52 protein-coding genes and 1 riboswitch (1 of these 53 running past the window's edge) are annotated in these 55,809 nt (G+C 59.4%); of the genes, 39 read left to right on the forward strand and 13 right to left on the reverse strand.

From position 1 onward, the window contains the following. Positions 1–8: 8 nt before the first annotated feature. The 8 genes from AB4N44_RS25645 to AB4N44_RS25680 all read left to right on the forward strand — a co-directional run bounded on the left by AB4N44_RS25645 (position 9) and on the right by AB4N44_RS25680 (position 10,897). Entirely contained in the window at positions 9–2,840 is a 2,832-nt protein-coding gene (locus tag AB4N44_RS25645; protein WP_077571705.1) for a 2-oxoglutarate dehydrogenase E1 component, read from the forward strand. A gap of 42 nt (positions 2,841–2,882) precedes the next feature. Continuing rightward, the gene (gene odhB, locus AB4N44_RS25650; RefSeq protein ID WP_077571706.1) at positions 2,883–4,106 is read left to right on the forward strand and encodes a 2-oxoglutarate dehydrogenase complex dihydrolipoyllysine-residue succinyltransferase; all 1,224 of its coding nucleotides are present in this window, start codon (positions 2,883–2,885) and stop codon (positions 4,104–4,106) included. A 97-nt stretch (positions 4,107–4,203) separates the two neighbouring features. Continuing rightward, a complete protein-coding gene (lpdA, locus tag AB4N44_RS25655; RefSeq protein ID WP_034156249.1) occupies positions 4,204–5,640 on the forward strand; it encodes a dihydrolipoyl dehydrogenase in 1,437 nt (478 codons plus the stop codon). 182 nt (positions 5,641–5,822) lie between these two features. Further along, positions 5,823–6,989 carry an ADP-forming succinate--CoA ligase subunit beta gene (gene sucC, locus AB4N44_RS25660; RefSeq protein WP_007919879.1) on the forward strand — a complete coding sequence of 389 codons (1,167 nt, stop codon included), beginning with the start codon at positions 5,823–5,825 and terminating at the stop codon, positions 6,987–6,989. Continuing rightward, a complete protein-coding gene (gene sucD, locus AB4N44_RS25665) occupies positions 6,989–7,870 on the forward strand; it encodes a succinate--CoA ligase subunit alpha (RefSeq protein WP_008082972.1) in 882 nt (293 codons plus the stop codon). The genes sucC and sucD overlap by 1 nt, the downstream gene beginning before the upstream one ends. A 319-nt stretch (positions 7,871–8,189) precedes the next feature. Next, positions 8,190–9,503, forward strand: a complete 1,314-nt coding sequence (brnQ, locus tag AB4N44_RS25670; RefSeq protein WP_127926346.1) for a branched-chain amino acid transport system II carrier protein — start codon at positions 8,190–8,192, stop codon at positions 9,501–9,503. Positions 9,504–9,758: 255 nt separating this feature from the next. Next, complete coding sequence (locus AB4N44_RS25675; RefSeq protein WP_034156247.1) at positions 9,759–10,496, forward strand: DUF599 domain-containing protein; 738 nt, start codon at positions 9,759–9,761, stop codon at positions 10,494–10,496. After that, a complete protein-coding gene (locus AB4N44_RS25680) occupies positions 10,496–10,897 on the forward strand; it encodes an MAPEG family protein (RefSeq protein WP_007919869.1) in 402 nt (133 codons plus the stop codon). Before AB4N44_RS25675 ends, AB4N44_RS25680 begins: the two co-directional genes overlap by 1 nt. Positions 10,898–10,975: 78 nt before the next feature. On the opposite strand, the gene AB4N44_RS25685 is transcribed toward AB4N44_RS25680, so the two are convergent. Next, a complete protein-coding gene (locus AB4N44_RS25685; RefSeq protein WP_007919867.1) occupies positions 10,976–11,212 on the reverse strand; it encodes a hypothetical protein in 237 nt (78 codons plus the stop codon). Positions 11,213–11,370: 158 nt separating this feature from the next. Here AB4N44_RS25685 and AB4N44_RS25690 point away from each other — a divergent pair, with 158 nt between their 5' ends. The 4 genes from AB4N44_RS25690 to AB4N44_RS25705 all read left to right on the forward strand — a co-directional run bounded on the left by AB4N44_RS25690 (position 11,371) and on the right by AB4N44_RS25705 (position 15,080). Beyond that, entirely contained in the window at positions 11,371–11,847 is a 477-nt protein-coding gene (locus AB4N44_RS25690) for a PaaI family thioesterase (RefSeq protein WP_127926347.1), read from the forward strand. Continuing rightward, complete coding sequence (locus AB4N44_RS25695; RefSeq protein ID WP_127926348.1) at positions 11,844–12,296, forward strand: PaaI family thioesterase; 453 nt, start codon at positions 11,844–11,846, stop codon at positions 12,294–12,296. The genes AB4N44_RS25690 and AB4N44_RS25695 overlap by 4 nt, the downstream gene beginning before the upstream one ends. A gap of 82 nt (positions 12,297–12,378) precedes the next feature. Then, complete coding sequence (gene htpG, locus AB4N44_RS25700) at positions 12,379–14,283, forward strand: molecular chaperone HtpG (RefSeq protein WP_127926349.1); 1,905 nt, start codon at positions 12,379–12,381, stop codon at positions 14,281–14,283. Between the two features lie 68 nt (positions 14,284–14,351). Next, positions 14,352–15,080, forward strand: coding sequence for a dienelactone hydrolase family protein (locus tag AB4N44_RS25705; protein ID WP_127926350.1), 729 nt, complete (start codon positions 14,352–14,354; stop codon positions 15,078–15,080). 356 nt (positions 15,081–15,436) lie between these two features. On the opposite strand, the gene AB4N44_RS25710 is transcribed toward AB4N44_RS25705, so the two are convergent. Further along, positions 15,437–16,303, reverse strand: a complete 867-nt coding sequence (locus tag AB4N44_RS25710; RefSeq protein WP_160038827.1) for a pirin family protein — start codon at positions 16,301–16,303, stop codon at positions 15,437–15,439. A gap of 61 nt (positions 16,304–16,364) precedes the next feature. Then, positions 16,365–16,781 carry an OsmC family protein gene (locus tag AB4N44_RS25715; RefSeq protein ID WP_007919858.1) on the reverse strand — a complete coding sequence of 139 codons (417 nt, stop codon included), beginning with the start codon at positions 16,779–16,781 and terminating at the stop codon, positions 16,365–16,367. A gap of 130 nt (positions 16,782–16,911) precedes the next feature. Between AB4N44_RS25715 and AB4N44_RS25720 the strand changes: the two genes are divergently transcribed. Next, positions 16,912–17,967 (forward strand): amidohydrolase family protein, encoded by a 1,056-nt coding sequence (locus AB4N44_RS25720; RefSeq protein WP_460111507.1) that lies wholly within the window; start codon positions 16,912–16,914, stop codon positions 17,965–17,967. A gap of 130 nt (positions 17,968–18,097) precedes the next feature. Next, positions 18,098–19,723, forward strand: a complete 1,626-nt coding sequence (locus tag AB4N44_RS25725; protein WP_127926354.1) for a methyl-accepting chemotaxis protein — start codon at positions 18,098–18,100, stop codon at positions 19,721–19,723. Between the two features lie 271 nt (positions 19,724–19,994). Here AB4N44_RS25725 and AB4N44_RS25730 read toward each other — a convergent pair whose 3' ends face one another. Genes AB4N44_RS25730 through purM form a run of 3 tightly spaced genes read right to left on the reverse strand, consistent with a single transcriptional unit; the run spans position 19,995 to position 22,425 of the window. Next, on the reverse strand, positions 19,995–20,708 hold the full coding sequence (locus AB4N44_RS25730) for a DUF3108 domain-containing protein (protein ID WP_127926356.1): 714 nt from the start codon (positions 20,706–20,708) through the stop codon (positions 19,995–19,997). 8 nt (positions 20,709–20,716) lie between these two features. After that, complete coding sequence (purN, locus tag AB4N44_RS25735; protein ID WP_077571718.1) at positions 20,717–21,367, reverse strand: phosphoribosylglycinamide formyltransferase; 651 nt, start codon at positions 21,365–21,367, stop codon at positions 20,717–20,719. Continuing rightward, positions 21,367–22,425, reverse strand: a complete 1,059-nt coding sequence (gene purM, locus AB4N44_RS25740) for a phosphoribosylformylglycinamidine cyclo-ligase (RefSeq protein ID WP_077571719.1) — start codon at positions 22,423–22,425, stop codon at positions 21,367–21,369. The genes purN and purM overlap by 1 nt, the downstream gene beginning before the upstream one ends. 373 nt (positions 22,426–22,798) lie before the next feature. Here purM and AB4N44_RS25745 point away from each other — a divergent pair, with 373 nt between their 5' ends. The 5 genes from AB4N44_RS25745 to AB4N44_RS25765 all read left to right on the forward strand — a co-directional run bounded on the left by AB4N44_RS25745 (position 22,799) and on the right by AB4N44_RS25765 (position 27,465). Next, the gene (locus AB4N44_RS25745) at positions 22,799–23,857 is read left to right on the forward strand and encodes a DUF2066 domain-containing protein (protein WP_455805216.1); all 1,059 of its coding nucleotides are present in this window, start codon (positions 22,799–22,801) and stop codon (positions 23,855–23,857) included. Positions 23,858–23,891: 34 nt separating this feature from the next. Continuing rightward, positions 23,892–24,965: an AI-2E family transporter gene (locus AB4N44_RS25750; protein ID WP_102900818.1), complete on the forward strand. Its 1,074-nt coding sequence runs from the start codon at positions 23,892–23,894 to the stop codon at positions 24,963–24,965. A 206-nt stretch (positions 24,966–25,171) separates the two neighbouring features. Further along, positions 25,172–25,876 (forward strand): DnaA regulatory inactivator Hda, encoded by a 705-nt coding sequence (gene hda, locus AB4N44_RS25755; protein ID WP_007919828.1) that lies wholly within the window; start codon positions 25,172–25,174, stop codon positions 25,874–25,876. 214 nt (positions 25,877–26,090) lie between these two features. Next, complete coding sequence (locus AB4N44_RS25760; protein WP_007919826.1) at positions 26,091–26,708, forward strand: C40 family peptidase; 618 nt, start codon at positions 26,091–26,093, stop codon at positions 26,706–26,708. Between the two features lie 220 nt (positions 26,709–26,928). Further along, a complete protein-coding gene (locus tag AB4N44_RS25765; RefSeq protein WP_007919825.1) occupies positions 26,929–27,465 on the forward strand; it encodes a C40 family peptidase in 537 nt (178 codons plus the stop codon). A gap of 135 nt (positions 27,466–27,600) precedes the next feature. Here AB4N44_RS25765 and AB4N44_RS25770 read toward each other — a convergent pair whose 3' ends face one another. Continuing rightward, positions 27,601–28,914 carry a PQQ-dependent sugar dehydrogenase gene (locus AB4N44_RS25770; RefSeq protein WP_460111503.1) on the reverse strand — a complete coding sequence of 438 codons (1,314 nt, stop codon included), beginning with the start codon at positions 28,912–28,914 and terminating at the stop codon, positions 27,601–27,603. A 66-nt stretch (positions 28,915–28,980) separates the two neighbouring features. Further along, complete coding sequence (locus AB4N44_RS25775; RefSeq protein ID WP_150774386.1) at positions 28,981–29,565, reverse strand: hypothetical protein; 585 nt, start codon at positions 29,563–29,565, stop codon at positions 28,981–28,983. 163 nt (positions 29,566–29,728) lie between these two features. Further along, positions 29,729–29,958: riboswitch (cobalamin riboswitch) on the forward strand. An 81-nt stretch (positions 29,959–30,039) separates the two neighbouring features. On the opposite strand from AB4N44_RS25775, the gene cobO reads away from it, so the two are divergent. The 14 genes from cobO to AB4N44_RS25845 all read left to right on the forward strand — a co-directional run bounded on the left by cobO (position 30,040) and on the right by AB4N44_RS25845 (position 41,635). Next, entirely contained in the window at positions 30,040–30,651 is a 612-nt protein-coding gene (gene cobO / locus AB4N44_RS25780; RefSeq protein ID WP_003223053.1) for a cob(I)yrinic acid a,c-diamide adenosyltransferase, read from the forward strand. After that, positions 30,648–32,048: a cobyrinate a,c-diamide synthase gene (locus tag AB4N44_RS25785; protein WP_127926361.1), complete on the forward strand. Its 1,401-nt coding sequence runs from the start codon at positions 30,648–30,650 to the stop codon at positions 32,046–32,048. The genes cobO and AB4N44_RS25785 overlap by 4 nt, the downstream gene beginning before the upstream one ends. Continuing rightward, positions 32,045–32,695, forward strand: coding sequence for a 5,6-dimethylbenzimidazole synthase (gene bluB / locus AB4N44_RS25790; protein ID WP_460111500.1), 651 nt, complete (start codon positions 32,045–32,047; stop codon positions 32,693–32,695). Before AB4N44_RS25785 ends, bluB begins: the two co-directional genes overlap by 4 nt. Further along, a complete protein-coding gene (gene cbiB / locus AB4N44_RS25795; protein WP_435035641.1) occupies positions 32,692–33,600 on the forward strand; it encodes an adenosylcobinamide-phosphate synthase CbiB in 909 nt (302 codons plus the stop codon). Before bluB ends, cbiB begins: the two co-directional genes overlap by 4 nt. Then, entirely contained in the window at positions 33,593–34,585 is a 993-nt protein-coding gene (gene cobD / locus AB4N44_RS25800; protein WP_460111497.1) for a threonine-phosphate decarboxylase CobD, read from the forward strand. The genes cbiB and cobD overlap by 8 nt, the downstream gene beginning before the upstream one ends. Beyond that, positions 34,582–36,033 (forward strand): cobyric acid synthase, encoded by a 1,452-nt coding sequence (locus AB4N44_RS25805; RefSeq protein ID WP_316917875.1) that lies wholly within the window; start codon positions 34,582–34,584, stop codon positions 36,031–36,033. The genes cobD and AB4N44_RS25805 overlap by 4 nt, the downstream gene beginning before the upstream one ends. 148 nt (positions 36,034–36,181) lie before the next feature. After that, complete coding sequence (gene cobU, locus AB4N44_RS25810; protein WP_095119961.1) at positions 36,182–36,703, forward strand: bifunctional adenosylcobinamide kinase/adenosylcobinamide-phosphate guanylyltransferase; 522 nt, start codon at positions 36,182–36,184, stop codon at positions 36,701–36,703. After that, entirely contained in the window at positions 36,700–37,755 is a 1,056-nt protein-coding gene (gene cobT / locus AB4N44_RS25815; RefSeq protein WP_150774381.1) for a nicotinate-nucleotide--dimethylbenzimidazole phosphoribosyltransferase, read from the forward strand. Before cobU ends, cobT begins: the two co-directional genes overlap by 4 nt. After that, positions 37,752–38,327, forward strand: coding sequence for an alpha-ribazole phosphatase family protein (gene cobC, locus AB4N44_RS25820; protein WP_160038849.1), 576 nt, complete (start codon positions 37,752–37,754; stop codon positions 38,325–38,327). Before cobT ends, cobC begins: the two co-directional genes overlap by 4 nt. 1 nt (position 38,328) lies before the next feature. Further along, complete coding sequence (locus AB4N44_RS25825; protein WP_127926369.1) at positions 38,329–39,060, forward strand: adenosylcobinamide-GDP ribazoletransferase; 732 nt, start codon at positions 38,329–38,331, stop codon at positions 39,058–39,060. Between the two features lie 174 nt (positions 39,061–39,234). Then, a complete protein-coding gene (locus AB4N44_RS25830) occupies positions 39,235–39,639 on the forward strand; it encodes a MarR family winged helix-turn-helix transcriptional regulator (protein ID WP_007919794.1) in 405 nt (134 codons plus the stop codon). Positions 39,640–39,701: 62 nt separating this feature from the next. Further along, positions 39,702–40,901 (forward strand): MFS transporter, encoded by a 1,200-nt coding sequence (locus AB4N44_RS25835; protein WP_460158225.1) that lies wholly within the window; start codon positions 39,702–39,704, stop codon positions 40,899–40,901. Continuing rightward, positions 40,898–41,020 (forward strand): hypothetical protein, encoded by a 123-nt coding sequence (locus AB4N44_RS25840; protein ID WP_263596555.1) that lies wholly within the window; start codon positions 40,898–40,900, stop codon positions 41,018–41,020. The genes AB4N44_RS25835 and AB4N44_RS25840 overlap by 4 nt, the downstream gene beginning before the upstream one ends. Before the next feature lie 54 nt (positions 41,021–41,074). Continuing rightward, on the forward strand, positions 41,075–41,635 hold the full coding sequence (locus AB4N44_RS25845; protein WP_007919788.1) for a glutathione peroxidase: 561 nt from the start codon (positions 41,075–41,077) through the stop codon (positions 41,633–41,635). A gap of 199 nt (positions 41,636–41,834) precedes the next feature. Here the strand turns inward: AB4N44_RS25845 and AB4N44_RS25850 are convergent, their stop codons facing one another. From AB4N44_RS25850 to AB4N44_RS25860, 3 genes are all read right to left on the reverse strand, one after another. Next, on the reverse strand, positions 41,835–43,106 hold the full coding sequence (locus AB4N44_RS25850; protein ID WP_127926372.1) for an OmpP1/FadL family transporter: 1,272 nt from the start codon (positions 43,104–43,106) through the stop codon (positions 41,835–41,837). 146 nt (positions 43,107–43,252) lie between these two features. Further along, on the reverse strand, positions 43,253–43,735 hold the full coding sequence (locus AB4N44_RS25855) for a hypothetical protein (protein WP_127926373.1): 483 nt from the start codon (positions 43,733–43,735) through the stop codon (positions 43,253–43,255). Positions 43,736–44,008: 273 nt separating this feature from the next. Continuing rightward, positions 44,009–44,233 carry a hypothetical protein gene (locus tag AB4N44_RS25860; RefSeq protein ID WP_034156218.1) on the reverse strand — a complete coding sequence of 75 codons (225 nt, stop codon included), beginning with the start codon at positions 44,231–44,233 and terminating at the stop codon, positions 44,009–44,011. Between the two features lie 962 nt (positions 44,234–45,195). Here AB4N44_RS25860 and AB4N44_RS25865 point away from each other — a divergent pair. Continuing rightward, positions 45,196–45,519 carry an SEL1-like repeat protein gene (locus AB4N44_RS25865; RefSeq protein WP_127926374.1) on the forward strand — a complete coding sequence of 108 codons (324 nt, stop codon included), beginning with the start codon at positions 45,196–45,198 and terminating at the stop codon, positions 45,517–45,519. A 175-nt stretch (positions 45,520–45,694) separates the two neighbouring features. Beyond that, a complete protein-coding gene (locus AB4N44_RS25870) occupies positions 45,695–47,059 on the forward strand; it encodes a DNA recombination protein RmuC (protein ID WP_177413894.1) in 1,365 nt (454 codons plus the stop codon). Positions 47,060–47,079: 20 nt separating this feature from the next. On the opposite strand, the gene AB4N44_RS25875 is transcribed toward AB4N44_RS25870, so the two are convergent. Together AB4N44_RS25875 and AB4N44_RS25880 are read right to left on the reverse strand one after the other, a co-directional pair. Continuing rightward, positions 47,080–50,550 (reverse strand): hybrid sensor histidine kinase/response regulator, encoded by a 3,471-nt coding sequence (locus AB4N44_RS25875; protein WP_127926376.1) that lies wholly within the window; start codon positions 50,548–50,550, stop codon positions 47,080–47,082. 222 nt (positions 50,551–50,772) lie between these two features. Further along, on the reverse strand, positions 50,773–51,315 hold the full coding sequence (locus tag AB4N44_RS25880; protein WP_150752242.1) for a TetR/AcrR family transcriptional regulator: 543 nt from the start codon (positions 51,313–51,315) through the stop codon (positions 50,773–50,775). A gap of 91 nt (positions 51,316–51,406) precedes the next feature. On the opposite strand from AB4N44_RS25880, the gene AB4N44_RS25885 reads away from it, so the two are divergent. The 4 genes from AB4N44_RS25885 to AB4N44_RS25900 form a co-directional block, all read left to right on the forward strand. Further along, a complete protein-coding gene (locus AB4N44_RS25885; protein WP_150752243.1) occupies positions 51,407–52,594 on the forward strand; it encodes an MFS transporter in 1,188 nt (395 codons plus the stop codon). Positions 52,595–52,645: 51 nt separating this feature from the next. Then, positions 52,646–52,957, forward strand: a complete 312-nt coding sequence (locus tag AB4N44_RS25890) for a cupin domain-containing protein (protein WP_316917881.1) — start codon at positions 52,646–52,648, stop codon at positions 52,955–52,957. Between the two features lie 105 nt (positions 52,958–53,062). Beyond that, a complete protein-coding gene (locus tag AB4N44_RS25895; protein WP_160038863.1) occupies positions 53,063–54,214 on the forward strand; it encodes a TDT family transporter in 1,152 nt (383 codons plus the stop codon). 99 nt (positions 54,215–54,313) lie between these two features. Next, positions 54,314–55,809: the 5' portion of an MFS transporter gene (locus tag AB4N44_RS25900; RefSeq protein WP_150752245.1), read on the forward strand. Its footprint extends 379 nt past the window's final position; the window shows 1,496 of its 1,875 coding nt (coding positions 1–1,496); the start codon lies at positions 54,314–54,316; its stop codon lies off the right edge, out of view.

A 55,809-nucleotide genomic window follows, 5' to 3' on the forward strand; every position in this document is an offset into this window, starting at 1 on the left:
GACCAAGCATGCAAGAAAGCGTGATGCAGCGCATGTGGAACAGCGCCTACCTTTCAGGTGGAAACGCTGCCTATGTGGAAGAGCTTTATGAGCTCTACCTGCACGACCCTAACGCTGTGCCAGAAGAGTGGCGCACCTACTTTCAGAAGTTGCCTGCCGACGGCAACTCTGCCACTGATGTTTCGCACTCGACAATTCGCGATCATTTCGTGCTGCTGGCAAAGAACCAGCGCCGCGCCCAACCGGTTTCCGCCGGCAGCGTGAGCAGTGAGCACGAGAAGAAGCAAGTTGAAGTGCTGCGATTGATCCAGGCCTACCGTATGCGTGGCCACCAGGCAGCCCAGCTTGACCCGCTGGGGCTGTGGCAGCGTCCTGCACCTGCAGACCTGTCGATCAATCATTACGGCTTGACCAATGCCGATCTTGATACGACCTTCCGTGCCGGCGACCTGTTCATCGGCAAAGAGGAAGCGAGCCTACGCGAAATTCACGAAGCGTTGCAGCAGACATATTGCCGCACCATCGGCGCTGAATTTACGCACATCACCGATTCCGAGCAGCGCCAGTGGTTCCAGCAGCGTCTGGAAAGCGTGCGTGGTCGTCCGACGTACTCCGCCGACATCAAGAGCCACCTGCTTGAGCGCGTGACTGCCGGTGAAGGCCTGGAAAAATACCTGGGCACCAAATACCCGGGCACCAAGCGTTTCGGTCTGGAAGGCGGCGAAAGCCTGATTCCGATGCTCGACGAACTGATCCAGCGTTCCGGTTCCTACGGCACCAAGGAAGTCGTCATCGGCATGGCCCACCGTGGCCGTCTGAACGTACTGGTCAACACCTTCGGCAAGAACCCGCGCGAGCTGTTCGACGAGTTCGAAGGCAAGAAGAAGGTCGAGCTGGGTTCCGGTGACGTTAAGTATCACCAGGGCTTCTCGTCCAACGTGATGACCGCCGGCGGTGAAGTTCACCTGGCCATGGCGTTCAACCCGTCCCACCTGGAAATCGTTTCCCCGGTGGTAGAAGGTTCGGTTCGCGCCCGTCAGGATCGTCGTAACGACCCGACCGGTGAGAAGGTTCTGCCGATCTCCATCCACGGTGACGCTGCATTCGCAGGTCAAGGCGTAGTCATGGAAACCTTCCAGATGTCGCAGACCCGCGGTTTCAAAACCGGCGGTACCGTGCACATCGTGATCAACAACCAGGTCGGTTTCACCATCAGCAACCCGCTGGACTCGCGTTCCACCGAGTACGCCACCGACGTTGCGAAGATGATCCAGGCGCCGATCCTCCATGTGAATGGTGATGATCCGGAAGCCGTGTTGTTCGTGACCCAGCTGGCCATCGACTACCGCATGCAGTTCAAGCGTGACGTGGTGATCGACCTGGTCTGCTACCGTCGTCGCGGCCACAACGAGGCCGACGAGCCAAGCGGCACCCAGCCTCTGATGTATCAGCAGATCACCAAACAGCGCACCACCCGTGAGCTGTACGCTGATCGTCTGACCCAGGGCGGTGTGCTGGACGCAGAGCGTGTTCAGGCGAAAGTCGACGAATACCGCAACGCGCTGGACAACGGTCTGCACGTCGTGAAATCGCTGGTCAAAGAGCCGAACAAAGAGCTGTTCGTGGACTGGCGTCCGTATCTGGGCCACGCCTGGACTGCGCGTCACGACACCCGCTTTGATCTGAAAACCCTGCAAGAACTGTCCGCCAAGCTGCTGGAAATTCCGGAAGGCTTCGTGGTTCAGCGTCAGGTCTCGAAGATCTACGAAGACCGTCAGAAAATGCAAGCCGGCGGCCTGCCGATCAACTGGGGTTACGCCGAAACCATGGCGTACGCGACCCTGGCGTTCGAAGGTCACCCGATCCGCATGACCGGTCAGGACATCGGCCGCGGTACGTTCTCGCACCGGCACGCTGTGTTGCACAACCAGAAAGACGCAGGCACTTACATTCCGCTGCAGCACCTGTACGACGGTCAGCCACGCTTTGACCTGTACGACTCGTTCCTGTCGGAAGAAGCGGTACTGGCATTCGAATACGGTTACTCGACCACCACGCCGGATGCGCTGGTGATCTGGGAAGCCCAGTTCGGCGACTTCGCCAACGGTGCACAGGTTGTAATCGACCAGTTCATCACCAGCGGCGAGCACAAGTGGGGCCGTCTCTGCGGTCTGACCATGTTGCTGCCACACGGTTACGAAGGTCAGGGCCCTGAGCACAGCTCGGCACGTCTTGAGCGTTACCTGCAACTGTGCGCCGAGCACAACATTCAGGTCGCCGTTCCGACCACGCCAGCACAGATCTACCACTTGCTGCGTCGTCAGGTGATTCGTCCGTTGCGCAAGCCGCTGATCGTGCTGACGCCGAAGTCGCTGCTGCGCCACAAACTGGCCATCTCGACCCTGGAAGATCTGGCCGAAGGTTCGTTCCAGACCGTGATCCCGGAAATCGATACCCTGGACCCGAAAAAGGTCGAGCGTGTTGTTCTGTGTAGCGGCAAGGTCTACTACGACCTGCTGGAAAAACGCCGTGCCGAAGGCCGTGAAGATATCGCCATCGTGCGTATCGAGCAGCTGTACCCATTCCCTGAGGACGACTTGAAAGAAGTGCTGGCTCCATACACCAACGTCAAAAATGCCGTTTGGTGTCAGGAAGAGCCGATGAACCAGGGGGCCTGGTACTGCAGCCAGCACCACTTGCGTCGCAGTATCGGGAACCTCGACAAGTCTCTCGTACTTGAGTACGCGGGCCGTGAGGCTTCTGCTGCCCCAGCTTGTGGTTACGCATCGATGCACGCCGAGCAGCAGGAAAAACTCCTGCAAGACGCGTTTACCATTTAACGCCTTCGCGCACCTGAAACCGAATTTAAGGAACCACAGATAATGGCTATCGAGATCAAAGCCCCCACTTTCCCGGAATCGGTTGCCGATGGCACCGTTGCCACCTGGCACAAACAACCGGGCGACGCTGTCAAGCGCGACGATCTGATCGTCGACATCGAAACCGACAAAGTCGTACTGGAAGTGCTGGCCACCGCTGACGGCGTGCTGGGCGCAATCGTCAAGAACGAAGGCGACACCGTTCTGTCCGACGAAGTGCTGGGCTCCATCGAAGCGGGCGGCGCTGCTGCCGCTGCTCCAGCCGCCGCTGCTGCTCCGGCCGCTGCTGCCGCTGCACCGGCTGCTGCCGAAGGCGAAGATGATCCTGTTGCTGCACCGGCTGCGCGCAAACTGGCTGAAGAAAACGGCATCAACATCGCTTCCGTTGCCGGCACCGGCAAGGGCGGTCGTGTGACCAAGGAAGACGTGGTTGCAGCTGTTGCTGCCAAGAAAGCCGCTCCGGCTGCCGCGCCTGCCAAGGCTGCTGCTCCTTCGGCCGCCGCTCCTGTGTTCGCTGCTGGCGACCGCATCGAGAAGCGCGTACCGATGACCCGCGTTCGTGCCACCGTGGCCAAGCGTCTGGTTGAAGCTCAGTCGAACATGGCGATGCTGACCACTTTCAACGAAGTCGACATGACTGAAGTCATGGCCCTGCGTTCGAAGTACAAGGACCTGTTCGAGAAGTCCCACAACGGCGTACGCCTGGGCTTCATGTCGTTCTTCGTCAAAGCAGCTACCGAAGCGCTGAAACGCTTCCCGGCTGTCAACGCGTCGATCGACGGCGGCGACATCGTTTACCACGGCTATGCGGACATCGGCGTTGCCGTTTCCAGCGACCGTGGCCTGGTGGTTCCGGTTCTGCGTAACGCCGAGCTGATGAGCCTGGCTGAAATCGAAGGCGGCATCGCCACTTTCGGCAAGAAAGCCCGTGACGGCAAATTGTCGATGGACGAGATGACCGGTGGTACCTTCACCATCACCAACGGTGGTACCTTCGGTTCGATGATGTCGACCCCGATCGTCAACCCGCCGCAGGCAGCGATTCTGGGCATGCACAACATCATCCAGCGTCCTATGGCCATCAATGGTCAGGTCGTTATCCGTCCGATGATGTACCTGGCACTGTCCTACGATCACCGTCTGATCGATGGCAAAGAAGCTGTGACCTTCCTGGTGACCATCAAGAACCTGCTGGAAGATCCGGCTCGTCTGTTGCTGGATATCTGATAGAAGCAGTCGCGGGCTTCAGGTTTCAAGCTGCAGGAAAGGGCAGCTTGGCTTGGGGCGCGCGGCTTGAAGCTTTTCGCTAAAGAGGATTTTTTGAATGTCGCAGAAATTTGACGTAGTAGTGATCGGTGCTGGCCCTGGTGGCTACGTGGCTGCCATCAAGGCCGCGCAGCTGGGTCTGACCACTGCCTGCATCGAGAAGTACACCGACGCAGAAGGCAAGCAAGCCCTGGGCGGCACCTGCCTGAACGTGGGCTGCATTCCTTCCAAGGCGCTGCTCGACAGCTCCTGGAAATACAAGGAAGCGAAAGAAAGCTTCAACGTTCACGGTATCTCCACTGGCGAAGTCAAAATGGACGTCGCTGCGATGGTTGGCCGCAAGGCTGGCATCGTCAAGAACCTGACCGGCGGCGTTGCCACCCTGTTCAAGGCCAACGGCGTTACTTCGATCCAGGGCCACGGCAAACTGCTGGCTGGCAAGAAAGTCGAAGTCACCAAGCCAGACGGCTCGGTTGAAGTCATCGAAGCTGAAAACGTCATCCTGGCTCCAGGTTCGCGTCCGATCGACATTCCACCGGCTCCGGTTGATCAGAAAGTCATCGTCGATTCGACTGGCGCTCTGGAATTCCAGACCGTACCTAAGCGTCTGGGCGTGATCGGCGCTGGCGTGATCGGTCTGGAACTGGGTTCGGTGTGGTCGCGTCTGGGCTCCGAAGTTGTTGTTCTGGAAGCGCTGGACACTTTCCTGATGGCAGCGGACACCGCTGTTTCCAAGGAAGCGCTGAAAACCCTGACCAAACAAGGTCTGGACATCAAACTGGGCGCTCGCGTAACCGGCTCGAAAGTCAACGGCGACGAAGTCGTTGTGAACTACACCGATGCCAACGGCGAACAGACCATCACTTTCGACAAGCTGATCGTAGCCGTTGGTCGCCGTCCGGTGACCACTGATCTGCTGGCTTCCGACAGCGGCGTGACCCTCGACGAGCGCGGTTTCGTGCACGTTGACGATCACTGCGCGACCACCGTACCGGGCGTTTTCGCCATCGGTGACGTGGTTCGCGGCATGATGCTGGCTCACAAGGCATCGGAAGAAGGCATCATGGTTGTCGAGCGCATCAAGGGCCACAAAGCCCAGATGAACTATGACCTGATCCCTTCGGTTATTTATACTCACCCGGAAATCGCGTGGGTTGGCAAAACCGAGCAGGCCTTGAAAGCTGAAGGCGTTGAAGTTAACGTCGGCACCTTCCCGTTCGCCGCTTCCGGCCGTGCCATGGCCGCCAACGATACCGGTGGTTTCGTCAAGGTCATCGCTGATGCCAAGACTGACCGCGTATTGGGCGTGCACGTGATTGGCCCGAGCGCTGCAGAGCTGGTTCAGCAGGGCGCGATCGGTATGGAATTCGGCACCAGCGCTGAAGACCTGGGCATGATGGTTTTCTCCCATCCGACCCTGTCTGAAGCCTTGCACGAAGCTGCTCTGGCTGTGAATGGCGGCGCCATCCACATTGCCAACCGCAAGAAGCGTTAAGACACAATAAGAAACCACGGCGGTAACGGCCCGTCGTGAGCCTTGCGAGCAAGTCTCACCGCGGAATGTCCGCTGGACGCAGTCTTGCGTAGCTCAGCTACGCAAGCAGCAGTCACAGGTGGCGCGGCACTCAAACGAGCGCAGCGCCGAATGCGCAGTACCTAACGAAGACGGTAAAAAGCATGAATCTTCACGAGTATCAGGGTAAGCAGCTGTTCGCTGAATACGGCCTGCCAGTTTCCACTGGTTACGCAGTAGACACCCCGGAAGCAGCAGCAGAAGCTTGCGACAAAATCGGCGGCAGCGAGTGGGTTGTCAAAGCCCAGGTCCACGCCGGTGGTCGCGGTAAAGCGGGCGGCGTCAAGCTGGTTCGCAGCAAAGAAGACGCCAAAGCCTTCGCACAGCAGTGGCTGGGCAAGCGTCTGGTGACTTACCAGACTGACGCCAATGGCCAGCCAGTCACCAAGATCCTGGTTGAATCGTGCACTGATATCGCTAAAGAGCTGTACCTGGGCGCTGTCGTTGACCGTTCGAGCCGTCGCATCGTGTTCATGGCTTCCACCGAAGGTGGCGTGGACATCGAGAAAATCGCTCACGACACTCCAGAAAAAATTCTCAAAGCCACTATCGATCCACTGGTTGGCGCTCAGCCATTCCAGGGTCGCGAGCTGGCATTCCAGCTGGGTCTGGAAGGCAAGCAGGTTGCTCAGTTCGCCAAGATCTTCGTAGGTCTGGCCAAACTGTTCAAGGATCACGACCTGGCTCTGCTGGAAGTGAACCCGCTGGTGATCAAGGCTGACGGCGATCTGCACTGCCTGGACGCCAAGATCAACATCGACGCCAACGCAATGTACCGTCAGCCTAAGCTGAAGACTTTCCACGATCCGTCGCAAGACGATCCGCGCGAAGCGCACGCTGCCAAGTTCGAACTGAACTACGTGGCACTGGAAGGTAACATCGGCTGCATGGTCAACGGTGCTGGCCTGGCCATGGGTACCATGGACATCGTCAACCTGCATGGCGGCAAGCCAGCCAACTTCCTCGACGTAGGTGGTGGCGCTACCAAAGAACGCGTAACCGAAGCGTTCAAGATCATCCTGTCCGACACCAACGTCGCTGCAGTACTGGTCAACATCTTCGGCGGCATCGTTCGCTGCGACATGATTGCCGAAGGCATCATCGGCGCTGTGAAAGAAGTCGGCGTGAAAATCCCGGTTGTTGTTCGCCTTGAAGGCAACAACGCTGAGCTGGGCGCTAAAGTACTGGCAGAAAGCGGTTTGAACATCATCGCTGCTACCAGCCTGACCGACGCTGCTCAACAAGTTGTCAAAGCTGCGGAGGGCAAATAATGAGCGTCCTGATCAATAAAGACACCAAAGTTATCTGCCAGGGTATTACCGGTTCGCAAGGTAGTTTCCACACCCAGCAAGCCATCGAATACGGCACCAAGATGGTGGGTGGCGTTACTCCTGGCAAAGGCGGCACCGAGCACCTGGGTCTGCCAGTGTTCAACACCGTTAAAGACGCAGTAGAAGCCACTGGCGCTACCGCCAGCGTGATCTACGTTCCGGCTCCTTTCTGCAAAGACTCGATCCTGGAAGCAGCTTTCGGCGGCATCAAGCTGATCGTCTGCATCACCGAAGGCATTCCTACCCTGGACATGCTGGACGCTAAAGTTAAGTGCGACGAGCTGGGCGTAGTCCTGATCGGCCCTAACTGCCCAGGCGTGATCACCCCAGGCGAATGCAAGATCGGCATCATGCCAGGTCACATTCACTTGCCAGGCAAGGTCGGTATCGTTTCGCGTTCCGGCACCCTGACCTACGAAGCTGTGAAGCAAACTACTGACGCCGGTTTCGGTCAGTCGACTTGCGTCGGCATCGGTGGTGACCCGATCCCGGGTTCGAACTTCATCGACATCCTGAAGCTGTTCCAGGAAGACCCGAAGACCGAAGCGATCGTGATGATCGGTGAGATCGGCGGTTCGGCTGAAGAAGAAGCGGCTGCCTACATCAAGGCACACGTGACCAAGCCGGTTGTTTCCTACATCGCTGGTGTGACTGCTCCTCCGGGCAAGCGCATGGGCCATGCTGGCGCAATCATCTCTGGCGGCAAAGGCACTGCAGACGAGAAATTCGCTGCACTGCAAGACGCAGGCGTAAAAACCGTGCGTTCGCTGGCAGACATCGGCAAGGCCCTGGCCGAGCTGACTGGTTGGGCTGTCAAGTAAGCCTCGCGCTTAGCTTGCAACTCTGCTGACAAAGGCCACCTTCGGGTGGCCTTTGTCGTTTCTGGCATTCGCTGATTTATAGGCTTGCCCCCAATTACATGCAAAAACGCGACACGGAAACGTCGCGTATCGGATAGTTCGCCCTCTAACAGTGCGTTTGCAAAGCAAATTGGTTAGGCTAGCAGCCATTTTTGCGTCTGCCGCCCACAAGGCATGCAACGCGCTTTAAGGGTCAGTCCCATACGGATCGACAGCATTTCCCTAATTACACAGGGCAATCCCCCTCTAAATTCCGATTCAGTAGTGTGGTATTACCTTAATGAAAGTTTTGAAAGGTCAGGACATCCTGGCACTTGGCTTTATGACGTTTGCCCTGTTCGTCGGGGCTGGCAACATCATTTTCCCGCCTATCGTTGGCTTGCAGGCCGGACCTCACGTCTGGATGGCCGCGCTGGGCTTCCTGATCACCGCAGTGGGTCTGCCGGTGATCACCGTCGTTGCACTGGCCAAGGTCGGTGGGGCAATGGATGCGCTGAGCAGCCCGATCGGCAAGCTGGCTGGCGGCATTCTGGCGGCGGCGTGCTATCTGGCGGTCGGCCCGTTGTTCGCCACCCCGCGCACCGCGACGGTGTCGTTTGAAGTAGGTCTGGCGCCGCTGACCGGCGAGAGCCCGTTGGCACTGTTCCTCTACAGTTCGGTGTACTTCCTGCTGGTGTTCTTCATTTCGCTCTATCCGGGCCGTTTGCTGGACACCGTTGGCCGTTTCCTCGCGCCATTGAAGATCATCGCGCTGGCGGTCCTTGGCATCGCTGCATTCGCCTTGCCGGCGGGTGACATCGGTCACGGCACGCCGGAATACGTGGCGGCACCGTTCTCTCAGGGCTTCATCAATGGTTACCTGACCATGGATACCTTGGGTGCACTGGTGTTCGGCATCGTCATCGTTAACGCGATTCGCTCCCGTGGCGTCGAGTCGCCGGCGTTGATCACCCGTTACGCGATCATCGCCGGGCTGATTGCCGGTGTCGGTCTGGCGCTGGTGTATGTCAGCCTGTTCCGCCTCGGTTCCGGCAGCCACGAAGTGGCAGCAGGCGCGACCAACGGCGCGGCGGTATTGCACGCTTACGTGCAACACACCTTCGGTTCGCTGGGCAGCGGTTTCCTTGCCGTACTGATCTCGCTGGCGTGTCTGGTGACAGCGGTCGGCCTTACCTGTGCTTGCGCTGAGTACTTCAGCCGTGTGCTGCCACTGTCCTACAAGACCCTGGTGATCATTCTGGCGGCGTTCTCGCTGCTGGTGTCCAACCTGGGCCTGACCAAGTTGATTGCCTTCTCGATTCCGGTGCTGACCGCGATCTATCCGCCGTGCATCGTGTTGGTGGCGCTGAGCTTCTGCAAAGACTTCTGGCATGAGCACGGCCGGATTCTCGGTCCGGTGATGCTGGTGTCGTTCATCTTTGGCACCATCGACGCGCTGAAAGGCGCCGGTCTGGCCGACTGGATGCCATCGCAACTGGCGCACTTGCCGCTGAGCGAGCAGGGCCTGGCGTGGCTGGTGCCGTGCGTGATGACCCTGGTGGTTGCAGTGGTTTGCGATCGCCTGCTGGGCAAGCGCAGCGAAGCGGTTGCCTGACCCGCCAAAAGCGGGTCTTCAACGCTTAAACAGAAATGCCCCGTATCAATCGATACGGGGCATTTTTTATGCGCGTCAGGCAGTGTCTTTTTCCCTGAGCTAACGTCGAAGGGTTGCCGAAATCTCAATGTGGGAGCGAGCCTGCCCGCGAAAGCGGCGTATCGCGCAACATTGATGGCGGCTGACACACCGCTTTCGCGAGCAGGCTCGCTCCCACAAGTAATCAGTGCGTGTACACACCTCACAAGGAATTGCATGTCGTTCATCCAAGCCAACCTGATCCACCTGCTCGCCGCCGTCTGGTTCGTCATCTGCTGGGGCGGTTATACCCGTTATGCCTCTTGGAAGGGCCGCGATACAGCATGTCTGGCGAGTGTGCTGCACCTGTACCGCGAAGACTGGATGCGTCGCATGTTGCTGCGTGACAACCGCATCGCCGACGCCAGTGTGATCGGCAATCTGGAGCGCAACGCTTCGTTCTTCGCCTCCAGCACGTTGATCATCCTCGCCGGCATTCTCACCGTGCTTGGCGCGTCCGAGCGGGCAGTGTCGTTGCTGGCAGACATTCCGATGGTGCAACAGGCGTCGCAGGGCATGTCGGAAATCAAGTTGCTGTGTCTGGCGATGGTGTTCGTCTACGCGTTCTTCACCTTCAGTTGGTGCATGCGCCAGTACAACTTCGCGGCCGTGTTGGTTGGCTCGGCGCCGATGATCGGTGAACGACATGTTTCCGAACAGGAGCGCAAGGCTTTCGCTGCGCGGGCGGCGCGGGTGATTTCGATGGCGGCCAACCAGTTCAACTTCGGGCTGCGCTCCTACTACTTCGGCATGACCATGCTGGCGTGGTTCGTCAGCCCGTGGCTGTTCATGCTGATGAGCGCCGGGGTGGTATTGGTCTTGTACCGCCGAGAGTTTCATTCCGACGTTCTCGATGTCATGGTCTATACCCCTACAGAAGCCCCCATTCCCGAGACAAACAAAGAGGTCGCTTGATGAGTATTCCGTTCTGGTGTGTGTTTATCACTGCGCTGTTGATTTATATCGCGCGTATGCCGGTGGGCAAGGCGATGAAAGAGCAGGGCGGTTACAACAACCACCTGCCGCGCCAACAACAAGCGCAACTGACCGGTTACGGCGCGCGGGCGCTGGCGGCGCATCAGAATACGATTGAAGCGTTCATGTTGTTTGCGGTCGGCGTGTTGATGGCGCACACCACTCAGACGGCAGGATGGCTGATCGATACATTGGCGATCGTTTTTGTTATCGCGCGGATCCTCTATTTGTGGCTCTATCTGGCCGACCAACCCAAACTGCGCAGCCTGGTTTGGGTAGTTGGCGTACTGTGCTCGCTGTTACTGATGATTAGTCCGACTTTTAGAACTGTCTTGCTCTAAGGCGAGCCTGGCGCTAAATGACAGGCAAAAGAAAACCCGCACTTGGCGGGTTTTCCTTTTTCTGCAGCAAAAAGCGAATTATTGCTTCTTGGCAGCTTCTTCTTGTGCAGCAGCGTTCGATTCAGCCTGAGCTTTGGCCGCTTCGGCGTTTTCTTTCGCAGCGTCGTTCACTTTATCCTGAGCTTTGTTCATGTCTTGCTGAGCTTGTTCAGCGTGTTGGTTGGCATCTTGAGCTTTGTCCTCGGATTTTTTATCGCAGGCAGCGAGACCGAGGGAAGCGGTCAACATCAAGGCAATAGCAAAAGTCTTACGCATGGGGTGTTTCTCCTTATGGAAAATAACTACTGGCCTTAAGAACTCGGCGCTACAGGTTAAGTTCCTCATTTCTTTCAGATATATAAGTTTGTTTTGCTACGGAACTTTTGGTCTGTTCGCTACTACTGGCCAATGGCTTTAACGAGAGTAATTATCATATGGCTGAAAACCCCGTTTTTGAGCGCGCGACGCGATTTCTTTCAGCGTTAAGACACTGTCAGGTACTTGGTTTGCGAGTACATGAAGCCTCCAGCGAAGGGCTCACGGTGGTCCTGCCTTATAGCCCGCAAATAGTCGGTAATCCGCAGACCGGGGTTATTCATGGTGGCGCAATTACCTCGTTAATGGACACCGCTTGCGGGATGTCAACGCTCTGTGTGTTGCCGGAATTCGAAGTCTGCCCGACCCTCGATTTGCGCATTGACTATATGCACGCCGCCAAACCGAACAAAGACGTCTATGGCTTCGCCCAGTGCTATCGGGTGACCACCGATGTGATCTTCGCTCGCGGTTTCGCCTATCAGGACGATCCCGAACAACCCATCGCCCACGTCGTCGGTACATTCATGCGCATGGGTAAGGGGCTCAAAGGCACCAAAGGCTTTGGCGGCGTGATCAAGGGAGAAGGGCAATGAGCGACGACCTGAAGCTGCAGTTGCAGCAGGCTCACGCTCAGGGCGATTACGCGCCGCTGTTGCAGTTGATTCCCTACGCCGGGCTGATCGGCATCGAATGCTCACGCGTCGGCGATGAACTGTTGTTCAAGCTGCCGGCGAACAAGGACAACATTGGTAACCCTTTATTGCCGGCGATCCACGGCGGGGTGATTGCCGGGTTCATGGAGCTGGCCGCCGCCCTGCATCTGTTGATCTTCACCGGCGCACCAGGTGTGCCAAAGATTATCGACTTCTCCCTGGATTACCTGCGTGCCGGGCAATTCCGCGATACCTGGGCCAAGTGTCAGGTCTGCCGCCAGGGCCGGCGCGTCGCCAACGTCGCGATCACTGCCTGGCAAAGCACGGAAAGTGAACCGATTGCCACTGCACGTGCACACTTCAAAATTGATGAGCCCTTGAAATCCTGAACAGCGCCCCAAACTCACAAGACAACCCGCCGCCGACCATTTCGGGTCGTGGCCACTGCCATCTGATTGGAGTTTGATGACCATGAGTGTGGAAACTCAAAAGGAAACCCTGGGCTTCCAGACCGAGGTGAAGCAGCTGCTGCACCTCATGATCCATTCGCTGTATTCCAACAAGGAAATTTTCCTTCGCGAATTGATCTCGAACGCCTCTGACGCTGTAGATAAATTGCGCTTCGAAGCCCTGGCCAAGCCAGAGTTGCTTGAAGGCGGCGCTGACCTGAAAATCCGTGTGAGCTTCGACAAGGACGCCAAGACCGTCACCCTCGAAGACAACGGTATCGGCATGAACCGTGACGATGTGATCACCCATTTGGGTACCATCGCCAAATCGGGCACCGCCGATTTCATGAAAAATCTTTCGGGCGATCAGAAGAAAGATTCGCACCTGATCGGCCAGTTCGGTGTGGGCTTCTACTCCGCCTTCATCGTTGCCGACCAGGTTGACGTGTACAGCCGTCGCGCCGGCACTCCAGCCAGCGAAGGCGTGCACTGGTCGTCGAAAGGCGAGGGCGAATTCGAAGTCGCCACCATCGAAAAAGCAGAACGTGGTACCCGCATCGTCCTGCATCTGAAAGCGGCAGAAGACGAATTCGCTGATGGCTGGCGTCTGCGCAACATCATCAAGAAGTACTCCGACCACATCGCTTTGCCGATCGAGCTGCCGAAAGAAGCGGCTGCTGCCGAAGGCGAAGAGGCTCCGGCCGTTGAGTGGGAAACCGTCAACCGCGCCAGCGCCCTGTGGACCCGTCCGCGCACTGAAGTGAAGGACGAGGAATACCAGGAGTTCTACAAGCACATCGCTCACGACTTTGAAAACCCGCTGGCCTGGAGCCACAACAAAGTCGAAGGCAAGCTCGAATACAGCTCGTTGCTGTACGTGCCGGCCCGCGCCCCGTTCGACCTGTACCAGCGTGAAGCGCCGAAAGGCCTGAAGCTGTACGTGCAACGCGTGTTCGTCATGGATCAGGCCGAGTCGTTCCTGCCGCTGTACCTGCGCTTCATCAAAGGCGTGGTCGATTCCAACGACCTGTCGCTGAACGTGTCGCGTGAAATCCTGCAGAAAGACCCGATCATCGATTCGATGAAGACTGCGCTGACCAAGCGCGTGCTCGACATGCTGGAAAAACTGGCGAAGAACGAGCCTGAGCAATACAAAGGCTTCTGGAAGAACTTCGGTCAGGTCATGAAAGAAGGCCCGGCAGAAGACTTCGCCAACAAGGAAAAAATTGCCGGTCTGCTGCGTTTCGCATCGACCCAAGGCGACGACGGCGAGCAGATCGTCGGTCTGGCCGACTACCTGGCACGCGCCAAGGAAGGTCAGGACAAGATCTACTACCTCACCGGCGAAACCTACGCGCAGGTCAAGAACAGCCCGCACCTGGAAGTCTTCCGCAAGAAAGGCATCGAAGTGCTGCTGCTGACCGACCGTATCGACGAGTGGCTGATGAGCTACCTCAGCGAATTCGACGGCAAGACCTTTGTCGACGTGGCACGTGGTGATCTCGATCTGGGCAACCTGGACTCGGAAGAGGACAAGAAGGCCGCAGAAGAAGTCGCCAAGTCGAAAGAAGGTCTGGTTGAGCGTCTGAAAACCGCGCTGGGCGATTCCGTGGCTGAAGTACGGGTTTCCCATCGTCTGACCGATTCGCCGGCGATTCTCGCCATCGGCGAGCAGGATCTGGGTCTGCAAATGCGCCAGATCCTCGAAGCCAGCGGGCAGAAGGTGCCGGATTCGAAGCCGATCTTCGAATTCAACCCAAGCCACCCGCTGATCGAGAAGCTCGATGGCGAGCAGAGCGAAGAGCGTTTTGGCGACCTGTCGCACATCCTCTTCGACCAGGCTGCGCTGGCGGCGGGTGACAGCTTGAAGGATCCGGCCGCTTATGTGCGCCGTCTGAACAAGCTGCTGGTTGAACTGTCGGTTTAACCAAGTTGTAGAAAAGCCCGCTTCGGCGGGTTTTTTCATTCTGGTGTTTAACAAATCAGGAGTCAGAAATGAGCCAAGTCACTGTACGTTCCGTGGTCTATCAGATTGACGGCCAGCCTTATGAAGGTCGTCTGGCGTTCGACGTCGAGCACAAAGGTGCGCGTCCGGGTTTGTTGATGGCGCCGAACTGGATGGGCGTCAGCGCCGGTGCCGAAGAGATCGCCAAGTCGGTGGCGGCCGAGGGCTACGTGGTGTTGATCGCTGACGTTTATGGCCAGGCCGTACGTCCGCAGAACGCTGATCAGGCGGGCGCGGCGATGATGCCGTTGAAGGATGACCGTGCGCTGCTGCGCAAGCGTATGCAGGCGGCGTTTGAGCAACTTCAGACGCAGGGTGAGGCGGCGGTTGATACGTCGAAACTGGCAGTGTTCGGTTTCTGCTTTGGTGGTTGCTGTGCGCTGGATCTGGCTCGCACGGGGGCGGCGGTGAAGGCTGCGGTGTCGTTCCACGGTACGCTGGATTCGCCGAATCCTGCCGATGCGCAGAACATCAAAGGCTCGGTTCTGGTGTTGCACGGTGCCGCAGATCCGTTGGTGCCGAAAGAGCAGTTGCCAGCGTTTGAAGATGAGATGAACGCGGCGAAGGTCGATTGGCAGTTGCTGAGCTATGGCGGTGCGGTGCATTCGTTTACCGATCCGCATGCCAATGTGCCGGGCAAGATGATGTACGACGCGAAGACCGCCAAGCGTGCGTTCAAGTCGATGCATGATTTGCTGGATGAAGTGTTCAAGGGCTGAAGCCTGAAAAGCAAAAGCCCCTCACCCAAACCCTCTCCCGGAGGGAGAGGGGACTGAATGGGGGATGCTTGGGAGTTACGCCGACTTGAAAGGGCTGTGCTGAATCCATAGTCGCCAAGACTTTTCAGGTCGATGTATGACGCAAGATACCTCGGTCGGCTCCCTCTGCCTCCGGGCGGTCCGACGTTTCGGGAGGGCAGGGTGAGGGTGCTGATGGTGGACGCTCAACCAATGCGCCGACCTGATAGGGCATTACCGAATCCATAATCGATAAGGTCTTTCAGGTCGGCGTATAACCTGAGACCACTCGGTCGGCCCCCTCTCCCTCCGGGAGAGGGCTGGGGTGAGGGTGCTTTTCAGCGCGGCAACTCGATCCGGTCAACTTCCCCCGGCACCGTCGGCCAGTCCCCGCCCGCCCATTTACGCCGTGCTTCATCAATCGCCGCCGGATCGCTCGCGACAAAATTCCAGTTGATCCGCCGTGGCCCGTCCAATGGCGCGCCGCCAAATACCACGGCATGCACATCGCTTTCGGCAAACAGACTCATCTCTTCCCCGGCCGGCAATACCACCAACGCATGCGGCTCAATCGCTTCGCCATTCAATTGCGCATCCCCACTCAACACATAAACCGCCCGCTCTTCATGCTCGGTCGGAATCAGCAAAGTGGTCGCGGTTTGCATGTTCACTTCCGCGTACAACGTAGGAGAAAGCACCGGCACCGGCGATTCCAGGCAAAAGCCTGACCCGGCAATCATGCGGATCTGTACGCCAAGGTTATCGCTGACCGGCAATGTCGCTGCCGGGTGATGGCTGTAATGCCCCGGGCCTTGCTCGTGATCCTTGGGTGACGCCAGCCAGATCTGCAAACCGTGCATCGTGAAACTCTGGTCCCACAACGGTTCCGGTGTGCGCTCGACGTGTGCAATCGCACTACCAGCGGTCATCCAGCTGACGTCACCGGCACTGACCACCTGATCCGAGCCAAGGCTGTCCTTGTGCTGGATCTGTCCTTCAAACAAATAGGTGAGCGTCGACAGACCGATGTGCGGGTGCTGTCGGATGTTCATGCCTTTGCCCGTCGGATAAACCGTTTCGAGCATGTGATCAAAAAACACGAAAGGCCCGACGCTGCGGCATTTGGCTGACGGCAGCGGGCGCAGAATCGGCTGCCCTTCGACGTCTTCGGCGCGTGGGCGGATGATCAGAGGTTGCGTGTCCATGGTGCATTCCAGGCTGAGCGGGTGATGCCAGAAGCATAACCCGCCGCTGGCGTGAGGAGGATTACTGGCTGTCGAAGCCTTGTGGGGCGTGGGTTTCGATGCTGACGTCGGTGGTCGTCATCAGTTTGTGAATCGGGCAACGGTCGGCGACGCGCAGCAGTTCCTCGCGCTGGGCGTCGGTCAGGACGCCTTTGAGAGTAAGGGTGACGTGCAAGACGTATTTACCTTTTTGCTCTTCGCTGTTGTCACGTTTGACGTCGACACCGACGCCGGTCAGCGGGATGTCTTTCTTCTTCGCGTACATCTTCAGGGTCAGCGCTTTGCAGGCGCCGAGGGCCGCATCGAAATAGTCGTGCGGCTCAGGTGCCGAGCCTTCGCCGCCGGCGGATTTCGGTACGTCGGCAAACAGTTCGTGGTCATCAATCTGTACGGTATGGCGAAAACCTTCAGCGGAGACGGTATTGACGGTAACGGTCATGGGAACCTCACTGGCAGTAGGAAAAGTCGCTTCGATCAAAAAAGACCTTGCAGTTATAGAGCATTCCCACCGGTACGCGTTCCACTTTCCTGCGGGGATGAACCCTTGTTGTCAGGGCGCGGTCTAGGCTATGCCTACTTCCTGGAGATTACTTGTGTCCCTGTATCGTTTGAGTCTTGCCTGTTTGTTGGTATTTGCCGGCAACGTCAGCGCCCGCGAATACACCTACAGCGATGCGCACCTGCATTATGTGGATTTTTTCCAGGAAAGCGCAGGCATGGCGAAATTGCTGACGGCCATGCAGGACAATTCCATCGAGCATGTGATGATTTCCGGCATTCCCGTTGCGAAGAAATGGCACGAAGACGAACCGAAACGTCCGCGCTATTACGCAGGTGATGACGCTGATGCCTATTGGTACAGCGCGACTGACGTGATCGTTGCCGATGCGGTGCAGAAACTGCCAGCCGAGAAGCGTCCCTACTTTCATCCGTTCCTCTCGGGCTTCAACCCCAACGACAAGAACTCCGCCGCGCACATCCAGCGCATGCTCGATCTGTACCCAGGGCTGTGGCAGGGCATCGGCGAGGTGTTCACCCGCCATGACGACCTCACAGCGCTGACGTCCGGCGATACGCCGCGTGCCAACAACGAAGCCATGACCAAGATCTATCACCTGGCCGCCGAGAACGATCTACCGGTGATGCTGCATTCCAACATCACTTCCAAGCGTGAGAAGAATCCGCTGTACCTGAAGGAAATCGAAGAACCGCTGCGCAATCACCCGCACACGCGATTCATCTGGGCTCACGCCGGAACCAGCGCGGAGATTCATCGACATCAGACCCGGCTGACATTTCTGCTGCCAACCCTGACGCGCATGCTTGAGGCGTATCCCAACCTGTTTATCGATCTGTCCTGGAGCATGCTCACGCCGTATCTGCTGGACGAGCAGGGCAAACCGCGACCGGAATGGCTGGCGTTGGTCGAGAAATACCCCGAACACTTCATGCTTGGCTCCGATGTGGTAGGGCGTTTCAATAAGCTCGGTCAGGAAATGCACAGCTTCAAGCCGTTCCTTGATGCCCTGCCGGAGAACATTGCGCAAAAGGTCGCGAGAGATAACTTCCTGGCTATCTTGCCGCGAACGGAGTTCAAGTCCGGCAAAACCACGCTGAATCGTTAATGCCGACGGTTCGAAGGATCAAGGCCTTTTGATATCGCCTTTTCGTCTTACGCAAATTTTCACCGGGCCGATACCTTCTAAAGCAACCAGCTGCAGGGTTGATGCAGCGCTTTTGGAAGGAACCAGAGCAATGAGTATCCGTAGTCTCAATATTGCCCCGCGCGCCGGCCTCGGTTTTGGCTTGTTGGCGTTGATGGTATTTGCCCTTGGGGCGTTCGCTTTATTGCAAATGTCGAACATGCGCGCGCAGTCCGACGAGGTTGATAACAACTGGCTGCCGAGTGTCATGGCAGTCGGTGAGATGAGTCAGGACATGCTGCGCCTGCGCGCGCTGACCATGCGTCTGTTGCTCAATCGGGATCCGCAGACGCTCGAACAGAACGTTGCCAAGCTCAATGAATTACGCGGTGTGCTCAGTGAGGCCCAGCAGCGTTATGACGTGCTGATCGTACTGCCCGAGGAGCGCAGGCTGTTCGACCGCTTCAAGGTTGCCGAGCACCAGTATCTGGAGTTTCAGGCACAGGTCATGCAGTTGTCGGCGCAGAATCGGGTCGAGGAGGCCGCGACCATTCTCAATGGGCAGATGAGTCCCTTGGCCGATGAAATCGCAGTGCTTTTGCGCGAGCTGGTTGAGCTGAATAAACACAATGCCAATCTCGCCACCGAAGCAGCGCGGCTGGTGTTTACCAATTCGCGGGTTTGGGTCGGGGTGATGATCGGCGTTACCGCGCTGATCACCATAGGCCTGGCCCTGCTGCTGACGCGCAGCATCGTGCTGCCGCTGGCGCAATCGCTGGGTGTCGCCGAGGTGGTGGCCGGTGGTGATCTGACTGGCGATATCAGCATCAGTGGCAAGGACGAGCCGGCGCGACTGCTGCACGCACTCAAGAGTATGCAGCACAACCTGCGCGACACGATTCGGCAAATCTCCGAGTCCTCCAGCCAGTTGGCCTCGGCGTCGGAGGAGCTGAGTTGCGTCACGGAAGACGCTACGCGCGGGTTGCACCAGCAGAGCCTGGAAATCGAACAGGCGGCTACGGCGGTCAATCAGATGACGGCCGCAGTGGAGGAAGTGGCAAGCAATGCCGTGGCCACCTCCGAGGCGTCTCGTGAATCCGATCGCATTGCCCAGCATGGCCGCGAGCAGGTGCATCAAACGGTGCTGTCCATTGAGTCGCTGGCCGATGATGTGACAGCCAATGCGAGTCAGGTGGAAGATCTGGCGCAGAAGGTCTACAGCATCAGCAAAGTGCTGGATGTGATTCGTTCGATCGCTGAGCAGACCAATTTGCTCGCATTGAATGCCGCGATTGAGGCTGCTCGCGCCGGTGATGCCGGGCGTGGGTTTGCGGTTGTAGCGGATGAGGTGCGGGCGTTGGCCCATCGCACGCAGCAGTCGACCCGGGAAATCGAGCAGATGATCGGCGGGATTCAGCAGGGCACCGATTCGGCGGTGAGTTCGATGCAGCAGAGTAATGTGCGCGCGCGTTCGACGCTGGAGCTGGCCAAGGCGGCCGGGACTGCGCTTGAAGAGATCGCCTCGGCGTTCACGCTGATCAATGAGCGCAATCTGGTGATCGCCAGTGCCTCGGAGGAGCAGGCGGCGGTGGCGCGGGAGGTGGATCGCAATCTGATGAACATTCGTGATCTGGCGATGCAGACCTCGGCGGGGGCTAATCAGACCAGTGCGGCGAGTCAGGAGCTTTCGCGGTTGGCGGTGGATTTGAACAGCATGGTCGCCAAGTTCTCGGTTTGAGGTTTGCCTTCAAAAGCCCCTCACCCTAACCCTCTCCCAAGGGGAGAGGGGACTGACCGTGGGGAATTAAAGAGCTACGCCGACCTGACCATTCTTTGGTGAATCCATGATCGACTCGATCTTGCAGGTCGATGCATAGCGCCAGACATCTCGGTCGGCTCCCTCTCCCTCGGGAGAGGGCTGGGGTGAGGGGCGAGCCAGGCACAAGTCTCCAATCCAGCAGGCAAAAAAAAGCCCCGCATTTCGCGGGGCTCTTTGTTCTTGCGGCGGATCAGCTGCCTTTAACGGTTTTACCGTTGACGGTGCCGTCCTGGAGCATGATGTTGTACTCCTTGCCGTCGGTTTCAACCTGTTGCAGGCGAACCAGCAGGTAATCCCAATCCTTGGCGAACCACAGCACGGTAGTGCGCTTGCTTTGTGTCGGGTCGCGTACGCGCTCGACCTTGATCGCATCGATCTTGCCAGCCTTGGTCTCGACTTTTTCCGAGCCCAGCACGCGGAAGTCATAGGTATCGACTTCACCATCATCGACCACTTGATAGCTCATGGTCTTCTTGCCGGCAGCGACGTCATGCTGCAGTGCCAACTGATAGGTGGACTTGTCGACCATGCCACGGTTCAGCGGGATCTTCACCGCGTCGCCACGGTCGGTACCGGTGACCATTTTGCTGTTCCAGTCGAAATCCAGATCAGCCTTTTTCGCCTTGCCCAGACCGCCACGTTCAAAGTGGTAGGACTGCGGCAGCAAAGTGTCTTTGTCCAGGGTCAGGGTGCTTTCTTCCGTCAGGCTGGCGATCATCATCGAGGCCTTGAAGCTGAGCTTCCAGACGCCGTTGGCTTCCTTGACCAGGCTGCGCTCGGCGGTGCCGCTCATTGGCAGTTGCTTCCAGTCGGCGGTGTAGCTGGCGGAGAACGGTTGAAGGTCCGCTGCCTGCGCGAAGGGCAGGGCGAGCAGAGCGCAAGCGAAGAGCAGGGCGCGACGCATAATATCTCCTAGTGTCGAATCAAGTGGCCGCTGGCCGCGAGTAACTGGCCATCCAGTAAAGCACCGTGTTCACCGAGCGCCAGTCTGCCCTCGGCGAACCAGCGAACTGCCATCGGGTAGATCAGGTGTTCCTGAACGTGTACTCGCTGCGCAAGACTCTGCGGCGTGTCGTGCAACTCTACCGGTAATACTGCTTGTACGACCAGTGGTCCGCCATCGAGTTCCTCGGTGACGAAGTGCACGGAGCAGCCATGCTCAGTGTCGCCGGCCTCCAGCGCGCGCTGATGAGTGTGTAACCCTTTGTATTTGGGCAGCAGCGACGGGTGGATGTTGAGCAGGCGACCCTGGTAGTGGCGAACGAAATCAGCGCTGAGAATGCGCATGAAGCCGGCCAGCACCACAAGTTTCGGATTGAATTCGTCGATCAGTTCGATCAGAGCAGCATCGAAGGCCTCGCGACCTTCGAAGGCCTTGTGATCCAGCGAGCGGGTAGCGATACCCGCGTCACTGGCGCGTTGCAGGCCGTAGGCGTCGGCGCGATTGGAAATCACTGCAGCGATGCGGACCGGGTTGTCGCCGGTCCGCGTGCTGTCGATCAGAGCCTGCAAGTTACTGCCGGTGCCGGACAACAGCACCACGACATCACAGGTTGCGGACATTAATGAGCCTTAAGGTTCTGCAGATCAACCTGGGCAGCGCCTTCGGCAGCGGCAGCGATCTGACCGATGACCCAAGGCTGTTCGCCGGCGTCACGCAGGGTGTTCAGGGCCACTTCAACGTGCTCCTGAGCCACGCAGATAACCATGCCAACGCCGCAGTTCAGCACGCGATGCATCTCGGTTTCGTCAACGTTGCCTTTTTCCTGCAGCCAGTCGAATACCGCAGGGCGAGTCCAGCTAGCCACGTCAACCACCGCCTGAGCGCCTTTTGGCAGAACGCGCGGGATGTTGTCGAGCAGGCCGCCACCGGTGATGTGGGCCATGGCTTTGACGGCGCCGGTGTCTTTGATCAGCTTGAGCAGCGGCTTCACGTAGATGCGGGTCGGGGCCATCAGCAGGTCGGTCAGCGGTTTGCCGTCGAGCTGGATGTTTTCGATGTCGGCACCGGAAACTTCGATGATCTTGCGGATCAGCGAGTAGCCGTTGGAGTGCGGGCCGGACGATGGCAGCGCGATCAGCGCGTCACCGGTGGCGACTTTCGAGCCGTCGATGATTTCAGCTTTTTCCACAACGCCGACGCAGAAGCCGGCCAGGTCGTAGTCTTCGCCTTCGTACATGCCTGGCATTTCAGCGGTTTCGCCACCAACCAGCGAGCAACCCGACAGTTCGCAGCCAGCGCCGATGCCGGTTACCACTTGGGCAGCGGTGTCGACATTGAGTTTGCCGGTGGCGTAGTAGTCGAGGAAGAACAGCGGCTCGGCGCCGCAAACCACCAGGTCGTTGACGCACATGGCAACCAGGTCGATGCCGATGCTGTCATGCTTGTTCAGGTTCAGCGCCAGACGCAGCTTGGTGCCAACGCCGTCGGTGCCGGACACCAGCACTGGCTGCTTGTAGCCGGCCGGGATTTCGCAGAGGGCGCCGAAACCGCCCAGGCCGCCCATGACTTCCGGGCGCGCAGTGCGCTTGGCGACGCTCTTGATGCGTTCGACCAATGCTTCACCGGCGTCGATGTCTACACCGGCGTCCTTGTAGCTCAGGGAGGGTTGCTTGCTCATGATCCAGGCCTTTAGGGGAGGGGATTCAGGGGTAACGACCGAGTTCAGCGGGAACTTCGAAATCGTGGGGGCGATGGCCTCACGCGAGTTTCGAGGTGCCCGGCTGTTGCCGGTCTGCGAAGGCGCGCGATTTTATCAGGCTTGAGGGGCAGCGGCCATCCTCGCACCGACGGGCAGGGCCATATCAGCGGAAATTTTTTGCAATTGAGGTGTATGAACGCCTGTATAAGGTGGGGCGATTAACCGTCTATCGTTATCACTGTGCAAAAACTTACCGCTGTCGTGTGAATGTTTGGTGCTGGCAGATTGTCACAGCCTTGCTCAACCGGTTCACGCGGCGTGTTCCAGCCGCTCCTGTCGACGGGAATTCTCCATGCGTTTTTGTAAATTGTTGTTTGTGGGTTGTTTGTCTCTGATCAGCCTGGCGAGTCACGCCGAAAACCTCAAAGGCCTTTATCAAGTGCGCGAGCCGGTCAACGGTCAGGCGCCGGAAGAACGTGATCGTGCCACGCAGGCAGCGCTCGATACCCTGGTGTTGCGCCTGACCGGTGATCCCAAAGCCCCGCAGAGTCAGGGGTTGGCGGCGGTTCGCAAGGATCCTCAGCAAATCATCAGTCAGTTCGGTTTTGATGCCGGGCCACCGGAGGTGCTGAAGGTCGATTTCGATCCGGCGACCACTGAGCAGGCGTTGCGGCGTGCCGGGTTGTCCGTGTGGGGCGCCAGTCGCCCGTCGATTCTGAGCTGGTGGCTGAATGATTCGGCTGAAGGTTCGAGTCTGGTCGGTGATGGTCAGGCCGCTGCGGCGCCGTTGCGTACGGCTGCGCAACACCGCGGCTTGCCGTTGCGTTTGCCGCTGGCTGATTTGAGTGAGCAGTTGGTTGCCACTGCGCCAGCGCTTGAGGGCACGGATCCGGCGCCACTGCGCGGTGCTTCGGAGCGCTACAACGCTGACGCCTTGCTGGCGGTGCATGCCCGTGAAGAAGGCGGGCAGTGGCAGGCCAAATGGCACTTGTGGCTGGGCGATCAGAAAGAGGCGGGCAGCGTGCAGGGCGCCGATCAGGCTGCTGTCGCTGACGCAGTGATGCTGGCGGTGGCTGAGCGGCTGGCGCCACGTTTTGTCGCAAAGCCCGGCGCTTCGGGGCAGCAAACCCTGGAAGTGCAGGGCATGAATCTGGAGCATTACGCAGCGCTGTTACGGTTACTCGAACCGTTTGGCGTGCGTCTGCAAAGTGTTGATGGCGATCGTATCGTTTATCGGGTCAATGGCAGTGCCGATCAGATGCGTGCGCAGTTGTCGCTGGCCAGGTTGCAGGAGTTGCCCGCCGAAGCACCCGCCCCGGTGGCGGCGCCGCAGCCAGTGGCTGGCGGTGCAACACCTGTCGCGGCGCCAGCCCCGACACCGGCAGCACCATCGTTGCGGTTTCGCTGGTAAGTCTTTCTTTATATAGAAGCAACAGGAGTGGTAAATGGCCGATACGCGGCGTTGGTTCTGGCTCGGTGGGGTTGTCCTGCTTTGCGCGTTTGTCTGGTTGCTGCACCCGATCCTCACGCCGTTTCTGGTGGCGCTGCTGCTGGCCTATCTGTTCGATCCGCTGGTGGATCGCCTGGAGCGGCTTGGTTTGTCGCGAACCTGGGGTGTGATCGCGGTGTTTGCTCTGTTCACCTTGATCGTCACGGCGCTGATGCTTGTGCTGGTGCCAATGCTCGCCAAGCAGTTGCTGCGTTTGTACGAACTGGCGCCGCAAATGCTCGATTGGCTGCAGCACACGGCAGTGCCGTGGGCGCAGTCGAAGCTGGGGTTGTCGGATGGTTTCTGGAAGTTCGATAAGGTCAAGGCTGCGATCAGCGAGCACATGGGTCAGACCACCGATATTGTCGGCGTGGTGCTGAGTCAGGCAACGGCCTCCAGCCTGGCGCTGATCGGCTGGCTGGCCAATCTGGTGCTGATCCCTGTGGTAAGTTTCTACCTGTTACGCGACTGGGACGTGATGATGGCCAAGATCCGCAGCCTGCTGCCGCGTGATCGGGAAGAGACCATCGTATCGCTTGCCGGTGAATGTCATGAGGTACTGGGCGCGTTTGTTCGCGGTCAGTTGCTGGTGATGGTGGCGCTGGGCGTGATTTACGCGGCGGGCCTGATGATTGTCGGTCTGGAGCTGGGGCTGTTGATCGGTTTGATCGCCGGACTGGCTGCAATCGTGCCGTATATGGGTTTCGTGATCGGTATTGGCGCGGCACTGATTGCCGGGTTGTTCCAGTTCGGTGGTGATCTGTATCCGATGGTCGGGATCGTCGCGGTGTTCATGGTCGGTCAGGCGCTGGAAGGCATGGTGCTGACACCATTGCTGGTGGGTGATCGTATCGGTCTGCATCCGGTGGCAGTGATCTTTGCGATTCTGGCCGGCGGCGAGCTGTTCGGTTTCACCGGCGTGCTGCTGGCGTTGCCAGTGGCGGCGGTGATCATGGTGCTGGTGCGCCATGTGCACGACTTGTACAAGGACTCCGACATCTATAGTGGCGTTGACGATCCGCAACTGTAATGGCGAAGGGCGGCCCGGCGAAGAGCCGGGTTGGCCCGTGTCCTGCAGGTGCTGGCGCCAAAGAATCTGCCATAAAACCAGTGCATTAACGCAAACCTTTGATTTTGCTTGGACTCTGTCGCATTGTGCGCTCAGCTTCACGGGTATAAACTTCGCAAACTTTACACAGAGGCCACTAACGGTTCCTTGAGAACTGTTCAGTCAGCATGAAACCGATTCAGCTGCCCCTAGGTGTGCGTCTGCGTGACGACGCCACCTTCATCAACTACTACCCAGGCGCCAATGCCGCTGCACTCGGCTATGTCGAGCGTCTATGCGAAGCCGACGCCGGCTGGACAGAAAGCCTGATCTACCTGTGGGGCAAACACGGCGTAGGGCGTACGCATCTGTTGCAGGCGGCGTGTCTGCGATTCGAGCAGATGGGGGAACCGGCGGTGTACTTGCCGTTGGCCGAGTTGATGGACCGCGGCGTCGAAATCCTCGATAACCTCGAACAGTACGAACTGGTTTGCCTGGATGACTTGCAGGTGATTGCCGGCAAGGCTGACTGGGAAGAGGCGATGTTTCATCTGTTCAACCGTCTGCGTGACAGCGGTCGGCGCTTGCTGATTGCCGCTTCCACTTCTCCGCGTGAATTGCCGGTCAAACTGGCTGACTTGAAATCCCGCCTGACCCTGGCGCTGATTTTCCAGATGCGTCCGCTTTCCGATGAAGACAAATTGCGCGCCTTGCAATTGCGCGCGTCGCGTCGCGGTCTGCACCTGACCGATGAGGTCGGGCATTTTATTCTGACTCGCGGCACCCGCAGCATGAGTGCGCTGTTTGACTTGCTTGAACAGCTCGATCAGGCCTCTTTGCAGGCTCAACGCAAGCTGACAATTCCCTTTCTGAAAGAAACGCTAGGCTGGTAACGGCGCGGCTTTCAGCGTGTCTCGGCATATTTCAGGCGCCAGAAAATCCGCTTTCCTGCAGGGTGTGCAGGCCGCGTATCGGTTCAAATGGGCTTAAGCGCTTAGATGTAAACGAGAAACCGGGAAGTCACAAAAAGATCGATTGAATTTGCAAATGAGACTGATAGCGGGCATAGTCTCGGCTTCTTTACAACTATCAGCCACGGTCGTGCCCATGCTAAAGCGCTTCGCACCCCTCGTGCCTCTCGCACTCGTCACCCTGTTGTACGGTTGCGCTGCTCATTCTCCAGTTCAAGAGCAGCCTCAACAGGTTAAAAATTCTGCCACGGCTCAGTCTTCCGTTATTTACCAGGAAGAGCTGGACACCGAAAAAGAACTCAATGAATTCAATGGCAAGAAGCCTTATCAGCTTCCTGTTCTGGCCGACAGCATCCTCGAACGCGGCATGTCCCTGATCGGTACCCGTTACCGTTTCGGCGGTACCTCTGAAGCCGGTTTCGATTGCAGCGGTTTCATCGGCTACCTCTTCCGTGAAGAGGCCGGCATGAACCTGCCACGCTCGACCCGCGAAATGATCAACGTGGATGCGCCACTGGTCTCGCGCAGCAACCTTGAACCGGGCGATCTGCTGTTCTTCGCCACCAACGGTCGTCGCGGTCGTGTCAGTCACGCCGGGATCTACCTCGGTGACAACCAGTTCATCCACTCCAGCAGTCGTCGCAGCGGCGGTGTTCGCATCGACAGCCTGGGTGACAGCTACTGGAGCAAGACCTTCATCGAAGCGAAACGCGCTCTGGCCAACGCTCCGACTGTAGTCACTGCTCGTAAGTAATCCCCCCGTTGTCGCTGCGTTCGCGGCGACAATCGGGCTTCCGGCAACGGAGTAGACGTATACTTTACAAGGTGAAGTTAAAGTCTTACTTGAAGTTTGCCGCGTAGCCGCTAGAATCCTGAATCTATATTGATGGCAAACCGCCTGCGTGCTCACGCAGGCGGTTTTCTTTTCTGTCCATCGGCAGAAAAAGCCGCAGCCAGATCAGGATGTTCTGCTTATGACGATGTCGGCCCGCCTCACCTTGATCTTCTTCGCAGCGCTGCTCAGCGCCTGCGCCAGTCGCACACCGCCTCCTGCGCCGGTGGTTCGTGCCCCGGTCGTGTTCGGCCCCTCCCAAGCTTTTTCGCCTGCTGCTGAAGACGTGCTGTTTCGCGCGCTCGGTCTGGTCGGCACGCCTTATCGCTGGGGCGGCAACACGCCGGATTCAGGGTTTGATTGCAGCGGGCTGATCGGTTTTGTCTACCGTGATGCGGCGGGCATTTCTTTGCCACGTTCGACGCGTGAGCTGATCGTCATGCAGGCACCGAATGTCGGCAAGGAAGGCTTGCAGACCGGCGATCTGATCTTCTTCGCCACCAATGGCGGCTCGCAGGTCAGTCATGCGGGGATCTACGTCGGCGAAGGGCGCTTTGTGCATGCGCCGGCCACGGGCGGCACGGTGAAGCTGGACAGTCTGTCGAAGGCGTATTGGCAGAAGGCTTATCTGAGTGCCAAGCGGGTGTTGCAGCCGGAGCATTTGGCGCATAACCCTTAATTCAAGCCTCACACAATCCACTAATGTAGGAGTGAGCCTGCTCGCGATAACGGTCATTCAGTTAACGATGATGTCGACTGATATGGCACTATCGCGAGCAGGCTCACTCCTACAGTTGTTTGTGCATGGCGAAAATTATTTGCTGGCCGACACTCGCCACACCTTGTTGCCGACATCATCCGCCACCAGCAAGCCACCCTGCTGATCGATCACCACGCCCACCGGGCGGCCCAGTGCATTCTCATCCTTGTCGAGGAACCCGGTCAGCACATCCACCGGTGTGCCACTCGGCTTGCCGCCGGTAAACGGCACGAAAATCACTTTGTAGCCACTGTGCGGTTTGCGATTCCATGAGCCGTGCTGGCCGATAAAGGCACCTTCCTTGAACTGCGCCGGCAGGTTGTTGCCCTCGGCGAACGTCAGGCCCAAAGACGCAGTGTGCGGCCCGACGGCGTAATCCGGGGCAATGGCCTTGGTCACCAGATCCGGGTTTTGCGGCGTAACGCGGACATCGACATGTTGGCCGTAGTAGCTGAACGGCCAGCCATAGAAACCACCGTCCTTCACAGAGGTGATGTAGTCCGGCACCAGATCACTGCCGATCTCGTCACGTTCATTCACTGCCGTCCACAGCGCGCCACTGGTGGGTTCCCAGGCCAGGCCATTGGGGTTGCGGATGCCCGAGGCAAAGATCCGGTGATTGCCGGTCGCCCGATCAACTTCCCAGATCGCGGCGCGACCTTCTTCCTTATCCAGACCATTTTCGCCGACGTTGCTATTCGAGCCGACCGTGACGTACAACTTGCTGCCGTCCTTGCTGGCGATGACGTTTTTGGTCCAGTGGTGATTCAGCGTGCCGCCAGGCAAATCGACAACCTTGATTGGCTGCGACTTGATCTCGGTCGCGCCCGGTTCGTAGTTAAAGCGCAGCAGGCGATCGGTATCGGCGACGTACAGATCGTTGCCGACCAGCGTCATACCGAAAGGTGAGTTGAGGTTTTGCAGGAACACTGTGCGCGTCTCAGCGACGCCATCGTGGTCGGCGTCACGCAGCAAGGTGATGCGGTTTGGGCTGGGCACGCCAGCGCCGGCCTTGCCCATGACCTTCTTCATGACCCAGCCGCGAATCCCGCTGCTGTCATCCGGTTTTGGCGGAGCATTGGTTTCCGCCACCAGCACATCGCCGTTGGGCAGCACATACAACCAGCGCGGATGATCGAGGCCTTCGGCGAACGCTGCCACCTGGGTGCCAGCCGCCGCTGTCGGTTTGCCGCCCTCGGGCCAGCCGATCGCCGGGGCGATGTTCACCGTCGGGATCAGGGTCTTGTTCGGTTCGGGCAGCTTCGGCGACGGGCCGGTGCCGTCGGAGACTTGCAGGCTGGAGGTCTCACCGCAGGCGGCGAGCCCTCCGGCGAAGGCGATGACAAAAACGAGCTGGGGCTTGCGCATTGCTGATCTTCCCTATGAATGCATTCCTAATCATAGAGGAGGGCGCAAGCCCGATGGTTCAACTGCTCAGCTGCGGGCTTCCTTGAACAGCACGGCGATGCCCGGGTGATAGTTGCCCGCTTCGCTGCGCAACTTGCGGTAGGCGTAAGGGAAATACCAGGCGACCGCGCAGGTGTGTTCCTTTTGCAGATCGTCGACCATGTCCTGCAGCTCTTCGGGGCTGGCGCTGTGCTGGGGTTTTTGCGGCGCGATAAACAGGCAGCCGAGCTTGAGATCGCTGGCGTAGCTGATGCGTTTGGCGTCGTTGGTGATATCGAGCAGGGCTTGGGTCAGATTCAGGTTGGTGACCTTCGGCCAGCGCTGAGTGGCCTGGATAAAGGCGCGGTCTTCGGCGCCGGCCAGAAACAGATCGGCGCGAGCGTTGCGCTCGCCTTCTTCGTTCTGCTTGCGCGTGGGAGTTTCGTTCAAGGTCACCAGCTCAGCCATCCAGGCCGCCGCCGAGAGCAGTCCGAGATTGGCTTTCTCGTCATGCCAGTAAGGGGTATCGCTGTCGCCGCGCACGGCGTTGTAACGGTCGATACAGTCAAACCAGCGTTCGAGCACCGGGCGCAGGAATTCCAGGCGCGGGTTGCTGATGATCATGCCTTGCATCGTCATCATCCTTTATTGTTGTGGTGGGCTTTTCGGGAAAAGCATGGCTCTTTGATATCATTTGTATCAGTGTGGCACAAGATTGGCGGCAGATAATTGATCGGCGGCAGTTATTCGCCCGATGGCCGCCTCTTTAATTGACGCTCCACCCCCAACCCTCTAACCTTCGCGGCTTGTTTCAGGTGCTCTGTGACCTGCGTCGACAGAGTGAAACAGGGAAGCCGGTGAGGGTTGTCTTCGCACGAAGAACTACCACGATCCCGGCGCTGCCCCCGCAACGGTAAATGAGTGAAAGCTGCGCCTTGAGCCACTGCCTCGAAAGAAGCGGGAAGGCGCGCAGTCAGGCCAACGCCGCTCATGAGCCCGGAGACCGGCCTGATCCATCCAGCGGCATCACGGTGGGCGATGCCAGGCTTTTTGCCGTCTATTCTTGTGCCTGCCCGCCGTTATCCAGCCTCAACGGAGAGCTCCCCCATGACTGATTCCCCCGAGCGCGACGAACGCCATCTGGCCCGTATGCAGCGCAAAAAAGCCGTGATCGACGAACGCATTGCCAACTCGCCCGACGAGTGCGGTCTGGTGCTGGTGCTGACCGGCAATGGCAAAGGCAAAAGCAGCTCGGCGTTCGGCATGCTCGCCCGCGCCATGGGCCACGGCATGCAGTGCGGTGTGGTGCAGTTCATCAAGGGCCGCAACAGCACCGGCGAAGAGCTGTTTTTCCGCCGCTTCCCCGAGCAAGTTCGCTTCCACGTGATGGGCGAAGGCTTCACCTGGGAAACCCAGGATCGTCAGCGCGACATCGCCGCTGCCGAAGCCGCGTGGGCCGTGTCCCGTGAACTGCTGCGCGATCCGTCGATCGGTCTGGTGGTGCTCGACGAATTGAACATCGCCCTCAAACACGGCTACCTCGATCTCGATCAGGTGCTCAGCGATTTGCAGGCGCGTCCGCCGATGCAGCACGTGATCGTTACCGGTCGCGCGGCCAAGCCGGAAATGATCGAGATGGGCGATACGGTCACCGAAATGGGCATGCTCAAACACGCCTTCCAGGCCGGCATCAAAGCGCAGAAAGGCGTCGAACTTTGAATCAACCACGTCACTGCCCGGCGGTGCTCATCGCCGCGCCGGCTTCCGGTCAGGGCAAGACCACCGTCACCGCCGCGCTCGCCCGTTTGCATCGCAATCAGGGGCGCAAAGTGCGCGTGTTCAAATGCGGCCCGGACTTCCTTGATCCGATGATTCTCGAGCGCGCCAGCGGTGCGCCGGTGTATCAATTGGACATGTGGATGGTTGGCGAGCAGGAGAGTCGTCGTCTGTTGTGGGAAGCCGCTGCCGAGGCGGATCTGATTCTGATCGAGGGCGTGATGGGCCTGTTCGATGGCACGCCGTCCAGTGCCGATCTGGCGCGGCACTTCGGTGTACCGGTGCTTGGCGTGATTGATGGGACGGCCATGGCGCAGACCTTTGGTGCGTTGGCTCTAGGTTTAGCGAAGTATCAGCCGGATCTGCCGTTTGCCGGTGTGCTCGCCAATCGCGTCGGCACCTTGCGCCATGCGCAGTTGCTCGAAGGCAGCCTCACGGAGGGGCTGCGCTGGTACGGCGCGTTGTCCCGCGAAACAGGCATCGAACTGCCGAGCCGGCATCTCGGCCTGGTGCAGGCCAGCGAACTGAATGACCTCGATGTGCGTCTCGACGCCGCTGCCGACGCTCTCGCCAGCAGCTGTGAGGTAGCGCTGCCACCGGCGGTTGAGTTCGCCGCGCCTGACATCATCGCTGTCGAGCCGCTGCTGAAGAATGTACGAATCGCCGTCGCCCGTGATGAAGCGTTTGCCTTCACCTATGGCGCGAGTCTGGATCTGCTGCGGGCGATGGGTGCTGAGTTGAGTTTCTTCTCGCCGATCCGCGACACGCAATTACCTGAAGCGGACAGCGTGTATCTGCCCGGTGGTTATCCGGAGTTGCATCACGTTGCGCTGGCGCAGAACACCGCGATGGTTGAAGCGATTCGTGCGCATCATTCAGCGGGTAAACCGTTGCTCGCTGAATGTGGCGGGATGCTGTATCTGCTCGATTCGCTGACGGACGTTGAAGGCACTCGCGCCGAATTGGTTGGGCTGCTCAAAGGCGACGCGGTGATGCAGAAGCGTCTGGCGGCGTTGGCGTTGCAAGCGGTGGATCTGCCGGAAGGTTCGCTGCGTGGGCACACTTATCATCATTCCCTGACGACTACCGAACTGGCGCCGATTGCACGGGGTTTGAGCCCGAATGGTGGACGTGGGGCCGAGGCGGTTTATCGGGAAGGGCGGATGACGGCCTCTTATGTGCACTTCTATTTTCCGTCGAATCCTGTGGCTGTCGCAGCATTGTTTGCACCGTCCCTTGAGGACGCTATCGCGAGCAGGCTCACTCCTACAGTGGGCGATGTCGTGCCTGACGAAATGCAATCCCCTGTGGGAGCGAGCCTGCTCGCGAAAGGGCCATGACCGACAACACATTCTCCGAAGCCGAACGCGAAGCGGTTTATCGAGCCATCGCCGAACGCCGCGACATGCGCCACTTCACTGGCGGCACGGTCGAGCCGGATCTGCTGCGCCGACTCTTGGAAGCCGCCCACCAGGCCCCAAGCGTCGGCCTGATGCAGCCCTGGCGTTTCATCCGTATCAGCGACCGAGCCCTGCGCGGGCAGATCCAGAACCTCGTGGAAGAAGAACGCGTCCGCACCGCAGAAGCCCTCGGCGAGCGCAGTGACGAGTTCATGAAACTCAAAGTCGAAGGCATCCATGACTGCGCCGAGGTGTTGGTTGCCGCATTGATGGACGATCGCGAAAAACACATCTTCGGTCGCCGCACGCTGCCGGAAATGGACATGGCCTCGCTGTCCTGCGCAATCCAGAATCTGTGGCTGGCCTCGCGCGCCGAAGGTCTGGGCATGGGTTGGGTTTCACTGTTCGAGCCTCAGGCACTGGCTGATCTTTTGAAGTTGCCCGAAGGCGCAAAACCTCTGGCGGTTTTATGTCTGGGCCCGGTCAAGGAGTTCTATCCGGCGCCGATGCTGGTACTCGAAGGGTGGGCGCAGGCGCGGCCGCTCAATGAGTTGCTGTATGAAAATTATTGGGGAGTGAGTCAATGAGTGTGGCGTTGTTGAGTGTCGCCGCAGTGGCGCTGGATGCGCTGTTGGGTGAACCGAAACGCTGGCATCCGCTGGTGGCGTTCGGCAATTTCGCCGGGCGCATCGAGCAACGATTCAACGCCGGTGGCCGGGGCTGGCGCAGCCATGGCGTCACTGCGTGGGTGATCGCCGTGCTGCCGCTGACCTTGCTTGCTACCGCATTTTCCTGGGCGCCGTACGTGGGCTGGGTCGTCGAAATTCTCGCGTTGTATTGCGCCCTCGGCATGCGCAGCCTCGGTGAGCATGTCGCGCCGGTGGCTGCTGCTTTACGTGCGGATGATCTCGATGAGGCTCGCAAGCGTGTTGGCTACCTAGTCAGCCGCCAGACCGATGAACTCGACAGCACCGCCGTCGCTCGTGCTGCCACTGAGTCGGTGCTGGAAAACGGCAGCGATGCGGTGTTTGCCGCGCTGTTCTGGTTTGTCGTGGCGGGTGCGCCGGGCGTGGTTCTTTATCGCTTGAGCAATACGCTGGATGCGATGTGGGGCTATCGCAACGAACGCTTCGAGCGCTTCGGTTGGGCGGCGGCGAAAATCGACGACGTGTTGAACTACATTCCTGCGCGTCTGGTGGCATTGACCTACGCGCTGCTCGGCAAAACCCGACTCGCGCTGAAGTGCTGGCGCACCCAGGCGCCGCAATGGGACAGCCCCAACGCTGGCCCGGTGATGGCTGCCGGCGCTGGTGCACTGGGCGTGGAATTGGGTGGGCCGGCGATTTACCACGGCGAACTTCACGACCGTCCTCAGCTTGGCGAGGGCGCAGCGGCTGACGCAGATTCCATTGATCGTGGCTGGCAATTGGTCCAGCGCGGCGTATGGTTATGGCTGCTGATTCTCTGCGTGGGGGCTGAATTCTATGCTTGAGCACGGTGGCCGGCTGCGCAAGGCGGCACTCGATTACGGCATTGCCGAGGCGGACTGGCTCGACCTGTCCAGCGGCCTCGCGCCGTGGCCGTTCCCGATCCCGGAAATCCCGCTGCGCGCCTGGGCGCGGTTGCCGGAAACCGATGATGGTCTGGAGCAAGCTGCGTGCGATTACTACGGTGCCGCGCAAGTGCTGCCGGTGGCCGGTTCGCAGATGGCTATCCAGTTGCTGCCGCGCTTGCGCCGCGCCGGCAAAGTCGGCGTGTTGTCACCGTGTTATGCCGAACATGCCGAAGCCTGGCGCCGCAGCGGTTACATCGTGCGCGAAGTGCTGGAGCAGGAAGTCGAATTTTTTCTCGACAGCCTCGACGTGCTGGTGGTGGTCAACCCGAACAACCCGACCGGTCTGAGTCTGACCCCGGCACGATTGCTCGACTGGCACGCGCGGCTTGCCCGGCGTGGCGGTTGGCTGGTGGTCGATGAAGCGTTCATGGATAACACGCCGCAACTAAGCCTGGCGCCGCATGCGCATCAAGTCGGGCTGATCGTGTTGCGTTCGTTCGGCAAGTTTTTCGGTCTGGCCGGGGTGCGTCTGGGCTTTGTGCTGGCCGAGCGCAAGTTGCTCAAGCTGCTCGCCGAACAGGTCGGGCCATGGGCGGTGAGTGGGCCGACGCGGGTGCTCGGGCAAGCGTGTCTGCAAGACACCGAAGGGCACACACGCCAACGGATTCGCAGCGATGAGGCCAGTGAGCGGCTGGTGGCGCTGCTTGAACGCTACGGCTTCAAGCCGCAGGGCGGTTGCGCGCTGTTCCAGTGGCTGATCACCGAACACGCCGAGGTGTTGCACGCATTCATGGCCCGTCGCGGCATTCTCCTGCGCATCTTTACCCACAACAGCAGTTTGCGTTTTGGCCTGCCTGCCGACGCGGCTGAAGAGGCGCGTCTCGAACAGGCTTTAAGCGCTTTCGCCAAGGACCACGCATGACCACCCTGATGGTGCAGGGCACCACTTCCGACGCCGGTAAAAGCACACTGGTGACGGCGCTGTGCCGCTGGGCGACCCGCCAAGGTGTCGCGGTCGTCCCGTTCAAGCCGCAGAACATGGCGCTCAACAGCGCGGTGACCGCTGATGGTGGTGAGATCGGCCGTGCGCAGGCGGTGCAGGCGCAAGCGGCGTTTCTTGAGCCGCACACCGACATGAACCCGGTGCTGCTCAAGCCCAACAGCGACACCGGCGCGCAAGTGATCATCCATGGTCGCGCCGTGACTTCGATGAATGCCGTGGCGTATCACGACTACAAAGCCATCGCGATGAAAGCGGTGCTTGCGTCCCACGAGCGGCTCAGCGCTGCGTATCCGCTGGTGATGGTCGAAGGCGCGGGTTCGCCGGCGGAGATCAATCTGCGTGCCGGCGACATCGCCAACATGGGGTTTGCCGAAGCGGTGGATTGCCCGGTGCTGCTGATCGCGGACATCAATCGCGGCGGGGTTTTCGCCCATCTGGTCGGCACCCTGGAGTTGCTCTCGCCAAGCGAACAGGCGCGGGTCAAAGGTTTCATCATCAATCGCTTCCGTGGCGACATCGCCTTGCTGCAACCGGGCCTTGACTGGTTGGAACAGCGTACCGGCAAACCGGTGGTGGGCGTGTTGCCCTACGTGATGGATCTGCATCTGGAAGCCGAGGACGGCATCGATCAGCGCCAGACCGACAAGGCTGAGCAGGTGCTGAAAGTGGTGGTGCCGGTGCTGCCGCGCATCAGCAATCACACCGATTTCGATCCGCTGCGTCTGCATCCGCAAGTTGATCTGCAATTCGTCGGCCCGGGGCAGGCGATTCCGGCAGCTGACCTGATCATTCTGCCGGGCTCGAAAAGCGTGCGCAGCGATCTGGCTTATCTGCGCGCCAATGGCTGGGATACGGCGATCTCTCGGCACTTGCGTTACGGCGGCAAAGTGCTGGGGATCTGCGGCGGTCTGCAGATGCTCGGCGAGCAGGTGCATGACCCGCTCGGCCTCGAAGGCGCGCCCGGCACGAGTGCCGGTTTGGGCTTGCTGGCGTTCGAAACCACACTTGAAGCCGAGAAGCAGTTGCGCAATGTGCGTGGACGGCTGGCGCTGGAAGATGCCGACGTCAGCGGCTATGAAATTCATGCCGGCGTAACCAGCGGATCGGCGCTGGAGAATGCGGCGGTGCATCTGGATGACGGCCGTTGCGACGGTGCACAGAGTACCGATGGGCAGGTGTTCGGCACGTATCTGCATGGGCTGTTCGAATCGCCGGCGGCGAGTGCGGCGTTGTTGCGCTGGGCCGGGTTGAGCGATGTGCAGGCGGTGGATTACCACGGCTTGCGCGAACGCGATATCGAACGGCTGGCGGATCTGGTGGAGAAGTATCTGGATACGGATCTATTGCGTCGACTCTGTGGGATTTGAGTTGCCTGGGCTGGCCTCTTCGCGAGCAGGCTCGCTCCCACAGTGAATGCGGTTAGCCATACATTTTGAGTACAACTCATAACCCTGTGGGAGCGAGCCTGCTCGCGAAAGCGGCGGCTGCCTCACTTGAATTTTCCTGGATGAACCCATGCTCCAACTGATCCTCGGCGGCGCCCGCTCCGGCAAAAGTCGCTTGGCGGAAAAACTCGCCAGCGATAGCGGCCTCGCTGTGACCTACATCGCCACCAGCCAACCGCTGGACGGTGAAATGAGCGACCGCGTCGCCCACCACCGCGCGCGCCGTCCCGCCGAATGGGCGCTCATCGAAGAGCCGCTGGAGCTGGCCCGCGTCCTGCGTGAATCCGCCAGCGCCGAGCGTTGCTTGCTGGTCGATTGCCTGACCCTGTGGCTGACCAATCTGCTGATGCTCGATGACGCCGAACGCCTCGCCGCCGAGCGCGAAGCCTTGCTCGAATGCCTGGCGTCTTTGCCGGGTGAAATCATTTTTGTCAGCAACGAGACCGGAATGGGTGTCGTGCCGCTGGGCGAATTGACTCGCCGCTACGTCGATGAAGCCGGTTGGCTGCATCAAGCTTTGGCCGAGCGCTGTCAGCGTGTTGTCCTGACCGTTGCCGGCCTGCCCCTGACTCTGAAAGGACCTGCGTTATGACTCAAACCTGGTGGCTGAACCCGTGCAAACCGGTCGATCTCTACGTCGTTGAGCAAGCGACGGCGCGACAGCAGCAATTGACCAAACCGGCCGGTTCCCTCGGTCGACTGGAATCGGTCGCGGTGCAACTGGCCGGCCTGCAAAGCCAGGTCAAACCGACACTCTCGCAAGTGTGGATCGCGATTTTTGCCGGTGATCACGGCGTGGTCGCGGAGGGTGTTTCGGCGTTCCCGCAGGAAGTCACCGGGCAGATGCTGCTCAACTTTGTCAGCGGCGGTGCGGCGATCAGTGTGTTGGCGCGGCAGCTCGGCGCGCAGCTGGAAGTGGTCGATCTGGGCACCGTGAATCCAGCGCTGAACCTGCCGGGTGTGCGTCATTTGAACATTGGCGCGGGCACGGCGAACTTCGCTCAGGGCGCGGCAATGACTCAGGCCCAGGGCGAACTCGCGTTGCAGGCCGGTCGCGACAGTCTGCTGCGAGCAAAAGCGGCGGGCGCGCAGCTGTTCATCGGTGGCGAAATGGGCATTGGCAACACCACCGCGGCGAGCGCATTGGCCTGTGCCTTGCTCGATTGCCCGGTGGCGCATCTGACCGGCCCCGGCACCGGGCTGAATGCCGAAGGCGTCAGCCATAAAGCACAAGTGATCGAACGCGCACTGACATTGCACGCCGCACAGCGTGGCGATGCGTTGCAGACCCTGTGCAATCTCGGCGGTTTTGAAATCGCCGCACTGGTCGGTGCCTATCTGGCAGCGGCTCAAGAAGGCGTTGCGGTGCTGGTCGACGGTTTTATCTGCACGGTCGCGGCGCTGGTCGCGGTGCGTTTGAATCCGGCCTGTCGCGAGTGGCTGTTGTTCGGCCATCGCGGTGCCGAGCCGGGCCATCGTCATGTTCTGGAAACCCTGCAGGCCGAGCCGTTGCTGGAACTCGGTTTGCGTCTGGGCGAGGGCAGTGGCGCTGCCCTGGCGGTGCCTCTGTTGCGCTTGGCTTGTGATCTGCACGGGCAGATGGCGACATTCGCCGAAGCAGCGGTAGCGGATCGTCCGGCATGACCCTGCAACTGGATCTGCTGCGCCACGGTGAGACTGAACTTGGCGGTGGTTTGCGCGGCAGCCTCGACGATGCGCTGACGGAAAAGGGCTGGACGCAAATGCGTGCAGCCGTGGTCGAGGGCGGGCCGTGGGATCGGATCGTCAGTTCGCCGTTGCAACGTTGCGCGCGGTTTGCCGCAGAGCTGGGTGAGCAACTGAACCTGTCAGTGCATCTGGACAAGGATCTGCAGGAACTGCATTTCGGTGCGTGGGAAGGGCAGAGCGCGGCAGCGTTGATGGAGACCGATGCTGAAGCGCTGGGGTTGTTCTGGGCCGATCCGTATTCGTTTACGCCGCCGCAGGGTGAACCGCTCAGCGAGTTTTCTTCTCGAGTGCTGGCGGCCGTTGCGCGCCTGCACAGTGCTTACGCCGGTGAGCGGGTGTTGCTGATCAGTCATGGCGGCGTGATGCGTTTGTTGCTGGCGCAAGCGCGCGGGTTGCCGCGCGAACAACTGCTCAATGTCGAGGTCGCTCACGGCGCGTTGTTTGCGCTGACGGTCGAAACTGATGGTTCGCTCAAGGAAGGTCACTGACATGTTGCCGCTGTGGATCGCCCTGCAATTTCTCAGCAGCCTGCCGATTCGTTTGCCGGGGATGCCCGAACCGGAACAGCTTGGGCGGTCGCTGCTGTTTTATCCGCTGGTTGGGCTGCTGTTTGGCGTGATCCTGTGGGCGTTGAATCTGGCGTTGGCGGGCGCGCCGTTGTTGTTGCATGCGGCGCTGTTGCTGACGGTGTGGGTGTTGCTCAGTGGCGCGTTGCATCTCGATGGCCTGGCCGACAGCGCCGACGCCTGGCTCGGCGGTTTTGGTGATCGCGAGCGCACGCTGACGATCATGAAAGATCCGCGCAGCGGGCCGATTGCGGTGGTGACGCTGGTGTTGGTGTTGCTGCTCAAGTTCGCGGCGCTATTGGCGCTGATCGAGCAACAGCAAGGCCTTGCGTTGATCATCGTGCCGTTGCTCGGGCGGGCGGCATTGCTGGGGTTGTTTCTGACCACACCGTATGTGCGCGCGGGCGGGTTGGGGCAGGCGTTGGCGGATCATTTGCCGCGCAGGGCTGGTTGGTGGGTGTTGGGCTTCAGTGCGTTGGCCTGTGTGTTGATTGCCGGGTTCAGTGCCGTCGTTGCGCTGGTGATTGCTGTCGGTGTGTTTGTCTGGCTGCGGCAGGTGATGATGCGGCGGTTGGGCGGGACGACCGGTGATACGGCGGGGGCGTTGCTGGAATTGCTGGAGATGGTGGTGCTGGCTGGATTGGTTTTGGTCTGACAGTTTTGGATTGTCTGTGCTGGCCTCTTCGCGAGCAGGCTCGCTCCCACAGGGGATCGCATTGCAAATGGGGGAGCGAGCTTGCTCGCGAAGGCGGCCTCACCGGCAGCACAATGTTATGGGTAAACTCATCTGTAACTTGATTTAACACAGTCGCGGGTATATACACGCATCATGCTTCCATCTCAGTGTTTGTGCACCAACCTGCGTCGCGCCGCTCGTGGCGTCAGCAGGCATTACGACGGCGCTCTCGACGGCTTCGGGATCAACGTTGCCCAGTATTCTTTGCTGTGCAACTTGCAGCGTCTGGATCAACCGAGCATCTCGGAACTCGCCGAAGCCATGGGCCTGGACCGCAGCACCCTCGGGCGCAATCTGCGGGTGCTGGAAGGCGAGGGGCTGGTGGCGCTGGCCGAGGGTGAGGACATGCGTAACCGCATCGTCAAACTCACCGAAACCGGCGTGCAACGCCTGGCCGCAGCACTGCCGGCCTGGGAGGCGGCGCAGCAGCGGTTGATCGATCGACTGGGTGCCGAGAAGCGTGAAACCTTGCTCAGATTGCTGGATGAACTGGCCTGAGGCCGGTTTTTTCCAAACTCAAGCGGGTATATACCCGCAAGCGGAGAACAACAATGACATCGATGTGGCGTGCGTGCGGTTGGGTGTTGGTGGGGAGTGCGCTGATCCTGGCGTTGTCATTGGGCGTGCGACACGGTTTTGGCTTGTTTCTGTCACCGATGAGCGCGCAGTTCGGCTGGGGGCGCGAGGTGTTTGCCTTCGCTATCGCTTTGCAGAATTTGATCTGGGGCCTGGCGCAGCCGTTCACCGGGGCACTCGCTGACCGCTTCGGTGCGGCGAAAGTGGTGCTGATCGGTGGTGTGCTCTATGCCTTGGGCCTGGTGTGCATGGGCCTGTCGGATTCGGCGATGACGCTGTCGCTGAGCGCTGGTCTGCTGATTGGTATCGGCCTGTCCGGCACGTCGTTCTCGGTGATTCTCGGTGTGGTCGGCCGTGCCGTGCCGCCGGAGAAACGCAGCATGGGCATGGGCATTGCCAGCGCTGCCGGTTCGTTCGGCCAGTTCGCCATGTTGCCGGGCACCCTCGGATTGATCGGCTGGCTCGGTTGGTCGGCAGCGCTGTTGGTGCTGGGCCTGTTGGTGGCGTTGATCGTGCCGCTGGTGAGCATGCTCAAGGACAAGCCGCTGCCGGTACTCGGCCATGAACAAACGCTGTCCGAGGCCCTGCGCGAAGCCTGTTCGCATTCGGGTTTCTGGTTGTTGGCATTCGGCTTTTTCGTCTGCGGTTTTCAGGTGGTGTTCATCGGCGTGCACCTGCCGGCCTACCTGGTCGATCAGCATCTGCCCGCCAGCGTTGGCACCACGGTGCTGGCGTTGATCGGATTGTTCAATATCTTCGGCACCTACACCGCTGGCTGGCTCGGCGGACGCATGTCCAAGCCACGCTTGCTGACCGCGTTGTATCTGTTGCGCGCGGTGGTGATCGTGCTGTTCCTGTGGCTGCCGGTGACGACCACGTCGGCCTACCTGTTTGGCATGGCGATGGGTTTCCTGTGGCTGTCGACGGTGCCGTTGACCAACGGTACGGTGGCGACCTTGTTTGGTGTGCGAAATCTGTCCATGCTCGGTGGCATCGTGTTCCTGTTCCATCAGCTCGGCTCGTTTCTGGGCGGCTGGCTGGGCGGGGTGGTGTATGACCGAACCGGGAGTTATGACTTGATCTGGCAAGTGGCGATTCTCTTGAGTCTGCTGGCGGCCGCGCTGAACTGGCCGGTGCGTGAGCGGCCGGTCGCACGTCTGCAAGCCGCTGCGAGCGCCGTATGAGTCAACTCTGGTCGCGAATCGTCATCAGCGCACTCGGCGCCGCATTGCTGGCGCTGGTGTGGTGGGGCTGGCAGCAGGGTGGTCTGGCCCTGATGCAGTTGGGCATGAGCATTTGCTAGAAACAGGCATGGCGAGTAACGTCAAACTCTGACGACTGCTCAAGGATGTTCGACATGCTGATGCGCTGGTGTGCTGTTCCCGCGTTGTTGATGGCGTTGACTGGTTTGGCCCAGGCCGCTGACTGTCCCGAATTGCTGCAAGGCTCGCTGCCCAAGCTGCGAGCCAAGGAATCCATCGATTTGTGCAAGCAGTACGCCGACAAGCCGTTGGTGGTGGTCAATACCGCGAGCTTCTGCGGTTTCGCGCCGCAGTTCGAAGGCCTGGAGGCGCTGCATAAGCGCTACGAAGGTCAAGGGCTGGAAATGCTCGGTGTGCCTTCCAATGACTTCAAGCAGGAGTCCAAGGACAGCGCCGAGACCGCCAAGGTCTGTTACGCCAATTACGGCGTGACGTTCGCCATGACCGAGCCGCAGAAGGTTCGTGGTGATGACGCGACGCATCTGTTTCAAGTGCTGGCGGCACAGAGCAGCGCGCCGAAGTGGAATTTCTACAAGTATGTGGTCGATCGCCAGGGCAAGGTGATCGCCAATTTCTCCAGCCTGACCAAGCCTGATGATCCGGAATTTATCGCCGCGATCGAGAAGGCCATCGCCTCGAAACCGCTGAAGCCTTGAATCCGAAGGCCGGCGATGATTTTGTAGGAGCTGCGGCACGCTGCGATCTTTTGACTTTAAAAAACAGATCAAAAGATCGCAGCCTCGTTGCACTCGACAGCTCCTACAGGTCGCACAAATTTCAGGCATAAAAAAGCCCCGCCTCTGCAAAGAGAGCGGGGCTTTATTGTGGGCGAGGGGTCAGCCTCGCCATGCAGCATCAGAAGCGGTAGGTCGCGCCGACACCGAAACCGTTTGCCGAGTTTTCATACTTGGCGTCGTAGGTCTGGCCACGATTGTTTTCGTTGCGGATCTTCACCGACTCTTCCTTCAGGTACGAGTAAGCGACGTCGATGGTCAGGTCGTCGGTCGGGCTCCAGCCGGCACCGATACTGAAGATAGTGCGGTCGCCAGTCGGAATGCGTGGCGAACGGTCTTCGTTATTGGTCGGCGACTGGTCGAAGGTCAGGCCGGTACGCAGTACCCATTCCTTGTTCAGCTGGTACGAAGTACCCACGGCGTAAGCCCAGGAGTCATGCCAGTTCTGGTCTTCGTTGATCGAACCGAACTGGCCGGCCAGCAGCGGCTGAACGCCAGAGTTTTTCACGGTGATTTTTTCCAGCTGGCTCCAACGGGTCCAGGTGGTACCGGCATACACGTTCCAGCGATCGTTGATCGCCTGGGTAACCGAGAGGTCGACCGATTCAGGTGTGGTGATCTTCAACGAAGCGTCGTACTTCTGGCTGGAGCCCAGGCCGACTGCGGCCAGTGCGCCGTAGTTGACCTTGGTGTTGCCTTCGAGCTTGTAGTCGACTTTCGAGTGATAGGTCAGGCCCACGCGAGTGGTGTCGGTGGCTTGTACCAGCAGGCCGACGTTGTAGCCCAGTGCGGTGTCGTCACCCTTGATCTTGACCTTGCCGTCCGGCAGGGCTTGAGTGATCGACAGGTTGGATTCCAGCGCACCGTCAATGCGGTTGATGGTTGGGCCGAAACCGATCGACACTTTGTCGTTGAAGGCGTAGCTGACGGTCGGTTGGAAAGTGATGACCTGCACTTCGGACTTGCTGCCGAAGTAACGGCCGGCAAAGCCGTTTTCATAATCCGTGATCAGGCCGAACGGCACATAAACACCGAGGCCGAATGCCCAATGCTCATCGATTGGTTTGACGTAGAAGCCCATAGGTACAGCGGTGAGGGGCACCATGTCGCCTTTGTTGCTGCCGCCATTGGGGCTGGAACTGGCATTGCTGATATCGGTGTGAGCATCGACAACGGCTACGCCACCGGTAACCTGTTCGCGCTTGATGCGCGACATGCCGGCAGGGTTGCCATAAACAGTGCTTGCGTCGTCGGCAGAAGAAGATCGCCCGGCAAAACCAGTCCCCATCCCACTGATGCTTTGTTCGTTGAGGGCAAAGCCGGCCGCGAAAATTTGCGTGGAGGCGAGGGTAACGGCGAGGCTAAGGGTGGTTTTGAGCATGACTTTTTTCATTATTAGAACTCCTGGTGATCACCGGGGCGAAAATTACCAACATTTTCGTCCCAGCGCCATAGCCCGTATGCCTTGAGTTAGAGCGGTTTTGTAGGACAATCAGACCAGATTCGCCACCTGTTGGCAGATCTTCGGAAACCGGTCAGTCAGCACGCGACCTGATTCACCGGTGAAACACAGGTGCGCCATGCATAAGTGAAATCACGCAGACGACCCTGGGGTTGAAAGGTCTGACGCCAGATACGCGCCATTGCGAGCAAATCGTTCGGATCGGGGAGGGTGGGGTTTTGTTCTTCCACCAGCAGCCAGGCGATGGCCGTGGCGTAACGCAGATTGACCGTCAGTTCCAGGTGCGGACCAGTCAGGAATGCATGCTGACTGGCGAGGCCGCGAACCAGGCTGGCACGTTCCGGATCGAGCGCCAGATAGTCATCCCACAGGGCTTGATGGCGATGCTCGGCGATGCGGTAGAGGCCGTGGCCACGACGGTCATGCAGGGCGGATCCGAGGGCTGACTGACTGGCGGCGATGCCCAGCAGCAATGATTCGGCGGTGGCGCAGTGACGTCCCAGATAGATCAGCGTTGGACGGATCACATATCGACACAGTTCGCTGGCAGCGATACCCATAAAACCCTCGGATCTTGTTAGGAATGGCGAGTCCTGAAGGGGGCTTGGCAGCAATGGATCGGTTCAGGCTCGCCGTAAGCGGATCACGCCGCTTGAGTTGAAGTGTAGTGTCATATTCGCGACGTAAAGGCCTGTTTTTAAAATATTTCCGGCTTCGAGTTATAACCGTTATACCCGTTGGTGCTTAGGCGCCAAGGGCAAAAAGTGAAACATCGGGCAATAAAAAGCCCCGCATTTTGTGCGAGGCTTTTGCTTTTGCAGCCTTTTCGGCTCTCAGGCAATCAATGCCTGACGTGTACGGTCGATCACGGCCTGCAGCGGTTCGGCGCTGGAGTACTGATCGGGGTACAGACGCTCGCTGTGGCGGGCGATACCGTGTTCGTTGACCAGTGTGAAGCTGAAGCAGCCTTTGCGAGCGGCCATGATCAGGCAGTTCATTGGTGCAAAAGCGTTGGTTAGGGTGCGAATGGCATCCTGAGTGTGGATTTGAGTAGACATAGTTATTAGGTGTTCCTACAAATGACACGGATAAGAACCGTGCAACGTTAAAACGTTCCAGTAACGTCGACCACCATTGGTCGAACGAAGAACCCGACTGGAACAAAGCAGCCAGTTTGAAGCGCTATTAAGTTGGCGCGCTTGGGCTGGCAGGTAGGTACTTAGGAGGGCAGGCAGCACAACGAGGGCAAAGGTTCTGGGCCCGGGGTGAAGATCCTGATCAATTTGCAGGTTGGTTCGGTCAGAGTAAGTGGTCTTCGCAACACCCTTCGCATCATTGGAAGGCAGTGTTGTCGCAAGATTTACCTGGAAACCATCGAGGGGTCGTTCCCGCTTTTTTCGGTAGGTCTTCTTTGTAGAAGGCTGACCGTGGGGATGTATTCGACCGGAATTGACTTTCAGCTTGGTACTAACGCCGCGGATACTAACGGATCGAAACCGGTAACGCAAACTTCCTGTGGGAAAAGATTGCAGTGACTGACCGAGTCTGCTTTGCGAGCCGCTTGATTGCGCGTAATTGGCGCATTTTTTGACCGCCGGTCGGTGAAGATATCTTCATCAAAGCGTGCGCCAGACTGGCTTATCCCCAGACCGACTGCCAAAACGACCCGAAAAAGCGCACCGATATAACCGGGTAACAGGTACTTGTGCACATTAGTTGCGCAAGCTGTAACGGCACTGTCACATCAATCCTGACCCCGATGGCTGCCTGCATCGAAAGTTTAAGTCAATGAAAAACATCGCTTTTTTTTGTTGGTGAAAAAATCGTCAGTTTGACTGCGAGCCCCATTCCATAAGGCTTTGCGAGGGTTGGAGAGCGGTTGTCCACTGAGTTATCCACAGCTTCTGTGGATTGTCCCGAGCGCTTGCTCTAGGACGGGCGTGCCGGGTTGTTTTTCGACTTTACCTGTAAGAAAAAGAGAGTAGAGTGGCGCGCCTTCCGATTCGTCCCACAGTGCTTTATGAAGTTTCGCTCAGTATCAGACTCTGTTACCTCACAACCTCCTCCTGTTACCCCGCCCAAGCGATTTACTGTTCGCGTCGCCGAGTGGTTGCTCGACAGCCCGCGCCTGAGCGACAGTCATAATGCCAAGCACCTTGCTGGCCGCCTCCTCAAGCAACCGGCACGAGAAGGTGTGGTGGCTGCGCAAAGCCGTCTTGGGCAGTTGATGTGCCGTGAGTGTGGCAACGCACGGGATCGTCGCATCGGTCAGGATCTGCTGCGTCAGGCCGCCCGCGCCGGCGACCGTCGCGCGCAACAGGAACTCGGTCTGCTCGAAGACTGAGCTGTCCAAGACCTGACGCCTTGGTTAACCTTCAGGCTTTATAAGATCGGCGGGAGTGGCTATGGCTATGGACTTGACCAGCGTCTTGCTGGGGCTTGCAGGGGCGGGACTGCCACTATTGGCGCTGGCCTGGCAACTGCAACGCCGGGCAAGCAACGGCCAGGCCGAGGTCGCTTTGCTCGAAGAACGGCTGGCCATGGCGCAACTGGCGCAGGACGGACTCAACGCGCAGCTCGACGCCAGCCGTGATGAAATCGCCGATCTTGGCCAGGCCAACGCCGCCAAACAGGCTGACCTGGCGGCCCTGCGCCGGGAAGTCGAACTGTTGCAGATCGAGCGCGACGACGCCCGCGATGCCTCCCACGCCTGGAACCTCGAGCGCGCGAACAAGGAAGCCGAGCTGCGCCGTCTGGACGCCCAGGCCGCTTCGCTGAACGCCGAGCTGCGTGAGCAGCAGGAAAGCCACCAGCAACGCCTCAGCGACCTGCAAGGTTCGCGCGATGAACTGCGTGCGCAGTTTGCCGAACTGGCCGGCAAGATCTTCGATGAGCGTGAGCAGCGCTTTGCCGAGACCAGTCAGCAACGGCTCGGCCAGTTGCTGGATCCGCTCAAGGAACGCATTCAGTCCTTCGAAAAACGTGTGGAAGAAAGTTATCAGGCCGAGGCCCGCGAGCGCTTCTCGCTGGCCAAGGAGCTTGAACGGTTGCAGGCGCTCAACCTGCGTTTGAGCGACGAAGCGACCAACCTGACCCGCGCCCTCAAAGGCCAGAAAACCCAAGGTAACTGGGGCGAGCTGATTCTTGAACGTGTGCTCGAACACGCCGGTCTGGAGAAGGGCCGCGAGTACCAGACTCAGGTCAACCTCAAAGGCCCGGACGGCGAGCGCTTCCAGCCTGACGTGATCATTTACCTGCCGGGCGACAAGCAAGTGGTGGTGGACTCCAAGGTGAGTCTCACCGCCTATCAGCAATACGTGGCTGCCGACGACGACACCCTCGGGCAGATCGCGATCAAGCAGCACGTGCTGTCGTTGCGCAATCACGTCAAAGGTCTGGCCGGCAAGGATTACAAGCGCCTTGAAGGCCTGCACAGCCTCGATTTCGTTTTGCTCTTCGTGCCGATCGAAGCGGCGTTTTCGGCGGCGTTGCAGGCGGAGCCATCGCTGTTTCAGGAAGCCTTCGACCGAAACATCGTCATCGTCAGCCCGACCACCTTGCTGGCGACTTTGCGCGTGATCGACAGTCTGTGGAAGCAGGAGCGTCAGAGCCAGAACGCCCGGGAAATCGCCGAGCGCGCCGGGTGGCTGTACGACAAGTTCGTGCTGTTTATTCAGGATCTGGACGAGGTTGGCAATCGTCTGCAACAGCTGGATAAAGCCTACAGTTCAGCGCGCAACAAGCTCACCGAGGGGCGCGGCAATCTGGTCAGTCGCAGTGAGCAGCTCAAATTGCTTGGTGCGCGGGCGAGCAAGAGCTTGCCGGCAGATTTGCTGGAGCGGGCGATGACCGATGTCGATGGTCTTGTCGAACTCCCTGAATAAAGATCAAAAGATCGCAGCCTCTATAGCGGCAAGTACCGACTCAACAACGCCCGCAACGCCGCCGGTTTCACCGGTTTCGGCAGATAATCCAGCCCCGCCGCATGCACCTGCGCAACCATCTCCGGTCGCCCGTCAGCACTGATCACCACCCCCGGCACAGGCTCGCCCAACGTGGTGCGCAACCACGCCATCAGCTCGGTGCCGGTATCACCGTGGTCGAGGTGATAGTCGACCAGCGCCAGTTGCGGTCGTACGCCTTCACTCAACAGTGCCGCACATTCCTCACGATTGCGCGCCGTCCACACTTGGCAGCCCCAGCGGCTCAGCAGGCTGTTCATGCCGATCAGAATGCTGTCTTCATTGTCGATGCACAGCACCTGCGCGCCGCTCAGCAACTTGCCATTCAATTCGACGGCGGCGCTGGCCGGCACGGCTTGTGAGCGGGCCAGCGGCACGCTGACACTGAACACACTGCCGCGCCCCGGCCACGAGCGCACCCGCAAGGTGTGACCGAGCACCCGGCACAAACCATCGGCAATTGCCAAACCCAGGCCGAGGCCTTTTTCAGCGCGGGTCTGATGACTGTCGAGGCGTTTGAACTCTTCGAAAATCACTTGCTGTTTATCTTCCGGGATCCCCGGCCCGCGATCCCACACTTCCAGACACAGTTCGCCGCCACGTCGGCGCACGCCCAGCAACACCGGGCCTTTGGCATAACGGAATGCGTTGGTGAGGAAGTTCTGCAAAATGCGTCGCAGCAATTTGATGTCGCTGTCGATGCGCAAATGACTACCGCGCACTCGAAAGGTCAAACCCTGTTCCTGCGCCAATGCCTTGAACTCGGCGCCGAGAATGTCGAACAGCTCATTGACCGCAAACGGCTTGCGATCCGGGTTGATCTTGCCGTTTTCCAGTCGGGAAATATCCAGCAGATCACTGATCAAATCCTCGGCCGAACGTAAAGAGCTGTCGAGGTGCTGCACCAGTTTCTGCGCCTCGCTGCTCAAACCGTCGTCCTGATGGGAGAGGGCGGCGGAGAACAGTCGGGCGGCGTTCAGCGGCTGCATCAAGTCGTGGCTGACCGCCGCGAGGAAGCGGGTTTTCGACTGGTTGGCGGCTTCGGCGGTGCCCTTGGCTTCGGTCAACGCGACGTTGAGTTGCGACAGTTCCTGAGTGCGCTCGCTGACCCGTTGCTCCAGCCCTTCGTTGGCCTCGGTCAGCGCTTGTTCGGCTTCGCGGAACGCGGTGATATCAGTGAAGCTCATAACGAAACCGCCACCGGGCATCGGGTTACCGATCAGCTCGATCACCCGGCCGTTGGGGAACAGCCGCTCAGACGTGTGGGCGCGGCCCTGGCGCATCCAGTGCAAACGGCGGGCAACGTGCACTTCGGCTTCACCGGGGCCGCACAGACCACGCTCGGCGTTGTAGCGAATGATGTCGGCAATCGGCCGGCCGACGCTGATCAAACCGTCCGGGTAGTTGAACAGTTCCAGATAGCGGCGGTTCCACGCCACCAGTTTCAGCGACTGGTCGACCACGCTGATACCTTGGGTGATGTTTTCGATCGCGCCTTGCAACAGCGCGCGGTTGAACTGCAGCACTTCAGAAGCTTCGTCGGCGATGCGGACTACGTCCTCCAGTTGCATTTCCCGACCTTCGATGGCGGCTTTTACTACAGCGCGCGTCGAAGAAGCGCCGAGAACACCGGCCAGCAAACGCTCGGTATGAGCAATCCATTCGCCGTCGGCATTCTGGTTCGGGTTGAAGCCTTTGCCTTGACGATAGGCGAAGCGAATAAAGCTCTGGCGCGCACGTTCTTCACCAACAAAGCGCGCGGCCAATTGCAGCAAATCGTCGATCTGCACCGCCAGCATCGAGCGAGCACTCGGGCGGGCGCTGATTTCCTGACCGATGAAACGCCCGGCCTGCCAGTGCTCCGAGACGCGCGTACGCGACAGCACCGAGACCCAGGCGAACAAAGTGAAGTTGCCGGCCAACGACAGCACCACGCCTTGGGTCAATGGGGTGATCGGCAAATTCAGCGGATTGCTGTGCAGCCACGCCAGCCCCGGAAAACTGTTCAATGACCAGCCGAGACTGTGCGCGGCGATCGGCAGGATCAGTGTGTAAAACCACAGGAAAGTGCCGGCGGCCAAACCTGCAAAAACGCCACGACGGTTGGCCTGCTTCCAATACAAGGCACCGAGCATGGCGGGTGCCAGTTGCGTGACGGCTGCAAAAGCGATCTGGCCGATGGTCGCCAGGCTCGCCGTTGAACCGAGCAAGCGATAGCTGACGTACGCCAGCAACAGAATCACCACGATGCTCACCCGGCGCACCGAGAGCATCCACTGACGGAACACTTCGAACGGGCGCTCGGCGTTATTGCGGCGCAGCAACCACGGTAACAGCATGTCGTTGGAGACCATGGTCGATAGCGCCACGCTGGCGACAATCACCATGCCCGTGGCCGCCGACGCGCCGCCGATAAACGCCAGCATCGCGAGTGCCGGATGCGCCTGCGCCAAGGGCAGGCTGATCACGAAGGAGTCTGGCAGTACGTCGCTGGGCAACATCATCTGACCGGCTAAAGCGATCGGGACTACAAACAAAGCAGCCAGTGCGAGGTAGGCCGGAAACACCCATTTGGCCAGACGCAGATCCTGCGGATCGATGTTCTCCACCACGGTGACGTGAAATTGCCGGGGCAGGCAGATGATCGCCATCATCGCCACGCCGGTCTGCACCACCATCGACGGCCAGTTGATGGTTTCTTTCCAGTATTCCTCAAGTCGCGGGGCGAGCATGGCCTGGTTGAACAGGTCTTCGAAACCGTCATACAGCCCATACGTGACGAAGGCGCCGACGGCGAGAAAGGCGAACAGTTTGACCAGCGACTCAAAGGCAATCGCCAGGACCATGCCGCGGTGGTGCTCGGTGGCGTCGAGGTTGCGCGTACCGAAAACGATGGTGAACAGCGCCAGCACCAGCGACACGATCAGCGCGGTGTCCTGGGCGCGGGTGCCCATGGCGTCTGCCCCGGCACCGATCAACAGGTTCACGCCGAGGACGATACCTTTGAGTTGCAGGGCAATGTAGGGGAGGACGCCGACCAGGCAGATCAGCGCCACGACCACCGCCAGCGATTGTGATTTGCCGTAACGCGCAGCGATAAAGTCAGCGATCGAAGTGATGTTCTCCTGTTTGCTGATCATCACCATTTTCTGCAGGACCCACGGCGCGCCCACCAACAGCAGGATCGGTCCGAGGTAAATCGGCAGGAATGACCACAGTTGTTCGGCTGCCTGGCCGACCGCACCGAAGAACGTCCAGCTGGTGCAGTAAACCGCCAGCGACAGGCTGTACACCCAGGCACGCATACGCGGCGGCAATGGCGCGCTGCGTCGGTCGCCGTAGAAGGCGATGGCGAACATGATGGCCATATAGGCCAGGGCGACGGCGGCGATCAGCCCGGTGGACAACGACATGCAACACTCCCGACAAAAGACTCCCCGGCACTCCTGCCCGGGCGGACAGTCTCGCATGCGCGGGGCGGTTAGTCAGTGTCGACCAAGGTCGTGGCGTGGCGGGGTGTCGCAGGGGCGGAACCGGGTGGTTTTGGTGGTGACTCTTGAGGCCTCATCGCGAGCAGGCTCACTCCTACATTTGAAATGCATTCCCCTGTAGGAGTGAGCCTGCTCGCGATGGCGTCAGTCCAGCCGCAGCGCGATATCGATCAGATAATGCAATTCTTCCACTTCAAGCGCCGCCGCCGAAAACAGAATCCGGAACACCACCGGCGCCACCACCAGATTGATCAACCGATCAACGCTCGGCGCCACTTCATCCGGGTGCCGCTCAATGATTGTCTGCAACTGCGCGCCAATGATCGTCACGCAATAGCCCGGCGTAGCGCTCGCCTGCACGTCGCGCATCATGTTGCGCCCAGGCTCCGAACTCATCTCATCGAGATACTGCTCGGCCCACGCGCGGATATCGCTGCGCAAGCTGCCGGTTTGCGCCGGTTCGCTGTCCGGGCGCATGCGGGCGAGGGCGACGTCTGCTAGCAACGCGGACAGATCACCCCAACGCCGGTAAATCGTCGATGGCGTAACCCCCGCACGTGCGGCGATTTGCGGGACGGTCACGGTCGAACGCTCCTGTTCTTGCAGAAGCGCGCGGACTGCCGAATGAATTGCATCTTGCACCCGGGCACTGCGGCCGCCGGGGCGTAAACCTTCTTTAATAGCCATGGCGCAGACCTTAACACAAAGAATTTGCTTTAAGCGCGAAGCGGTAGCACACTCCGCAAAAGCAAAAAATTAGCTTTTGCGGAGTGTGCACATGACCAGCCTTGCTTCCAATCGTTCCAGCCTGTGGTTTCTGGCGATCACCTTACTCAGTTTTCTCGCCGCCTCCACCGCGCCGACGCCGTTGTATCACCTGTATCAGGATCAACTGCAATTCTCGGCTGCGGTGCTGACGCTGATCTTCGGCGTTTATGCGCTCAGTCTGTTGGCGGCCTTATTAACCGTCGGCTCGCTGTCCGATCACCTTGGACGCAAACCGGTGATCTTCACCGCCGTGTTGCTCAACGCCTTGGCGATGCTGCTGTTTATCTACGCCGACAGCGTCGCATGGCTGATCAGCGCGCGAGTCCTGCAAGGGTTTGCCACCGGCATGGCCACCGCTGTTTTAAGCGCGACATTGCTCGACACCGATCGTCAGCAAGGGCCGCTGATCAACAGTGTTGCACCGTTGCTCGGTATGGCATTGGGCGGTATGGGCTGCGGTTTGCTGGCCGAGTTTGCGCCGGCGCCGTTGCAACTGACCTATTGGCTGCTGCTCGCACTGTTCGTCTTGCAGGGCGTGTATGTGTGGCGCTTGCCGGAAAGCGTCACCCCGCAAGCCGGGGCGTGGGCTTCGTTGCGCCCGACCTTGCACGTGCCGGTGCAGGCGCGCTCGACGTTGTGGCGCGTGTTGCCATTGAACACCGCGACCTGGGCGCTCGGTGGTTTCTATGCGTCGCTGGCACCTTCGCTGGTGCGCACCGCCACCGGTTCGACTTCCAATCTGATCGGCGGCGCAACCGTGGCAGCCCTGACGGTGACCGGAGCATTGATGATTTTCACGCTACGCAATCGTCCCGCGACAAGGGCGTTGCAGTTGGGCGCGAGCCTGTTGCCGATCGGCCTGGTGTTGATTCTGCTGGGTGTACACAGCGCCAGTCTGTCGCTGTTTTTCCTCGGTACGCTGGTGGCCGGTTGCGGCTTCGGTTCGGGATTTCTCGGCGCCGTGCGCAGTTTGGTACCGCTGGCTTTGCCCCATGAACGAGCAGGATTGATGGCAGCCTATTACGTGCTCAGTTATCTGGCGTTCTGCCTGCCGGCGTTGCTCGCCGGGCACTTGTCGCGCAATTACGGTTTGCTGGCGACCACCGATGGTTACGGTGCGGTGTTGATTGTGCTGGCCGTCGGCGCACTTTTGCTCAGCCTGCGTCCCGTGGCAGCCAAGGCGTGCAGCGCTCCATAAGCGTTGCGGTTTCGGTTAGCCTTGGCCAGCCCTGTTCTCACGGATCGACTCATGAAGATTATTCGCAGCAAGACCTTCACTGCCGAGCGCGCTTGGGGCGCGCTGGACATCGCCAACATGAACGGCATCACTACGCGCCTGCACTGGACCGATCAGCCGTACAAATGGCACATCAACGACGGCGAGGAAGTGTTTGTGGTGCTCGATGGCCAAGTGGTCATGCGTTACCGCGAGCTGGGCGAAGAAAAACAGGTGCAGCTCGACGTTGGTGACATCTTCTACGCGAGCGTCGGCACCGAGCACGTCGCCCATCCGCAGGGCGCAGCGCGGATTCTGGTGATCGAGAGCGAAGGCAGCGTATAACCGCTTATTGGTAAAACAGATAACAGTTAGAGATATTACCCGTTATATAGATATTCGATTCGGTTCTACCATGGGCTCAACCTCACCAGAGGACAGGAGTTCATGATGATTTGCCCCAATAGCGCCAAACCCGGCATCAAGCCGTTCCGCCAGCTTCAGCATCCGCGCGAAGTGATCCGCCAGTTCACCCCGAACTGGTTCGCTGCCACCATGGGCACCGGTGTGCTGGCGTTGGCGCTGGCGCAATTGCCTTTGGCCATTCCAGGCCTGCACGCCATCGCCGAAGGTTTGTGGTTGTTCAACATTCTGTTGTTCAGCCTGTTTACCGCTGCTTATGCCGCGCGCTGGATCTTGTTCTTCGATGAAGCGCGGCGGATCTTCGGTCACTCCACGGTATCGATGTTCTTCGGCACGATTCCGATGGGCCTGGCGACGATCATCAACGGCTTTCTGTTGTTTGGTCTGTCGCGTTGGGGCGACGGTGTGATTCATCTCGCCGAAGTGCTGTGGTGGATCGATGTGGCCATGTCGCTGGCTTGCGGCGTGTTGATTCCGTACATGATGTTTACCCGTCAGGAACACAGCATCGACCAGATGACCGCCGTTTGGCTGTTGCCGGTAGTCGCAGCCGAAGTGGCGGCGGCCAGTGGTGGTCTGCTTGCGCCGCATCTCACCGATGCTCACTCGCAACTGGTGGTACTGACAACGAGCTACGTGCTCTGGGCCTTTTCCCTACCGGTAGCGTTCAGCATTCTGACGATCCTGCTGCTGCGCATGGCCCTGCACAAACTGCCCCACGAAAACATGGCTGCCTCGAGCTGGCTGGCCCTCGGCCCGATCGGCACCGGTGCGCTGGGCATGTTGCTGCTGGGCGGTGATGCGCCAGCGATCTTCGCGGCAAACGGTCTACCGGGCATCGGCGAAATCGCTTCGGGTCTTGGACTTATTGCAGGGATTACGCTGTGGGGCTTTGGTCTGTGGTGGATGCTGATGGCGTTGCTGATCACCGTGCGGTATTTGCGTGACGGCATCCCGTTCAACCTTGGCTGGTGGGGATTTACCTTTCCGTTGGGTGTGTATTCGCTGGCAACCCTGAAACTGGCGAGCACCTTGAACCTGACGTTTTTCAGCGTCGTCGGCACGCTGTTGGTGATGTTGCTGGCGGTGATGTGGCTGATCGTCGGTAAACGCACGGTGCAAGGCGCCTGGCGTGGCGAGCTGTTTGTCTCGCCGTGCATCGCAGGTTTGAAGAAATAACCTGAAAAGTTTAGGTAAGGTGTGGCCTGGATCGCGGTTCGAGAATCCAATAAGCAGTACCCAGGCCTCTCTACCTTAAACATCAGGGAAACACGGAAGATGAGTCACCCCTCACAGTTCAACCTGCTGCGCACCCGGCGCTTCTTGCCGTTCTTCATCACGCAGTCGCTCGGCGCCTTCAACGACAACGTGTTCAAGCAGTCACTGATCCTCGCCATTCTCTATCGGCTGACCATCGAGGGTGACCGTTCGATCTGGGTCAACCTGTGTGCGCTGCTGTTTATCCTGCCATTTTTTCTGTTCTCGGCCCTGGCCGGGCAGTTCGGCGAAAAGTTCGCCAAAGACGCGCTGATCCGTCTGATCAAGCTCGCGGAAATCGCGATCATGGCCGTGGGATCGGTCGGTTTCCTCTTCGATCACTTGTCGCTGATGCTGGTGGCGCTGTTCGCCATGGGCACGCACTCGGCGCTGTTCGGGCCGGTGAAGTACTCGATCCTGCCGCAGGCGCTGCGCGAGGATGAACTGGTTGGCGGCAACGGCCTGGTGGAAATGGGCACGTTTCTGGCAATTCTCGCCGGGACGATTGGTGCCGGGGTCATCATGTCTTCGAGTCACTATGCGCCGTTGGTGTCCTGCGCAATCGTCGGGATTGCCGTGCTGGGCTATCTGGCCAGCCGCAGCATTCCCCGTGCCGCGGCGTCCTCCCCGGAAATGCGCCTGAACTGGAACATCTTCAGCCAGTCGTGGGCGACGTTGAAACTCGGTCTGGGCCAGACTCCGGCGGTGTCACGCTCGATTGTCGGCAACTCGTGGTTCTGGTTTGTCGGGGCGATTTATCTGACGCAGATTCCGGCTTACGCCAAGGAATGGATGCACGGCGATGAAACTGTTGTAACGCTGATTCTCACTGTGTTCTCGGTCGGTATCGCGCTGGGTTCGATGCTTTGCGAGAAGCTGTCCGGGCGCAAGGTCGAGATCGGTCTGGTGCCGTTCGGCTCATTTGGTCTGACTGTGTTCGGCCTGCTGCTGTGGTGGCACTCCGGCGGAATTCCCGACAGTGTCACTGGCCACAGCTGGATCGAGGTGCTGGGCTTCGTGCACACCTGGGCGGTGTTGGTCGATATTCTTGGCCTCGGCATCTTCGGTGGTTTCTACATCGTGCCGCTGTATGCCTTGATCCAGTCACGTACCGCCGAGAACGAGCGGGCGCGGGTGATTGCCGCCAACAACATTCTCAACGCGTTGTTTATGGTGGTATCAGCCATCGTCTCGATCGTGCTGCTGAGCGTGGCCAAGCTGTCGATCCCGCAGTTGTTCCTCGTGGTGTCGCTGCTGAACATCGGCGTCAACGCCTACATCTTCAAGATCGTCCCCGAGTTCAGCATGCGCTTCATGATCTGGCTGCTCAGCCATTCCATGTACCGCGTCGAGCACCGCAACCTTGAAGCGATTCCCGATGAAGGCGCGGCATTGCTGGTGTGCAACCACGTGTCGTTCGTCGACGCCTTGCTGATTGGCGGCGCGGTGCGTCGGCCGATTCGCTTTGTCATGTACTACAAGATCTACAACTTGCCGGTGTTGAACTTTATCTTCCG

It is taken from the genome of Pseudomonas sp. S3_C06 (genome assembly GCF_054667675.1).

What these genes read in the sequence shown, in the direction of transcription:
- AB4N44_RS25645 (WP_077571705.1), top strand. Translation starts at nt 9, where the DNA reads ATGCAAGAAAGCGTGATGCAGCGCATGTGGAACAGCGCCTACCTTTCA.
- odhB (WP_077571706.1), top strand. Translation starts at nt 2,883, where the DNA reads ATGGCTATCGAGATCAAAGCCCCCACTTTCCCGGAATCGGTTGCCGAT.
- lpdA (WP_034156249.1), top strand. Translation starts at nt 4,204, where the DNA reads ATGTCGCAGAAATTTGACGTAGTAGTGATCGGTGCTGGCCCTGGTGGC.
- sucC (WP_007919879.1), top strand. Translation starts at nt 5,823, where the DNA reads ATGAATCTTCACGAGTATCAGGGTAAGCAGCTGTTCGCTGAATACGGC.
- sucD (WP_008082972.1), top strand. Translation starts at nt 6,989, where the DNA reads ATGAGCGTCCTGATCAATAAAGACACCAAAGTTATCTGCCAGGGTATT.
- brnQ (WP_127926346.1), top strand. Translation starts at nt 8,190, where the DNA reads ATGAAAGTTTTGAAAGGTCAGGACATCCTGGCACTTGGCTTTATGACG.
- AB4N44_RS25675 (WP_034156247.1), top strand. Translation starts at nt 9,759, where the DNA reads ATGTCGTTCATCCAAGCCAACCTGATCCACCTGCTCGCCGCCGTCTGG.
- AB4N44_RS25680 (WP_007919869.1), top strand. Translation starts at nt 10,496, where the DNA reads ATGAGTATTCCGTTCTGGTGTGTGTTTATCACTGCGCTGTTGATTTAT.
- AB4N44_RS25685 (WP_007919867.1), bottom strand. Translation starts at nt 11,212, where the DNA reads ATGCGTAAGACTTTTGCTATTGCCTTGATGTTGACCGCTTCCCTCGGT.
- AB4N44_RS25690 (WP_127926347.1), top strand. Translation starts at nt 11,371, where the DNA reads ATGGCTGAAAACCCCGTTTTTGAGCGCGCGACGCGATTTCTTTCAGCG.
- AB4N44_RS25695 (WP_127926348.1), top strand. Translation starts at nt 11,844, where the DNA reads ATGAGCGACGACCTGAAGCTGCAGTTGCAGCAGGCTCACGCTCAGGGC.
- htpG (WP_127926349.1), top strand. Translation starts at nt 12,379, where the DNA reads ATGAGTGTGGAAACTCAAAAGGAAACCCTGGGCTTCCAGACCGAGGTG.
- AB4N44_RS25705 (WP_127926350.1), top strand. Translation starts at nt 14,352, where the DNA reads ATGAGCCAAGTCACTGTACGTTCCGTGGTCTATCAGATTGACGGCCAG.
- AB4N44_RS25710 (WP_160038827.1), bottom strand. Translation starts at nt 16,303, where the DNA reads ATGGACACGCAACCTCTGATCATCCGCCCACGCGCCGAAGACGTCGAA.
- AB4N44_RS25715 (WP_007919858.1), bottom strand. Translation starts at nt 16,781, where the DNA reads ATGACCGTTACCGTCAATACCGTCTCCGCTGAAGGTTTTCGCCATACC.
- AB4N44_RS25720 (WP_460111507.1), top strand. Translation starts at nt 16,912, where the DNA reads ATGCCTACTTCCTGGAGATTACTTGTGTCCCTGTATCGTTTGAGTCTT.
- AB4N44_RS25725 (WP_127926354.1), top strand. Translation starts at nt 18,098, where the DNA reads ATGAGTATCCGTAGTCTCAATATTGCCCCGCGCGCCGGCCTCGGTTTT.
- AB4N44_RS25730 (WP_127926356.1), bottom strand. Translation starts at nt 20,708, where the DNA reads ATGCGTCGCGCCCTGCTCTTCGCTTGCGCTCTGCTCGCCCTGCCCTTC.
- purN (WP_077571718.1), bottom strand. Translation starts at nt 21,367, where the DNA reads ATGTCCGCAACCTGTGATGTCGTGGTGCTGTTGTCCGGCACCGGCAGT.
- purM (WP_077571719.1), bottom strand. Translation starts at nt 22,425, where the DNA reads ATGAGCAAGCAACCCTCCCTGAGCTACAAGGACGCCGGTGTAGACATC.
- AB4N44_RS25745 (WP_455805216.1), top strand. Translation starts at nt 22,799, where the DNA reads ATGCGTTTTTGTAAATTGTTGTTTGTGGGTTGTTTGTCTCTGATCAGC.
- AB4N44_RS25750 (WP_102900818.1), top strand. Translation starts at nt 23,892, where the DNA reads ATGGCCGATACGCGGCGTTGGTTCTGGCTCGGTGGGGTTGTCCTGCTT.
- hda (WP_007919828.1), top strand. Translation starts at nt 25,172, where the DNA reads ATGAAACCGATTCAGCTGCCCCTAGGTGTGCGTCTGCGTGACGACGCC.
- AB4N44_RS25760 (WP_007919826.1), top strand. Translation starts at nt 26,091, where the DNA reads ATGCTAAAGCGCTTCGCACCCCTCGTGCCTCTCGCACTCGTCACCCTG.
- AB4N44_RS25765 (WP_007919825.1), top strand. Translation starts at nt 26,929, where the DNA reads ATGACGATGTCGGCCCGCCTCACCTTGATCTTCTTCGCAGCGCTGCTC.
- AB4N44_RS25770 (WP_460111503.1), bottom strand. Translation starts at nt 28,914, where the DNA reads ATGCGCAAGCCCCAGCTCGTTTTTGTCATCGCCTTCGCCGGAGGGCTC.
- AB4N44_RS25775 (WP_150774386.1), bottom strand. Translation starts at nt 29,565, where the DNA reads ATGCAAGGCATGATCATCAGCAACCCGCGCCTGGAATTCCTGCGCCCG.
- cobO (WP_003223053.1), top strand. Translation starts at nt 30,040, where the DNA reads ATGACTGATTCCCCCGAGCGCGACGAACGCCATCTGGCCCGTATGCAG.
- bluB (WP_460111500.1), top strand. Translation starts at nt 32,045, where the DNA reads ATGACCGACAACACATTCTCCGAAGCCGAACGCGAAGCGGTTTATCGA.
- cbiB (WP_435035641.1), top strand. Translation starts at nt 32,692, where the DNA reads ATGAGTGTGGCGTTGTTGAGTGTCGCCGCAGTGGCGCTGGATGCGCTG.
- cobD (WP_460111497.1), top strand. Translation starts at nt 33,593, where the DNA reads ATGCTTGAGCACGGTGGCCGGCTGCGCAAGGCGGCACTCGATTACGGC.
- AB4N44_RS25805 (WP_316917875.1), top strand. Translation starts at nt 34,582, where the DNA reads ATGACCACCCTGATGGTGCAGGGCACCACTTCCGACGCCGGTAAAAGC.
- cobU (WP_095119961.1), top strand. Translation starts at nt 36,182, where the DNA reads ATGCTCCAACTGATCCTCGGCGGCGCCCGCTCCGGCAAAAGTCGCTTG.
- cobT (WP_150774381.1), top strand. Translation starts at nt 36,700, where the DNA reads ATGACTCAAACCTGGTGGCTGAACCCGTGCAAACCGGTCGATCTCTAC.
- cobC (WP_160038849.1), top strand. Translation starts at nt 37,752, where the DNA reads ATGACCCTGCAACTGGATCTGCTGCGCCACGGTGAGACTGAACTTGGC.
- AB4N44_RS25825 (WP_127926369.1), top strand. Translation starts at nt 38,329, where the DNA reads ATGTTGCCGCTGTGGATCGCCCTGCAATTTCTCAGCAGCCTGCCGATT.
- AB4N44_RS25830 (WP_007919794.1), top strand. Translation starts at nt 39,235, where the DNA reads ATGCTTCCATCTCAGTGTTTGTGCACCAACCTGCGTCGCGCCGCTCGT.
- AB4N44_RS25835 (WP_460158225.1), top strand. Translation starts at nt 39,702, where the DNA reads ATGTGGCGTGCGTGCGGTTGGGTGTTGGTGGGGAGTGCGCTGATCCTG.
- AB4N44_RS25840 (WP_263596555.1), top strand. Translation starts at nt 40,898, where the DNA reads ATGAGTCAACTCTGGTCGCGAATCGTCATCAGCGCACTCGGCGCCGCA.
- AB4N44_RS25845 (WP_007919788.1), top strand. Translation starts at nt 41,075, where the DNA reads ATGCTGATGCGCTGGTGTGCTGTTCCCGCGTTGTTGATGGCGTTGACT.
- AB4N44_RS25850 (WP_127926372.1), bottom strand. Translation starts at nt 43,106, where the DNA reads ATGAAAAAAGTCATGCTCAAAACCACCCTTAGCCTCGCCGTTACCCTC.
- AB4N44_RS25855 (WP_127926373.1), bottom strand. Translation starts at nt 43,735, where the DNA reads ATGGGTATCGCTGCCAGCGAACTGTGTCGATATGTGATCCGTCCAACG.
- AB4N44_RS25860 (WP_034156218.1), bottom strand. Translation starts at nt 44,233, where the DNA reads ATGTCTACTCAAATCCACACTCAGGATGCCATTCGCACCCTAACCAAC.
- AB4N44_RS25865 (WP_127926374.1), top strand. Translation starts at nt 45,196, where the DNA reads ATGAAGTTTCGCTCAGTATCAGACTCTGTTACCTCACAACCTCCTCCT.
- AB4N44_RS25875 (WP_127926376.1), bottom strand. Translation starts at nt 50,550, where the DNA reads ATGTCGTTGTCCACCGGGCTGATCGCCGCCGTCGCCCTGGCCTATATG.
- AB4N44_RS25880 (WP_150752242.1), bottom strand. Translation starts at nt 51,315, where the DNA reads ATGGCTATTAAAGAAGGTTTACGCCCCGGCGGCCGCAGTGCCCGGGTG.
- AB4N44_RS25885 (WP_150752243.1), top strand. Translation starts at nt 51,407, where the DNA reads ATGACCAGCCTTGCTTCCAATCGTTCCAGCCTGTGGTTTCTGGCGATC.
- AB4N44_RS25890 (WP_316917881.1), top strand. Translation starts at nt 52,646, where the DNA reads ATGAAGATTATTCGCAGCAAGACCTTCACTGCCGAGCGCGCTTGGGGC.
- AB4N44_RS25895 (WP_160038863.1), top strand. Translation starts at nt 53,063, where the DNA reads ATGATTTGCCCCAATAGCGCCAAACCCGGCATCAAGCCGTTCCGCCAG.